Annotated in this window: 49 protein-coding genes, 1 tRNA gene, 1 rRNA gene and 2 pseudogenes (2 of these 53 only partly in view); 21 read left to right on the plus strand and 32 right to left on the minus strand. The window is 60.7% G+C overall.

Going from position 1 to position 57671, the window contains the following annotated elements:
• Positions 1–445: ribosomal RNA gene (locus tag J2Y83_RS19415) — 16S ribosomal RNA — on the minus strand (it extends 1092 nt beyond the left edge of the window).
• A 518-nt stretch (positions 446–963) separates the two neighbouring features.
• Between J2Y83_RS19415 and J2Y83_RS19420 the strand changes: the two genes are divergently transcribed.
• Both J2Y83_RS19420 and J2Y83_RS19425 read left to right on the plus strand, forming a co-directional pair.
• Positions 964–1131 carry a DUF2986 domain-containing protein gene (locus J2Y83_RS19420; RefSeq protein ID WP_253397568.1) on the plus strand — a complete coding sequence of 56 codons (168 nt, stop codon included), beginning with the start codon at positions 964–966 and terminating at the stop codon, positions 1129–1131.
• Between the two features lie 66 nt (positions 1132–1197).
• Positions 1198–1824 (plus strand): glutathione S-transferase family protein, encoded by a 627-nt coding sequence (locus J2Y83_RS19425; protein ID WP_253397569.1) that lies wholly within the window; start codon positions 1198–1200, stop codon positions 1822–1824.
• A gap of 144 nt (positions 1825–1968) precedes the next feature.
• Here the strand turns inward: J2Y83_RS19425 and J2Y83_RS19430 are convergent, their stop codons facing one another.
• From J2Y83_RS19430 to J2Y83_RS19470, 9 genes are all read right to left on the minus strand, one after another.
• Positions 1969–4026, minus strand: a complete 2058-nt coding sequence (locus J2Y83_RS19430) for a methyl-accepting chemotaxis protein (protein ID WP_253397570.1) — start codon at positions 4024–4026, stop codon at positions 1969–1971.
• A gap of 256 nt (positions 4027–4282) precedes the next feature.
• Positions 4283–4978, minus strand: coding sequence for a tRNA (adenine(22)-N(1))-methyltransferase (locus J2Y83_RS19435; protein ID WP_253397571.1), 696 nt, complete (start codon positions 4976–4978; stop codon positions 4283–4285).
• Positions 4979–5016: 38 nt separating this feature from the next.
• Positions 5017–6168 carry an acetylornithine deacetylase gene (gene argE / locus J2Y83_RS19440; RefSeq protein WP_253397572.1) on the minus strand — a complete coding sequence of 384 codons (1152 nt, stop codon included), beginning with the start codon at positions 6166–6168 and terminating at the stop codon, positions 5017–5019.
• Positions 6165–6842: a DUF1028 domain-containing protein gene (locus tag J2Y83_RS19445; RefSeq protein WP_253397573.1), complete on the minus strand. Its 678-nt coding sequence runs from the start codon at positions 6840–6842 to the stop codon at positions 6165–6167. The genes argE and J2Y83_RS19445 overlap by 4 nt, the downstream gene beginning before the upstream one ends.
• A gap of 9 nt (positions 6843–6851) precedes the next feature.
• Positions 6852–7583: a class II aldolase and adducin N-terminal domain-containing protein gene (locus J2Y83_RS19450; protein WP_253397574.1), complete on the minus strand. Its 732-nt coding sequence runs from the start codon at positions 7581–7583 to the stop codon at positions 6852–6854.
• A 50-nt stretch (positions 7584–7633) separates the two neighbouring features.
• On the minus strand, positions 7634–8464 hold the full coding sequence (locus tag J2Y83_RS19455; RefSeq protein WP_198717613.1) for an ABC transporter substrate-binding protein: 831 nt from the start codon (positions 8462–8464) through the stop codon (positions 7634–7636).
• 28 nt (positions 8465–8492) lie between these two features.
• The gene (locus J2Y83_RS19460; RefSeq protein ID WP_253397575.1) at positions 8493–9365 is read right to left on the minus strand and encodes a phytanoyl-CoA dioxygenase family protein; all 873 of its coding nucleotides are present in this window, start codon (positions 9363–9365) and stop codon (positions 8493–8495) included.
• A gap of 25 nt (positions 9366–9390) precedes the next feature.
• A complete protein-coding gene (locus J2Y83_RS19465) occupies positions 9391–10908 on the minus strand; it encodes an amino acid ABC transporter permease/ATP-binding protein (protein WP_253397577.1) in 1518 nt (505 codons plus the stop codon).
• A gap of 324 nt (positions 10909–11232) precedes the next feature.
• Positions 11233–12207: a LysR family transcriptional regulator gene (locus tag J2Y83_RS19470; RefSeq protein ID WP_253397579.1), complete on the minus strand. Its 975-nt coding sequence runs from the start codon at positions 12205–12207 to the stop codon at positions 11233–11235.
• 196 nt (positions 12208–12403) lie between these two features.
• Between J2Y83_RS19470 and J2Y83_RS19475 the strand changes: the two genes are divergently transcribed.
• From J2Y83_RS19475 to dmeF, 7 genes are all read left to right on the plus strand, one after another.
• Positions 12404–12826 carry a RidA family protein gene (locus tag J2Y83_RS19475; protein ID WP_253397581.1) on the plus strand — a complete coding sequence of 141 codons (423 nt, stop codon included), beginning with the start codon at positions 12404–12406 and terminating at the stop codon, positions 12824–12826.
• A gap of 54 nt (positions 12827–12880) precedes the next feature.
• Positions 12881–13330 carry a type II 3-dehydroquinate dehydratase gene (locus tag J2Y83_RS19480; protein ID WP_253397583.1) on the plus strand — a complete coding sequence of 150 codons (450 nt, stop codon included), beginning with the start codon at positions 12881–12883 and terminating at the stop codon, positions 13328–13330.
• Between the two features lie 71 nt (positions 13331–13401).
• Entirely contained in the window at positions 13402–14652 is a 1251-nt protein-coding gene (locus J2Y83_RS19485) for a flavin-containing monooxygenase (RefSeq protein WP_253397585.1), read from the plus strand.
• Between the two features lie 75 nt (positions 14653–14727).
• Positions 14728–15084 carry a VOC family protein gene (locus J2Y83_RS19490; RefSeq protein ID WP_198717608.1) on the plus strand — a complete coding sequence of 119 codons (357 nt, stop codon included), beginning with the start codon at positions 14728–14730 and terminating at the stop codon, positions 15082–15084.
• Between the two features lie 254 nt (positions 15085–15338).
• The gene (locus J2Y83_RS19495) at positions 15339–17360 is read left to right on the plus strand and encodes an FIST N-terminal domain-containing protein (protein ID WP_253397587.1); all 2022 of its coding nucleotides are present in this window, start codon (positions 15339–15341) and stop codon (positions 17358–17360) included.
• 208 nt (positions 17361–17568) lie between these two features.
• Positions 17569–17844: a metal/formaldehyde-sensitive transcriptional repressor gene (locus tag J2Y83_RS19500; protein WP_017849380.1), complete on the plus strand. Its 276-nt coding sequence runs from the start codon at positions 17569–17571 to the stop codon at positions 17842–17844.
• Complete coding sequence (gene dmeF, locus J2Y83_RS19505) at positions 17841–18764, plus strand: CDF family Co(II)/Ni(II) efflux transporter DmeF (protein ID WP_253397589.1); 924 nt, start codon at positions 17841–17843, stop codon at positions 18762–18764. Before J2Y83_RS19500 ends, dmeF begins: the two co-directional genes overlap by 4 nt.
• Before the next feature lie 26 nt (positions 18765–18790).
• Here the strand turns inward: dmeF and J2Y83_RS19510 are convergent, their stop codons facing one another.
• Positions 18791–19216, minus strand: a complete 426-nt coding sequence (locus J2Y83_RS19510; RefSeq protein WP_253397591.1) for a DNA/RNA non-specific endonuclease — start codon at positions 19214–19216, stop codon at positions 18791–18793.
• Between the two features lie 258 nt (positions 19217–19474).
• On the opposite strand from J2Y83_RS19510, the gene arsA reads away from it, so the two are divergent.
• Positions 19475–21235: an arsenical pump-driving ATPase gene (gene arsA, locus J2Y83_RS19515; RefSeq protein ID WP_253397593.1), complete on the plus strand. Its 1761-nt coding sequence runs from the start codon at positions 19475–19477 to the stop codon at positions 21233–21235.
• Positions 21236–21506: 271 nt separating this feature from the next.
• Here arsA and J2Y83_RS19520 read toward each other — a convergent pair whose 3' ends face one another.
• Positions 21507–21791, minus strand: a complete 285-nt coding sequence (locus J2Y83_RS19520; RefSeq protein WP_198717603.1) for a hypothetical protein — start codon at positions 21789–21791, stop codon at positions 21507–21509.
• A 383-nt stretch (positions 21792–22174) separates the two neighbouring features.
• Between J2Y83_RS19520 and J2Y83_RS19525 the strand changes: the two genes are divergently transcribed.
• Together J2Y83_RS19525 and J2Y83_RS19530 are read left to right on the plus strand one after the other, a co-directional pair.
• Positions 22175–22405, plus strand: coding sequence for a hypothetical protein (locus J2Y83_RS19525; RefSeq protein ID WP_017845892.1), 231 nt, complete (start codon positions 22175–22177; stop codon positions 22403–22405).
• Between the two features lie 23 nt (positions 22406–22428).
• Positions 22429–22626 (plus strand): hypothetical protein, encoded by a 198-nt coding sequence (locus J2Y83_RS19530; protein ID WP_198717602.1) that lies wholly within the window; start codon positions 22429–22431, stop codon positions 22624–22626.
• Positions 22627–22822: 196 nt separating this feature from the next.
• Here J2Y83_RS19530 and J2Y83_RS19535 read toward each other — a convergent pair whose 3' ends face one another.
• The 3 genes from J2Y83_RS19535 to J2Y83_RS19545 all read right to left on the minus strand — a co-directional run bounded on the left by J2Y83_RS19535 (position 22823) and on the right by J2Y83_RS19545 (position 26319).
• The gene (locus J2Y83_RS19535; RefSeq protein WP_198717601.1) at positions 22823–23836 is read right to left on the minus strand and encodes an isocitrate dehydrogenase; all 1014 of its coding nucleotides are present in this window, start codon (positions 23834–23836) and stop codon (positions 22823–22825) included.
• A 562-nt stretch (positions 23837–24398) separates the two neighbouring features.
• A complete protein-coding gene (locus tag J2Y83_RS19540) occupies positions 24399–25643 on the minus strand; it encodes a malic enzyme-like NAD(P)-binding protein (protein WP_253397595.1) in 1245 nt (414 codons plus the stop codon).
• Positions 25644–26088: 445 nt separating this feature from the next.
• Complete coding sequence (locus J2Y83_RS19545) at positions 26089–26319, minus strand: hypothetical protein (RefSeq protein ID WP_198717600.1); 231 nt, start codon at positions 26317–26319, stop codon at positions 26089–26091.
• A gap of 141 nt (positions 26320–26460) precedes the next feature.
• Here J2Y83_RS19545 and J2Y83_RS19550 point away from each other — a divergent pair, with 141 nt between their 5' ends.
• Entirely contained in the window at positions 26461–28116 is a 1656-nt protein-coding gene (locus tag J2Y83_RS19550; protein ID WP_253397597.1) for a SulP family inorganic anion transporter, read from the plus strand.
• Between the two features lie 68 nt (positions 28117–28184).
• Here J2Y83_RS19550 and J2Y83_RS19555 read toward each other — a convergent pair whose 3' ends face one another.
• The 3 genes from J2Y83_RS19555 to J2Y83_RS19565 form a co-directional block, all read right to left on the minus strand.
• Positions 28185–28370, minus strand: a complete 186-nt coding sequence (locus J2Y83_RS19555; RefSeq protein ID WP_019694382.1) for a ribbon-helix-helix protein, CopG family — start codon at positions 28368–28370, stop codon at positions 28185–28187.
• Between the two features lie 242 nt (positions 28371–28612).
• The gene (locus J2Y83_RS19560) at positions 28613–29050 is read right to left on the minus strand and encodes a hypothetical protein (protein ID WP_253397599.1); all 438 of its coding nucleotides are present in this window, start codon (positions 29048–29050) and stop codon (positions 28613–28615) included.
• A gap of 139 nt (positions 29051–29189) precedes the next feature.
• Positions 29190–29741 carry a hypothetical protein gene (locus J2Y83_RS19565; RefSeq protein ID WP_253397601.1) on the minus strand — a complete coding sequence of 184 codons (552 nt, stop codon included), beginning with the start codon at positions 29739–29741 and terminating at the stop codon, positions 29190–29192.
• Positions 29742–29850: 109 nt separating this feature from the next.
• Between J2Y83_RS19565 and J2Y83_RS19570 the strand changes: the two are divergent.
• Positions 29851–29922 (plus strand): annotated as a pseudogene (locus J2Y83_RS19570) (hypothetical protein); the annotation flags it as partial.
• Here the strand turns inward: J2Y83_RS19570 and J2Y83_RS19575 are convergent.
• The 3 genes from J2Y83_RS19575 to J2Y83_RS19585 all read right to left on the minus strand — a co-directional run bounded on the left by J2Y83_RS19575 (position 29898) and on the right by J2Y83_RS19585 (position 31956).
• Complete coding sequence (locus J2Y83_RS19575) at positions 29898–30788, minus strand: ParA family protein (RefSeq protein ID WP_253397603.1); 891 nt, start codon at positions 30786–30788, stop codon at positions 29898–29900. The pseudogene J2Y83_RS19570 and the gene J2Y83_RS19575 overlap by 25 nt on opposite strands.
• 122 nt (positions 30789–30910) lie before the next feature.
• Positions 30911–30986, minus strand: a tRNA-Asn gene (locus J2Y83_RS19580).
• An 85-nt stretch (positions 30987–31071) separates the two neighbouring features.
• Entirely contained in the window at positions 31072–31956 is an 885-nt protein-coding gene (locus tag J2Y83_RS19585) for a LysR family transcriptional regulator (protein WP_198717598.1), read from the minus strand.
• Between the two features lie 101 nt (positions 31957–32057).
• On the opposite strand from J2Y83_RS19585, the gene lldD reads away from it, so the two are divergent.
• On the plus strand, positions 32058–33200 hold the full coding sequence (gene lldD / locus J2Y83_RS19590) for an FMN-dependent L-lactate dehydrogenase LldD (RefSeq protein ID WP_253397606.1): 1143 nt from the start codon (positions 32058–32060) through the stop codon (positions 33198–33200).
• A gap of 315 nt (positions 33201–33515) precedes the next feature.
• A complete protein-coding gene (locus J2Y83_RS19595) occupies positions 33516–34442 on the plus strand; it encodes a GGDEF domain-containing protein (RefSeq protein ID WP_253397608.1) in 927 nt (308 codons plus the stop codon).
• A 21-nt stretch (positions 34443–34463) separates the two neighbouring features.
• On the opposite strand, the gene J2Y83_RS19600 is transcribed toward J2Y83_RS19595, so the two are convergent.
• The 5 genes from J2Y83_RS19600 to trhO all read right to left on the minus strand — a co-directional run bounded on the left by J2Y83_RS19600 (position 34464) and on the right by trhO (position 41237).
• On the minus strand, positions 34464–35234 hold the full coding sequence (locus J2Y83_RS19600) for a TenA family transcriptional regulator (protein WP_301295183.1): 771 nt from the start codon (positions 35232–35234) through the stop codon (positions 34464–34466).
• A 78-nt stretch (positions 35235–35312) separates the two neighbouring features.
• Positions 35313–37775, minus strand: coding sequence for an EAL domain-containing protein (locus J2Y83_RS19605; protein ID WP_253397612.1), 2463 nt, complete (start codon positions 37773–37775; stop codon positions 35313–35315).
• A gap of 71 nt (positions 37776–37846) precedes the next feature.
• Entirely contained in the window at positions 37847–39664 is a 1818-nt protein-coding gene (locus J2Y83_RS19610) for an ABC transporter ATP-binding protein (protein WP_253397614.1), read from the minus strand.
• Positions 39657–40292 carry a DsbA family protein gene (locus J2Y83_RS19615; RefSeq protein WP_253397616.1) on the minus strand — a complete coding sequence of 212 codons (636 nt, stop codon included), beginning with the start codon at positions 40290–40292 and terminating at the stop codon, positions 39657–39659. The genes J2Y83_RS19610 and J2Y83_RS19615 overlap by 8 nt, the downstream gene beginning before the upstream one ends.
• A gap of 3 nt (positions 40293–40295) precedes the next feature.
• On the minus strand, positions 40296–41237 hold the full coding sequence (gene trhO, locus J2Y83_RS19620; protein WP_198717591.1) for an oxygen-dependent tRNA uridine(34) hydroxylase TrhO: 942 nt from the start codon (positions 41235–41237) through the stop codon (positions 40296–40298).
• A gap of 86 nt (positions 41238–41323) precedes the next feature.
• On the opposite strand from trhO, the pseudogene J2Y83_RS19625 reads away from it, so the two are divergent.
• A pseudogene (locus tag J2Y83_RS19625) lies at positions 41324–41446 on the plus strand (outer membrane lipoprotein carrier protein LolA); the annotation flags it as partial.
• 17 nt (positions 41447–41463) lie between these two features.
• On the opposite strand, the gene J2Y83_RS19630 reads toward J2Y83_RS19625, so the two are convergent.
• Complete coding sequence (locus J2Y83_RS19630; protein ID WP_198717590.1) at positions 41464–41757, minus strand: BolA family protein; 294 nt, start codon at positions 41755–41757, stop codon at positions 41464–41466.
• Between the two features lie 6 nt (positions 41758–41763).
• Positions 41764–42282 (minus strand): DUF2059 domain-containing protein, encoded by a 519-nt coding sequence (locus J2Y83_RS19635; protein WP_010567461.1) that lies wholly within the window; start codon positions 42280–42282, stop codon positions 41764–41766.
• Positions 42283–42475: 193 nt separating this feature from the next.
• Here J2Y83_RS19635 and J2Y83_RS19640 point away from each other — a divergent pair, with 193 nt between their 5' ends.
• On the plus strand, positions 42476–43864 hold the full coding sequence (locus J2Y83_RS19640; RefSeq protein ID WP_198717589.1) for a class II fumarate hydratase: 1389 nt from the start codon (positions 42476–42478) through the stop codon (positions 43862–43864).
• A 479-nt stretch (positions 43865–44343) separates the two neighbouring features.
• On the opposite strand, the gene J2Y83_RS19645 is transcribed toward J2Y83_RS19640, so the two are convergent.
• From J2Y83_RS19645 to pap, 3 genes are all read right to left on the minus strand, one after another.
• The gene (locus J2Y83_RS19645; protein ID WP_198717172.1) at positions 44344–45300 is read right to left on the minus strand and encodes a DMT family transporter; all 957 of its coding nucleotides are present in this window, start codon (positions 45298–45300) and stop codon (positions 44344–44346) included.
• Positions 45301–45455: 155 nt separating this feature from the next.
• A complete protein-coding gene (locus tag J2Y83_RS19650; protein ID WP_198717173.1) occupies positions 45456–46640 on the minus strand; it encodes a thiolase family protein in 1185 nt (394 codons plus the stop codon).
• 92 nt (positions 46641–46732) lie between these two features.
• On the minus strand, positions 46733–48250 hold the full coding sequence (gene pap / locus J2Y83_RS19655) for a polyphosphate:AMP phosphotransferase (protein ID WP_198717174.1): 1518 nt from the start codon (positions 48248–48250) through the stop codon (positions 46733–46735).
• Between the two features lie 141 nt (positions 48251–48391).
• Between pap and mnmC the strand changes: the two genes are divergently transcribed.
• Complete coding sequence (gene mnmC / locus J2Y83_RS19660) at positions 48392–50377, plus strand: bifunctional tRNA (5-methylaminomethyl-2-thiouridine)(34)-methyltransferase MnmD/FAD-dependent 5-carboxymethylaminomethyl-2-thiouridine(34) oxidoreductase MnmC (protein ID WP_253397618.1); 1986 nt, start codon at positions 48392–48394, stop codon at positions 50375–50377.
• On the opposite strand, the gene J2Y83_RS19665 is transcribed toward mnmC, so the two are convergent.
• Positions 50372–55192, minus strand: a complete 4821-nt coding sequence (locus J2Y83_RS19665; RefSeq protein ID WP_253397620.1) for an NEL-type E3 ubiquitin ligase domain-containing protein — start codon at positions 55190–55192, stop codon at positions 50372–50374. The two genes, mnmC and J2Y83_RS19665, sit on opposite strands and share 6 nt — an antisense overlap.
• 309 nt (positions 55193–55501) lie before the next feature.
• Between J2Y83_RS19665 and J2Y83_RS19670 the strand changes: the two genes are divergently transcribed.
• Both J2Y83_RS19670 and ngg read left to right on the plus strand, forming a co-directional pair.
• Entirely contained in the window at positions 55502–57274 is a 1773-nt protein-coding gene (locus tag J2Y83_RS19670; RefSeq protein WP_253397623.1) for an N-acetylglutaminylglutamine amidotransferase, read from the plus strand.
• Between the two features lie 3 nt (positions 57275–57277).
• Positions 57278–57671 carry the start of an N-acetylglutaminylglutamine synthetase gene (gene ngg / locus J2Y83_RS19675; RefSeq protein WP_253397625.1) on the plus strand. It continues 1352 nt past the right edge of the window, so the window shows 394 of its 1746 coding nt (coding positions 1–394); the start codon lies at positions 57278–57280; the stop codon falls past the right edge of the window.

Below are 57671 nucleotides of genomic sequence, written 5' to 3' on the forward strand. Positions count from 1 at the left end.
TCCTCCCAACTTAAAGTGCTTTACAATCCGAAGACCTTCTTCACACACGCGGCATGGCTGGATCAGGCTTTCGCCCATTGTCCAATATTCCCCACTGCTGCCTCCCGTAGGAGTCTGGACCGTGTCTCAGTTCCAGTGTGACTGATCATCCTCTCAGACCAGTTACGGATCGTCGCCTTGGTGAGCCATTACCTCACCAACTAGCTAATCCGACCTAGGCTCATCTGATAGCGCAAGGCCCGAAGGTCCCCTGCTTTCTCCCGTAGGACGTATGCGGTATTAGCGTCCGTTTCCGAACGTTATCCCCCACTACCAGGCAGATTCCTAGGCATTACTCACCCGTCCGCCGCTCTCAAGAGAAGCAAGCTTCTCTCTACCGCTCGACTTGCATGTGTTAGGCCTGCCGCCAGCGTTCAATCTGAGCCATGATCAAACTCTTCAGTTCAAACATCTTTGGGTTTTTAAGAAACCCTAAACTTGGCTCAGCAATCGTTGGTTACATCTTTGATTTCTCGCGGAGTAACTTGTGATGCTGATAATCTTGTTGACTATCAGTCTGACTCCACAAGCACCCACACGAATTGCTTGATTCAGTTGTTAAAGAGCGGTTGGTTAAGATCTTTCGTCTCAACCGAGGAGCGCACTCTACAGCACACTTCCCGAAGTAGCAACCTTAAAAGTTTTTAATTTCACTAAGGAAATCAACTACTTAAGCCAGACCAGCAGTGAACTGCTCGTTAGCGGGAGGCAAATAATACAGGATTAAATTAACCGGTCAACCCCCGACTGAAAATTCTTTTCCTTGCCCGGGAGCCTGGGCTGTCGCTCTGCAAACTTCCAAGGTCGCAGAGCACGTTATTGAAAGGATGACGCCGACAACGCCCGCCTCGAACGCCGCCCGGTTGCAGTGGCGCACTGTTTCAAGCTGATATCATTCCAGCATTCACCTGCTGAGTAGCAATCATGAACCGTCGTAAAAAGATCAATCAGCTATTAAAGGCCAACGCAAAGAAGGCCAGTGCCAAATTGGCACCTAAAAGCAAAGATAAATACGTCAGTAAAGCGGACCGCTCGAAACTGGCGGAGGGGGCCGATCAGGACGCCAGCAGTTCCCCAGACAACGAAACTTGATTCAAGGCACTCTATATAGCGGCGTAGCAGTCTGTTCCTCGCCCCTTCTCGCCCAGCGGAGTTCCCATGATCACTGTCCACCACCTCAACAACTCGCGCTCGCAGCGCATTCTCTGGCTGCTCGAAGAGCTCGACCTGCCTTACGAGATCAAGCGTTACCAGCGCGACCCGAAGACCAACCTGGCGCCGCCGGAACTCAAGGCGGTTCATCCGCTGGGCAAGTCCCCGGTAATTGAAGACGGCTCGCGCGTGGTGATCGAGTCCGCCGCGATCATCGATTACCTGATCCGTCGCCACGGTGCGGGCCGCCTGCAACCGGACCCAAGCACCGCCGCTTTTGATGAGTACGTGCAATGGCTGCACTTCGCCGAAGGCTCGGCGATGCTGCCGTTGATGCTCAACCTGTACGTCGGGTTCCTGGGTGACGCTGGCGCGCCGTTGCATCCGCGAATCGAGTCCGAGGTGGCCAATTACCTGGGTTATCTCAACGATGCGCTGGCGCACACGCCGTATCTGGTGGGTGACGAGTTAAGCGGCGCGGATATTCAGATGAGTTTTATCGGCGAAATCGCCAACGCACAGGGCAAGTTGCAGGCGTATCCGAACCTGGCGGCATGGGTGCAGCGGTTCCAGGCGCGACCGGCGTATCGCAAGGCGCTGGAACAGGGTGGGGAGTATGCGTTTGCGAAGTAACGGGCGATGAGGCCTTTCAGCGAGTGCTTGAACCGGCGACCCGCAGGCGCTGAGGTTTAACAGGTACACCGAGGTGATCCTGTCGCAGCCTCGCTGAAGCTCGACAACTCCCACATTTGAACCGGTTTACACCCGGCAGCCCTCTCAACTCAGGCGGAAACGTGCGGTGTTGTCACTCAACGCCCGGCTCCCCTTGCTCAGCGTATCCGCAGCCCGGTTCACCGCCCGCGCGCCATCGAGCAAGCGCCCCGCCGCCTGGTCCACCTGCTGGATATTGCCGCTCACTTCATCCGCCGTCGCCGCCTGCTCTTCCACCGCCGCCGAGATTTGCGCCAGGGTGTCGGTGACGTTCTGCACCGCCCCGGCGATCTCGCCCAGCCGCGTGCCCAGCCCGGTGACGGACTCGGCGTCGGTCAGGGCCTGAGCGCAGGCGGCGCTCATCAGTGTGACCGCCTGGCTGACCGTGGCGCGCAAGCTGTCCACGGTGTCGGCGATTTGTGCGGTGGAGGCCTGGGTGCGTTGCGACAGGCTGCGCACTTCATCTGCGACCACGGCAAAGCCCCGGCCCTGTTCGCCGGCGCGCGCGGCTTCAATGGCGGCGTTAAGTGCCAGCAGGTTGGTTTGCTCGGCAATGCCACGAATGGTGTCGACCACCGACTGAATCTGCTGGCCCTGTTGGCTCACTTGTTCCAGGGCGTTGGCGGTGTCGGTCAGGCGCCGGTTGAGTTGCTGGATGCTGGCCGTGGTGCGCTGGCTGTCGCGGCTGCTGTCTTCGGCGATGCGTCGGGTGTGCTGGGCGCTACCGGAGGCCTGTTCACAGCTTTTGGCGACGCCCATGGAAGTGGCGGCCAATTGCGTAGCCGCTGCAGCGATCTGGCTGATCTGGTGTTGCTGGTCTTCGACATCGGTGAGGGTGCTGCCCGATTGCGAATTGAGCGTGAGCACCGCCGAACCAAGCTGCTGAGTCTCGTGATTGACGCCCAGCAGGCTGGTACGCAGTTGCACCACCGCCACGTTGAGCGCGGCGCTGATCGCAGCCAGTTCATCGCGGCCGTCAACAGCCACTTCCACGCACAGGTTGCCGTCGCGCAGAGACTGGGCCAGCGTGGTGATACCGCTGGCACTGCGACGGATCGAGGCTTGCAGACACATGAACAGGTACAGCGCCGCCAGGGCCAGCAGACTGAAGATGGCCGCGACGGGGATGAATTGCTCCAAGGAACGGTCGTGGTAATGGCTCAGGCGCGCATCCAGCGAGCGGAGCGACTGGTTGCGCAGCGCGCCCAGGCTGCCGAGCATGGTGTCGACACTGCGCTCGAAACCGGCAGGGTCGAGTTTGATGGTGCCGCCGAACACGCCGTCGTCGAGCACTTTAAACTCGCTGTCCAGTTGTTGCAGGCTGTTGTCGTACTGTGCGGTCCAGGGTTCCAGGCCGAGGTATGGCTTGGCCTTGAGCGACGCTGCGGCCTTGACCAACTGGTCTCGCGCATCGCCGATACGGCCGCGCAGGTCGCGCATCTGCAAGCGGCTTTGCAGGGTGAACTGCCCCGAGGCGATGGACGACTGACCAATACTGGCCATGCGGCCGATACGCTCGATCAGGTCCGGCGCGTTCTGGGTGGAAATCTGCATCAGCAGGTAAGTCTCCAGCCAGGGGTCAAGGATCAGGCCGGCGTCGAGGGTGATCTGTTCGCGCAGGGTTTGCATGGCGGTCAGCGCCGAGGTGAAACGATCGTAGCCGTCCGGCCACCAGCCCACGCTGCGCAGGGATTGCACATCCATCCCCTTGACCGTTGCCTGCAACGCGTCGAAGCGCGCCAGGGTTTCGACGCTCGCGCCCTGTTGTCTGAGCGCGTCGCCCAGGGCTTGCAGGCTTTGCAGGATAAGCGGGTTGTTCGCATCCAGCTTGTCCATCGCCGCCTTGGCTGCGGGCGTCGGTTCACGCAGCAGGTCCAGCGCTTTCCAGCGCGACGCGAGGTTGCGCTGGGCAATCAATTGGCCATCTAACGCGTCCAGGGCCAGCAGTTGAGAAACGCCGGACTTTTCGCTGGAAATCACCGCAAGTTTGTCGCGATAGTCCAGCCCGATCATCCAGAGGCTCCCGACCAGGGGCAGCATGAACAGAATGAACAGGATCTGGAATTTGCGGGCGAAGCCGAAACGTCCGAGCAGGCGGATACCGGGTGACAACAGACTGTGCATGGCCGACTACTCCCCAAAACAACCCACGCGAGGCAACGATGAACGAAGCCTTGAAATGAATCACGGCAAAGTGCCATGTCATTGATTGGGAAGGCTCAAGCAAGATACGAGCCGCCGCTAACGAGCCCCCAAATAGGCGGTGCGGCACACAAAAAATCGCGCGCAGCGCTCGAAAATGGGGCGAAAGCACTCAATCAAGGGAACGACCGAGTAGCGAGTGGGTTCGATCAACCCGCTGCAGCTATGAAAAGCCACCTCACGCCAGCAACGCGCAGATCCACTGCACCTGCCGGGCGACCTCTTGCACCTTGGCCTGCGGCACCGCCTGTCGGGCCTGTTCGAAACTGGCCAGGGTTTTCTGCTTTTGCCGCAGCAGGCGCTGCCACTTGGCCAGGAAGGCCGGACTGCGGGCCTGCAACTGCAGCGGGCCGAAGTACAACTCTTCGGCACTGTATGCCACCGGTTCGGCGCGCTCGGCGACGATGATTTCGTAGTAGAAGCGGTTTTCCCGCAACAACTCTTCGACCAGGATGCAGTAACCGTTGTCCATCAGCCATTGGCGCAGCGGTTGCTCGCCGCCGTTGGGTTGCAGGATCAGGCGCTCCTGGCCGGTGAGGTGCATCTTGCCGCGGTCGAGGATATTGCGGATCGTCTCGCCGCCCATGCCGCAGACGCTGATCGCGCTGATCGCGTCGGCAGCCGTGATGGCTGCCAGGCCATCGGCCAGGCGCACGCTGACGTGTTGCTCCAGGCCATTCTCACGCACGGTGCGCTCGGCCGCCTGGAATGGCGTCGCAGCCACCTCCCCCGCCACTGCCGCCGCGATCAGGCCGCGGCGCAGCAACGCCACCGGCAGGTAGCCATGGTCGGAGCCGATATCCGCCAACCGCGCCCCAGCCGGCACATGCGCGGCTACGCGTTCCAGGCGCATGGACAATGTGTGTTCGTTCAACTGCGGTTCCTTCTTCACCACGAGTGTCAGTGCGAAGGCTATTGACGCACAAACTCCACCACCCGCTCCAGCATTCGATCACACGCATCCAGTTGCTGCAGACTGATGAACTCATCCGCCTTGTGCCCCTGTTCCATGCTGCCCGGTCCGCACACCACGGTGGGAATCCCCGCCTGATCGAACAGCCCGCCTTCGCTGCCGAAGGCGACGGTGCCGAAGTCCTGCGAACCGCAAAACTGCGCGACCCACTCAGCCGCCTGGCTTTGCGACGAAGTCGCCAACCCCGGATAGCTGGACAACTCACTGAAGCCGATCGCGCACTGCGCACTCACCGCCTGCATCGCCGGCAGCAGGGTTTGCTCGGCATACAACCGTAACTGGTGCGCCACCTGCCACGGGTCCTGGGTCGGCAGCGAGCGCACTTCGAAATCAAAGCTGCACTGCTGCGGGACGATATTCAGCGCCTTGCCGCCGCTCATCACGCCGGTTTGCACCGTGGCAAACGGCGGATCGAACGCCGCGTTCTGGAGTTGCGGCGCCTTGAGTTCCTCACCGAGCCGCACCAGTTCCCGGATCAAGCAGGCCGCGTATTCGATGGCGTTGACGCCTGACGGCGCATAAGCCGAATGACACGCCGCGCCCTGCACGTCGCAACGCACGGCCAATTTGCCTTTGTGCCCCAGCACCGGCTTGAGCTCGGTGGGCTCGCCGATCACACACAACAACGGCTTGACCGGCTGCGCGTGAAACCTTTCGATCAACGAACGCACACCCAGGCAACCCACCTCTTCGTCATAGGACAGCGCGATATGCACCGGCATACGCAACGACGCCCGCACCAGCGCCGGCACACAGGCCAGCACACAGGCGATATAGCCCTTCATGTCGGCGGTGCCACGCCCGTACAACTTGCCGTCTTTTTCGGTGAGGTCGAACGGCGCCACGCTCCAGCGCTGGCCGTCCACCGGCACCCCATCGGTATGCCCGGACAGCACGATGCCAGGCACATCCGCCGGGCCGATGGTCGCCAGCAGGTTGGCCTTGTTCTTGTGTTCGTTGAACACCAGTTCACAGGCGACGCCGTGGCCCTGCAAATACGTGCGCACGAAGTCGATCAGCGCGAGGTTGGATTCGCGGCTGGTGGTGTCGAAGCGCACCAATTGCGCCAGCAGGTCACGGCTGTGGCTCATCGGTCGTCTCCCGGCACCGCATAGCCCGGCGCGATGTGCGGGTTGAGGGCGCGGTCGAGGTAGTCTTGCAATTGCCCGCGATAGGCCTGCCAGAGCTGATCGAGGGCGCCAATCGGGTCGGCGTCGGCCCAGTCCACGCGCAGATTGACGATGGGCCACAGCAGATCATCGACCACCATCAGGGCCGCCGAATGCACTGGCCCCGCTTCGCCGCCGTGGGCCTGGCCTGCGTGCATCGCGGCGAGCAGCCGGTCGGCCAGATGCCCGGAGGCGTTCTCGAACGCGTCGACCATCGCAGCGATCACATCGGGATTGGCCAGCATGTTCCCGGCCGCCACGCATTGCTCGCCACTCTGCGCGGCATGCATGCCGAGGGTCTGCGCGCCGCTGAAGTGCGCGGTGCGGCCCAGGCGATCGATCACCGTCACCTGCCGATAGTCGCGGTGGTCCTGCCCGGCGAACACCGCCGCCACGGCCTCACTCGGCGCCATGCCCTGCTCCAGCAGGTCGAGAATCTGCGGGCCCAGGCTCGGCAGGGTGATGTTCTGCGACGCCACCGCGCCCACACCGGGGCGCAGCCACGGGCAACGCGCGCCCACGGCGATGCTCGACGAGCTGATAGCGATCCCCAACTGGCCCGTCTCGGCACAGCGGGCGACAACGGAAAAGGTCATAGGGCTTCCTCAGTCGAGCACCGACGCATCGGCGTCGATCATCATTTGCTTCATTTCTTCAAAATGCCGGCGCGAGAAATCGGTGATGCCTTCCCAGCCCCGCGCGGTTTTTTCCGCCACTTCATCGGACAACATCCGCAACGGCTGCCCGGTGGACCACGCCGTGACGAGGATCTGGCAGGCGCGCTCCAGGGTCCAGATATCGTCGAACGCTTCACCGATGGACGAGGCGGTCACCATCACGCCGTGGTTGCCCATCAACAGGCGGCTCTTGCCGTCGAGCAAACCGGCCAGGCGTGCGCCTTCGGCTTCGGTGTCGGCCATGCCGCCGTAGAGTTCGTCCACCGCCACGCGGTTGAAATAGCGCGCGGTGTTCTGGTCGATCGCCGGGATGTGCGGCTTGGCCAGGCACGCCACCGCCGTGGTGTAGACCGGGTGCAGGTGCAACACGGCGCGAGTGTGTGGCAGCAGTCGGTGGATCTGCCCGTGGATCGACCAGGCGGTGGCGTCCACGTTCGGGTGGTCGGCACAGGCGGGGTCGTCGGCGTTCAATAGCAGCAGGTCGCTGGCGCGAATGCGCGAGAAGTGCTTCCACTTCGGGTTGAGCAAAAACTGTTTACCATCGGCCGACACGGCAGCGCTGAAGTGGTTGGCCACCGCTTCGTGCATGCCCAGGTGGGCAACGATGCGAAAGGTCGCCGCCAGGTCGATGCGCGTCTGTTCTTCGAGGGATAACGCCATGGATCGGTCTCCGCAGGGCGCGACCGCAAGACTGCGGCCGCGCAATAGGCTTACTTGGGCATCAGCGCCGCAAGGTCGGCATCGGTAGGCGCCTCAAAGTTGTACTTCTTGAGCAAGGCCGCGTATTCCGGCGTGGCGCGGTACTTCTCCAGGCCGTCGAGCAAGGCCTGCTTGACCGTGTCATTGCCCTTCTTCACGCCGAAGCCGTTCAGCACCGGGTAGATCAAGGCGTCGGACGAAATCACCACGCGGCTGCCCAGTTTGTCGATCACGCCACGGGCCACGGCCGCGTCGGTGATCTGCGCTTCGACCGCATGGGCCAGCAGCGCCTGGGTGGTTTGCGGGTCCGTGCTGTACTCGCTGATCTGGATCGGCTTCAACCCTTTGGCCACGCAGTACTCGGCCGACAGTTTGTTCATCTGCGCCAGCCACGAGGTAGCGCCCATGGAACCGATCTTGTGGCCGCAGAATTCTTCCGGGGTCTTGGGTTGGAAGGTGCTGTCCTTGAGGGTCAGGATCGACTCGCCGCTTTTCAGGTAGGGAATCATGTCGATGACCTTGACCCGCTCGGCGGTGATGTACATCGACGAGTTGGTCACATCGAAACGCCCGGCCTGCAAGCCGGTGATCAGGTTGGGAAAGCGCGTGTCGAGGGTCTCGACCTTGCGTCCCATGACCTTGCCCAGGCCGTCCATGAACTCGATATCGAAGCCCGCCGGCTTGTTGTTATCCATGTATTCATAGGGGAAGAACGTCACATCGGAACCGGCGATGATCTTGCCGTCCTGCTGGAACGCCGAAGCCGCCAACGAGGTCATCGCAACCGCTGCGCCCAGCAGGCACACGGCAAGGGGACGAACACTTTTACGAAACGCTGTCATGGTCAATACCTGCAAGGGAGTTGGGAGGTTAGGCAGTGGCAGAATCTTGTCCGGCCTGTTGCACGAAGAACGACGCGCCACGGGGTTTCTGCGGCAAGCGCAGTTGGTTGTCCGTGGAACGTATCAAGCCACTTTCTTCACCGGCCACCAGCAGGCCGGCATGTGCGCTGGGCAGAGGGTTTTCGCCGAATGGCAGCGCGTCTTCAGCGGCGTAGACGCTGATGAACAGGGTGCGCGGCAGTTCGGTCTCGTTAGGGCTGGAAGCGTGCAGCAAGCGGGTGTGCATGAAGCACACGGAACCGGCCGGGCCGTAGCAGGCGATCGGTTGCCGGCAGTGTTCCGCGACCACTGCGTCGTCCACCGCGCCGGTGAAACGCTGGTTCTGCCAGTGCGACCACAGCGGGCCTTTATGGCTGCCGGGGATCACATTCAGCGGGCCGTTTTGTGGGGTCACTTCGCTGACCATCAGCAAGGCGGTGATGATGTCGTCGTTGCTGTGGGGCGTGAATAAAAAGTCCTGGTGCCACTTCACCTGGGTCGCGGTGTGGGGCAACTTCGAATTGATCTTGCTGTGGTGAAAGCGTGCGCCGCTGGCGCCGATCAACTGCGCGGAAATCGCCGCCATGCGTGAATGCAACGCCACGCGTTCATACACCGGGGAAATCTCGGTGGGCGAGCTGACACGGCGCAGCGACGGGTGATCGGCGCGATGGTCGCCCTCCAGATCGAAGCGTGCGCGGCCATCCACGGTCGTGCCCCAGCCCTGGTCATGGCGGCGACTTTCTTCTACCCATTGGTCGAAGTCGTGCTGCAGCGCGGCCACTTCGTCCATCGACAACACGCCTTCCACCACCAGGTAGCCGTCGCGCTGGAACTGCTCGATTTGATGTTGCTCGATCATTTTGTTTTTCCTGAACGTTAGAGGGTCACGCCAGCGAGACGTCCTTGAGGAACGCCTCCACGCGTGGGTTCTGGCCGCTGCGCAATACCGCAGGCGTGTCGTCGCAGACCACACGCCCCTTCTCCATGAACACGATGCGATCGGAGACCTTGAACGCGAAATTCATCTCGTGGGTGACGATCACCATGGTGATGCCCTCCTCGGCCAAGGCTTCGATGACCTGCAGCACTTCGTTGACTTTCTCCGGGTCGAGCGCCGAAGTGGGCTCGTCGAACAGCATGATCTGCGGGCGCATCATCAGCGCGCGGGCGATGGCCACGCGTTGCTGCTGGCCGCCGGAGAGTTGGTGCGGGTACTTCCAGGCGTGGTCGAGCATGCCGACCTTGTGCAGCAGCGCGTAGGCCTGTTGCTTGAGCTCGTCGGTGCGCCCCAGGCCGTGGTATTTCGGCGCCATCAACAGGTTGTCGAGCACGCTCAAGTGCGGGAACAGATTGAAGCTCTGGAACACCATGCCGATGTTCAGGCGATGCTCGGCGTGTTCGACGTACTGCGGTTTCTGCGCGCCGGTTTTGTTCAGGTGGATGAACGGCTGGCCGTTGATCCTGATCTCGCCGTTGTCCAGTTGCTCCAGGCCGTTGAGCAGGCGAATCAAGGTGGTTTTGCCCGACCCCGACGGCCCGATCACCGACACCACTTCACCGGGCAGGACCTGCAGGTTGACCGAGCCCAGCACCTCGATGTCGTTGTAGGCCTTGTGCAGCCGCGTGGCGTGCAGCGCCGGGGCCACAGTGGTGGCCGGACGTTGCAGCGCAACCCGTTGTTGCGTGGCCAGGGCCAGCACCGCCGCATCGGGAACCCGCGACACATTGCGCTGGTTGACGTCGAGAAAGCGCTCCAGGCGTTTGAGCAGGAAGTCGAACACGGTGACGATAAACACATAGAAGAACGCCACCGCCGCCATGGTTTCGATCACCAGGAAGTTCTGCGAATACAGGCGCTGGCCGACCATCAGGATTTCCGTCAGCGAGATCACCGACACCAGCGAGGTGAGCTTGACGATGGAGATGTATTCGTTGGCCAGGGATGGCAGCGCCACCCGCAATGCCTGGGGGATCACCACGCGCCATTGGGTGCCGAAAAACTTCAAGCCCAACGCCCGCGCCGCCTCGCCTTGACCTTTGGGGATCGAGAGCAGACCGCCGCGATGGATCTCGGCCACATACGCCGTTTCGCAAATCACCAGGGCCAGCAGGCCGGACCAGAACGGGTCGGCCAGAATCGCCGAAGTGCCGGGCAGCGCTTGAGGCAGGTTGTAGATAAAGATCAACAGCACCAACAACGGCAGGCTGCGGAACAGCCAGATATAGCCACGCGCGGGAACGCTGAGCAGCCCATGCCTGGATTGCTTGGCCAGCGCCAGCAGAAAGCCCAGACCGATGCTCAAGACCCAGGTCAGGGTGCTGAGCTTGATCACCGTCCACGTCGCGCGCCAGAACTCGGCATCGCCCAGCAGACCAAACATATAATTCCAGTCGAATGTCATCGTCGCGGTGCCCTGCCCCAAAAGAAGGAAATTGATCTGCGTCAATGAATTCAGAGTCGTGGCGGGAGGCCCTTAGGGTCAATTCGTAAAACCCGGTCCACTGGGTAGGCAGAACCTACGCAGCCCCCCTCCGCCCCCGAAACCACCAAAAATCAATGTGGGAGGGGGCTTGCCCCCGATAGCGGCGCATCAGCCAGCGGATATGTCGCTGACACACCGCAATCGGGGGCAAGCCCCCTCCCACATTGCATAGGCCGCACGCCCTGACCGAAAGGGTGCACGCCTGAACTCACCGCGCCGAACACGCCACCTTTTGGTGCAAATTCAGCTCACACCGCTGAGCGAGCGCACCGCATGCGGGTCAAAAAAGCTCGGCGGAGCCATGCCGGGGATGTACTGGTCAGACACAAACATCCGGCAGCGCTCGGCAAACGCCGACACCACGCGTGACAGTTGAGTGTTGCTCGCCGTGGCGTACCCCAGCTTCATCGGCCGGTGCGTGCCCGCCAGGCGCAGACGGATCACGCGTTTACCGTCCTGGGACAGGTTCGATTTGGGCCGCGCATTCGCGAAGGAATAACCGATCCCGTTGCCGACCATGGCGCGCACCGTTTCGAGGTTGGTGGAGCGCATGATGATGTTCGGCGTGGTGCCCGCCTGCATAAACAGGCTGAGGAAATAGTCGCGGCTCCACGGCGTGTCGAGCAGCACCACCGGGTACGCCTCCAGATCCTGCATGCTGACCGCCGACAGGCTCGCCAGCGGGTGATACTCGCCAACCATCACATACGGCGGCAGGTGCGCCAGGGGTTGGAAGTCGATGTCGGGGCTGGTCACCAGGTCGTAGGTCAGGGCGATGTCCAGCTCGCCGCTGCGCAGTTTTTCCAGCAGTTCCTCGTGGTTGCCCTCGGCCTGAGTCAGGCGCACGCCGGGAAACGCGCGGCCGAAGCCAAACACCAGCTCGGGGGTGATCATCGGCGCCAGCGACTCCAGGCAGCCCACCCGCAACGGCCCGCGCACGGTGTTCAATGACTCCGAGGCGATGGTGTAGAGGTTGCTCATCTGTTCCATGATCTGCTTGGCTTCTTGCATCACCAGACGCCCCACTGCCGTCAGGGAAATGCCCTGGGCGTGATGCCGGATAAACAGCTGGATGCCCAGCTCAGCCTCCATATGAGTGATCGCCGCCGAGATCGACGGCGACGACACATGGATGCGTTCAGCGGCGGCACTGATGCTGCCCGCCTCGCCCGACGCGACAAAATATTCCAGTTGGCGCTGAGTAATACGACTGAGCATCAGGCCTGTACCTCGGTAATGACTGTATGCCCAGCGTGTTGCAGGGTTCATGCCGGGATAGGCGCGGGGCCGGCGCAGGGCGATGACCAGCTCGGGCTTCGGTTTTTCCTAAGCACTACCCCGCACAAATGCTGGTTTCGCCCGGCAACAGGCGATGTGAAGCTGATTGCATCCCGCTTCCGACGAGTCGCCAGCCATGCCCACCCACACCCGCATCCGCATGTTCAACACAAAGCAGACCTACCCCAACCAGGCGCTGGACAACGACCTGTGCCAGGCCGTGCGCGCCGGCAACACTATCTATGTACGCGGCCAGATCGGCACTGATTTCGACGGCAACCTGGTCGGCCTCGGCGACCCGCGCGCGCAAGCCGAACAAGCGATGAAAAACGTCAAGCAACTGCTTGAGGAGGCGGGTTCCGACCTGTCCCATATCGTCAAGACCACCACCTATTTGATCGACCCGCGTTACCGCGAGCCGGTGTATCAGGAGGTCGGCAAATGGCTCAAGGGCGTGTTCCCGATATCTACCGGGCTGGTGATTTCCGGCCTGGGCCAGCCCGAGTGGTTGATGGAGATCGATGTGATCGCCGTGGTGCCGGACGATTGGGCCGTATGAAAGCGGCCGACGCCAACGTCGCGCTGCACGTCGCGAAATAAGCCGGAGAACCCCATGCCCCGCACCGTGTACTTCCTCAATGGCCCCAACGCCAACCTCTACGGGCTGGACAAGCACGGCAGCTACGGCAGCGCCAGCTTCGCCAGCATCGAAGCGTGTTGCCAGGGCCACGCCGCAGAGTTGGGCCTGACCCTGGACTTTCGCCAGAGCAACCATGAAGGCGTGCTGGTGGACTGGATTCAAGAGGCCCGCCTGAACGCCGACGCCATCGTGATCAACGCCGCCGGGCTGAGCTACAGCTCGGTGCCGATCCTCGATGCGCTGCTGGCGTTCGACGGCCCGATCATCGAAGCGCACATGAGCAATATCTGGAAGCGCGAAAGCTTCCGGCATCACTCCTACGTGTCCAAAGCCGCCACCGGCGTGGTCGCCGGGTTGGGCGCGCTGGGTTACCGACTCGCACTCACGGCGGTGGCCGAGCTGCTCAACGAACCGCAGCAGTGAGCAGGCCGATCATCGATCAAATGCGGCTCTGCGGTATTGCAGATAAACCTCTAACTTTTCAGGAAACGCCTATGTCCGTCGAAACAATCAACACCCTGGTAGTCGGCGCAGGCCAGGCCGGCGTCGCCATGAGCGAGCACCTGTCGCTGATGGGCGTGCCGCATATCGTGCTGGAGCGCAGCCGCATCGCCGAGCGCTGGCGTTCGGAGCGCTGGGACTCGCTCGTCGCCAACGGCCCGGCCTGGCACGACCGCTTCCCCGGCCTGAAATTCGAGGGCATTTCCCCCGAAGCCTTCCCGCCCAAGGAGCGCATGGCCGACTACTTCCAAGCCTATGTCGAGATGCTCAACGCCCCGGTGCGCACCGGCGTCGAAGTGCAGCAAGTGGAGCGCCATGTCGGTCGCCCCGGCTTCAAGGTGACTACCTCGGCGGGCGTGATCGAGGCCGCTAACGTGGTGGCCGCCACCGGCCCGTTCCAACGCCCCTCGATCCCGGACATCGTGCCCGCCACCGCGCCGCTGCATCAGTTGCATTCCTGCGCCTACAAGAACCCCGGCCAACTGCCCGAAGGCGCCGTGCTGGTGGTCGGCGCCGGTGCTTCCGGCTCGCAGATCGCCGAAGAACTGCAAAAGGCCGGCAAAACCGTGTACCTCTCGGTCGGCGAACACTACCGCCCTCCCCGCGCCTACCGCGGCCGCGACTACTGCTGGTGGCTCGGCGCCCTGGGCCTGTGGGATGAAGTCAAAATCCAGCCGAAGAAAAAACACGTGGCCTTTGCCGTCAGCGGCTACGAAGGCGGCAAGACCGTCGACTTCCGCCGCCTCGCGCATCAAGGGATCAACCTGGTGGGCGTCACCGAACAGTGGAACGCAGGCGTCATGACCTTCGCCCCTGGCCTGGCCGCCAACGTGGCAGAGGGGGATCGAGCGTACTTCGAGGTACTGCGCGACGCCGATGCCTATATCGAGGCAAACGGCTTGCCGTTCCCCGAAGAACCGCAAGCCTGGGAACTGCTGCCCGACCCGCAATGCCTGCTGGACCCGATCCTCAGCCTGAACCTGGCCGAAGCCGGCGTGACCACGATTCTGTGGGCCACCGGGTTCAAGTTCGACTTCAACTGGTTGAAGGTCGATGCGTTCGACGAGAACGGCGAACCGTTCCACAAACGCGGGATTTCGGCACAGAGCGGGATCTACTTCCTGGGCCTGCCGAATCTGGTGAACCGGGCGTCGTCGTTTATCTATGGGGTTTGGCATGATGCGAAGTACGTGGCAGATCACATCGTGTTGCAGAACGAGTACATGGCGTATGGCAAGGCTTAGCGCCTTGCTCCCAGCAGCCTTCCAACGACCGATCCGCTACAATCGCCGCTTTGGACATTCGCCAAGGAGGCAGCCATGAGCGTTCGTGGTCAAGATCGACAGATCGACAATATTGAATTCAATGTCAGCGACATTGCCCGCAGCAAAACTTTCTACGGCCACGCGTTCGGATGGACGTTCGTCGACTACGGCCCGACCTATACCGAATTCAGCGATGGCCGGCTGACGGGTGGCTTCACCACGGGGGAGCCGGTGCGGCCGGGCGGTCCTTTAGTCATCTTGTATGCGGACAATCTCGAGGACGCGCAGCGGCGGCTCAAGGCTGTGGGCGCGGTGATCTCCCGCGAAACCTTTTCGTTCCCCGGTGGAAGCAGGTTCCACTTCATTGATCCTGACGGCTATGAACTGGCCGTTTGGACAGCGCAACAGTAAAGACTGAGCTTTTATCGATTGAGCGAGCGCATGGTTTTATACATGCGCAAACTGTCCTTCCCCACTTTTATGCTGTTTCTGTGCTTGCAGGGTTGTGCAGAGATACCCACCCGTTCGGATGTAAATGCCGGATTGGCCCCCTGCACCTCGTCGTCGCCCCGATTCTCCTCCTCCAGTCTCCGCCACATCGGCCGATAACCTTATTAGCCGCAAGCCTATTGCATGCGTCCACTCACTGGATCGAGCCCGTCGCCATGAATCCACTCAACTTCCTAAAAAAAGCCCGGGCCGATCGTCAAGGCACCGCCACCCTCACCTGCACCGCCAATGAGCTGGAGTCTTCATTGGCTAACCTGCGCATCGCGCCGGTGCTGATCACCGGTTTCATCTCCCCTCACTTGGACATCGACCAGGTCGCCGCCAAGCTCAAGCGCCGCTTCCCGCAAACCAGCATCAGCCTGTGTACCTCCGCCGGCGAGTTGTGCAACGCGGCGAATTCGCTGTATTGCACCACCGGCGAGCGCTGGGACCGGATTGTGCTGCAGCTGTTTGACGACAGCCTGATCGCCTCCGCCGAAGTGGTGATGGTGCCGCTGGAGTGTGAAGACATCCGCAGCGGCGGCAAGCGCATGGGCATGAAGGAGCGGATTGCCAAGCTGACGAGCAATATCAAGCGCGTGCAGGCGCACACACTGATCGACCATCGCGACACGCTGGCCTACGTGGTGTTCGACGGGTTATCGGCGTCGGAGTCGTTTTTCATGGAGGCGCTGTATGAATCGGGGCGTTTCCCCTGCCTGTTTGTCGGCGGGTCGGCCGGGGGCAAGCTGGATTTCCAGAAAACGCTGATCCATGACGGCCAGCGCAGTTACCAGAACCACGCACAAATCGTGTTCCTGAAGACCGCCGCGAATGTGCGTTTTGGCGTATTTAAAAGCCAGAACTTCAAACCGGCTGATTTGACCTTCAACGTGCTGACCGCCTCCGAAGAGGACCGCACGATTGACCAGGTGATCGACAGCGCGGGCAATATCAAGAGCATGGTGCAGGCGCTGTGTGACGCCTTCAATTGCGCGCCCCAGGCGCTGGAGTCGAAGTTGGCGGATTATTCGTTCGCCATCCGCGTGGGCAATGAGTTGTTCGTGCGCTCCATCGCACGGATCGACTATGAACACCAGATCGTCCAACTGTATTGCGACGTGGCACCCGGCGAGGAGTTGGTGATGGTCCGGCGCACGCCGTTGCGTGAGGCCACCCGCGTGGACTACGAGCAGTTTCTGCGCGGCAAGGGCGGGCAGCCGGTGGCGGGCATTCTCAATGACTGCATTTTGCGCAGGCTGAACAACGCCACCGAATTGGGCAGCATGGCCGGGACGTTTGGCGATGTGCCGCTGGCAGGGATGTCGACCTTTGGGGAAATCCTGGGCTTGAACCTGAACCAGACGCTGACCGCAATTTTCTTCTTTCGGGTGGCCAAGGGCGCCAGCTTCAGCGACGAGTACGCGGACAATTTCATTGCGCACTACGGCGAGTTCAAAGCCTTCTTCCTACGCCGCCAGGTGAATAAACTGGCGGGATTGAACCATGTAGTGGTCAAGCAGATTGCGGCGTTCAAAAACAATGACTTCAGCGGCGCCCTGAATACCCGCGGGCTGGACAGCAATATTTTGCCGGTGTTCGAGGGCCTGGCGGACCTGGGCCAAGTGTTGGCCCAGGCCGAACGTCAACACGCGGAAATCTCCTCGCAGATCAAGCATTACTCCGGCGAGTTGCACGCCTCGATGGACGAACTGGTTGGCACCATCGACCAGCAGAACACCGTGTCTGCGAAGGCCGGGGCGACGGTCGAGGGCTTGTCCAGCCAGGCCGATGATGCCGTGGTCGGTGCGCGGACCCTGGCCGGTTCGAGTTTGCGCATCCAGTCGATTGTGCAGGTGATTCAACAAATCGCCGGCCAGACCAACCTGCTGGCGCTCAACGCGGCGATCGAAGCCGCGCGCGCTGGCGACCTGGGCCGGGGTTTTGCGGTGGTGGCGGACGAGGTGCGCAAGCTGGCGGAAATCACCCGCAAGAATGCCGCAGAAATCGGCGTGGATATCGACCTGTTATCCGGCGAAATCCAGCGTGTTGCCCAGCAGATTGAAGACCAGTCCAGCGGCGTCGGTGCCTTGCGCGAAATGCTCGATGCACTGGAGGCGTCAAGCCGTGCGACAGAGGGGACTGCGCAACGGACCAAGACGATTGCGGATACGCTGACTGGGCTTACGCATGCGTAGACCCCCATGGGGTCTACCTCGGATGCTCAACTAGCTTGAACAGATTGCTCAGCCGGATCGGGCGCGTGTTGGAAGAGGTTTGATTACGAGGCCATCGAGTATAAACCGAGGGGGCCGGCCTTCAGGGGAATCGGCGCCCGGAGTGAAATATTGCATAGGGGGGCCAGGTATGTGATGCTCCGCACCTCATAGGTAGGGGGGGTATATTGTGAGCCATATAGCGGCAAACAAAGACAGTCTGATCAAGCGTGTCAAACGCATTGCCGGTCAGATTCAAGCGGTGGAAAGAGCACTGGAATCGGACAGCGATTGCGCCAAGACCCTGCACCTGGTCGCCGCCACACGCGGCGCCATCAACGGTTTGATGGAAGAAATCATCGAAGAACATGCCAGGGCGCATGTGGCGGACCCATCCCTCAGCGAGGAAGAACGTAACCAGGGCGTAGAAGAGCTGCTTGAAGCCATTCGGCGGTACTCGAAATGAGCCTCGATCACGCGCACGGTCACACCCACGAGCATGTCTTCCTCGGCGCGGCCCACGAAGAAAACGCCAAGCGCACCTTATGGGTGGTGATGCTGACGGTAGTGATGATGGTCGCGGAAATCGCCGCCGGCGCCCTGACCGGTTCGATGGCCCTGCTGGCCGACGGTTTTCATATGGCCACCCATGCGGGTGCGTTGGGCATCGCCGCTGCGGCCTATGCCTATGCCCGGCGCCATGCGTCCAGCCCGCGCTTCAGCTTCGGTACCGGCAAGGTCGGCGATCTGGGCGGCTTTGCCTCGGCGCTGATCCTGGCGCTGGTGTCTCTGGGCATTGGCATCGAGTCGATCATGCGCCTGCTGCAGCCGACCGAGGTGCAGTTCGGCACGGCGACGCTGATTGCCGTGGTGGGACTGGTGGTCAATATCGTCAGTGCGCTGTTGCTCGGCCACGGTCATAGCCACGGGCATGACCACGAGCACGAACATGGCCATGGCCACGATAACAACCTGAGATCCGCCTACGTGCATGTGCTCGCCGACGCGCTGACCTCGGTGCTGGCGATTGCTGCGTTGCTGGCGGGGCGGTATCTGGGTTGGGTCTGGCTGGACCCGGCGATGGGCATCGTCGGCGCCATCGTGATTGCACGCTGGGCCTGGAGCCTGATGGGCGTGACCGCCGGCGTCCTGCTCGATCAGACCGACGTGCATGTTGCCGCAGAGATCCGAGAACTGGTGGAACAAGCGGGCGACGCGACGATTACCGACTTGCACGTCTGGCAGGTAGGGCCAGGTGTGCATGCGGCAATCGTGAGCGTCGTCGGCCACGCCACAGCGGATGCCGACAGCATTCGCGAGCGCCTCAAACCGGTGCATGAAGTAAGTCACCTCACCGTCGAGTTTCGCACGCTCGGTGCGGCGTAGCGGCGACGCTGGGCGACTCACACGCCTTACGTGCGCCCTACTGACCCGGAGACCGGAAGATTACCGAGCAACTTCAGCCCGGTACTCTTCACGAACGCGTCATAGTCCATCGGCCGCTGGATGCGCGGGTCGGGGTAGAACAGGTTGGTGCGTTCCTCGCCCTTGGCATCCTGCAATTGCGCGGCGTTCAGACGCTCGACCACCACCAGCGGCGTCTTGCTGGTCTGCGAATAGAGCACTGCAAAATTGTCGGAGCACAGGGCCAGGGGGCGCATACCTGCAGGCACGGTGGCGGTGTTGATGGGTTTCGCGGCGGGGAAAAGATCGGCACAGCCATCAAAGGACGCGCGTTGCTCGGTGGCGGTATAGAGGTTGGGCAGACTGCGGGCGTGGGCCACGGTCGAGAGCAAAACAAGGGCCGACAACCCGACGGCAAGGTTGCGTAAGTGCATGCTTTAGATCTTTTTGGTAAGGGTAAATCGATGACCACCGACGGTGGTGCGGGGGCTGTTGATCCTGAAAAGCCTGGTTAGTGCCACACGGCGGCCCCTGCTCTATGCTTGGGCCGCGAGTTGCAGCCCACCTGCACAGACAATTGCGCTCAATGGACGGCAAAAATCAGCGTTTGATTGATATGACCACATTGGCGATTCTGAACATCGGGCTAAACTCCAATACCCAGTCATGCTCCGCAAGGGAGTCAGCGTGCCATGCAGTCCACCCTCAAACTGCTCGATCAACCCACCCGATATATGTTCTTCACCGGCAAGGGCGGCGTCGGCAAAACGTCGGTCTCCACCGCGGTGTCAATCGCACTGGCTGACGCAGGCAAGAAAGTACTGCTGGTCAGCACAGACGCCGCCTCGAACCTTGATGAGATGCTCGGCGTTGAGTTAAGCAATCAACCTGTCGCGGTGCCGCACGTGCCTGGAATGTTCGTGCTCAATATCGACCCGGGGACCGCAGCCATTGACTATCGGGCGCGGGTGGTCGAACAAATGGGCGATCAGGCCAGCGATGAAGACATTGCCCTGGTGCGCGAGCAACTCTCAGGGGCATGCACGACCGAAATCGCAACCTTCGATGAGTTCTCGCACCTGCTGTCGCAGAGCAGCGCGGCCTACGAGCACATCGTGTTCGATACCGCGCCCACGGGGCACACGCTCAGACTGTTGAGCCTGCCAAAAGCGTGGAGCGGCTTTTTGAAGGGCAATGATCGTGGTGCGTCATGCCTGGGGCCGCACTCAGGCTTGAAAATGCAGGAGCAGCTATTCAATCAGGCATTGGCGGCGCTCAACGATCCAGCCTTGACCACTGTTGTACTGGTGACCCGCCCTGATAAAGGCGCACTCGGCGAGGCGGCACGCTCCAGCGATGAGCTGCGTGAATTGGGCCTGAAAAACCAGCGCATGGTGGTGAATGCGGTGTTTAAACGCAGCAATTTGCATGACCCGATCGCAGCAGCGATCGAGGCCGTAGGCCAACAGGCGCTCGACGAGATGCCCGCGTCGCTGCGCCAGCTTTCAGCCGACTACATCCCACTCAAGGCAGTCGATTCCGTGGGCCTGCCCGCACTTCGCGCACTGCTGACCCCGGAGCTTGCTCGCCCTGCCAGCACTGCAACCCCGGCACCGGCACGCCTGGAATATCACGCACTCTCGGAATTGATCGCCGAGCTAGCCCACGACCAGCACGGCTTGATCATGGTCATGGGCAAAGGCGGTGTTGGCAAAACCACCATTGCCGCCGCCATCGCGTTGGGCCTCGTGCAGCATGGCAAGTCCGTACACCTGAGTACGACAGACCCTGCCGCACATCTGGCGGTAACCCTCAACGCCGAGGTGCAGGGGCTCAGCGTTGGCCGCATCGACCCTAAGGTCGAGACCCAAAAATACGTGGACAAGATCGTCGCTTCCCGCGCGCCAGGCCTGACGGCAGACGAAATAGCCTTGCTCATCGAGGATCTGCGATCCCCCTGCACCGAAGAGGTCGCGGTGTTCCACGCATTCTCCCGCGTGGTTGCTCAAGCCAAAAGCGCATTCGTGGTATTGGACACCGCCCCCACCGGGCACTCCCTGCTACTGATGGACGCCACAGGCGCCTATCACCGCCAGATGGTTCGCGAATTCAAAGGCAAAGCCTCGGACCACATCGTCACGCCACTGATGCGCCTGCAAGATGCGGACTACACCAAAATCATTCTCGTGACGCTGCCCGAAGCCACACCGGTGTCTCAGGCGGCGGCGCTGCAGGATGACTTGCGCAGGGCCAACATCGAACCGTTTGCCTGGGTGGTCAATAAGTCGCTACTGGCCACCGATACGATAGACCCGCTGCTGCGAGCGCGCCTGGATAGCGAGCGCAAACAAATGGCGAGGGTGGCCGACGAAACCCAGCACGCCGTCATCGTGGTGCCCTGGACGGCGGAGCCGCCGGTTGGCGTCGCCGGGTTGAAGCGCCTGCTGGACTGAAGCGATACGCGGCGAACTCATGCTGTGCGCCTGGATTGCTGGAGCAAATCCCAAACCCCAAAAAGCCTGCATCGCGGCAGGCTTTTCTCTGTCTGGCACGCCCCGGACTCGAATAGAGAAACAAGCATCCGTTTTGCAATGAGACCCTGCTGATTTATATCCCTACGATTATCCCAATCAAGTTCGTACTTTATGCGAATTCTTCGATGTTCCATCAGCACGGCAGCAGCAAGACGTAGGCCTGTCTGTACTGGGTTTATCAGAACCGTATTTATCGCCAGACAGCCTTCAGACCCGCTCTCAGCGTTGATACAAAGCTTTTCAATGACGGATCTTTCTCGGCGTGCTGCTTAAGCCTGCCGATGAAAATCCACTCATATTCCGCCCAAAAAATTCGAATCGTTTTGGGTGATTTGCAGTCGAATACAACTTGATAAATTCTTGTTTCTCGCTGCTGAACGACGACGCATTGCTCAAGGCAAACCAACACTCGTTGCCCTGGCTCCAGGGTCGGAGCATTCAGCGGAAGGCGCTTCTCAATTGCTGTTTTCCGCATGATGACTGCCGTCCTTAAAATTCAAAAACCTTACGCGTTGCATCAAAAGCAAGGGAGTCCGCTGCGCCGAGGCACTCATCTGGAGCCTTTGCGCATGACGCCCTACGGGGCGTTCAACAATCACGCAAAACCGGCCGCACGGTCGTGCACCTGCAAAGCCACGCCTTGGGCGGACCTACTCGGCGCCGCGTGGCTCAGGTGCTTCGACAATCCTGCTCATGACTAGCCTCAAGCGACTCATATGTGCATAATATTATCATGTAATGATAATAGAAAGGCAATCGACTCGCCCCTGCTTCAGGCAGGGGCGAGGTCTTTTAATCAATTGCGGGGTGGCAAATACATGCATGAGAACAGCAATACGTGAGCGCTTGGAGACCCGTATGAAACGTGAGGACGTAAAAACCAAATACGCTGAAGGCATTCAGTTTGATACCCATTTGATTGCCAACCCGGCCAATACCCAGGAGTGGATCGTCTTCTTTAAAAAGGATGCAGGAAGAAGCTTCTTCCTAGTCAATGACAACGAAGAAATCGAACCCTTTCGGTACCTTGATGATTTGATTCATGAACTGCGAGAAATCGGTATCAAGGTTGCTGAAATTCACTTTTGAATTGTTTTCCTTGGAGTGTCGTCATGTCCGTCAAAATCGAGCAGCTATCTAGCCAGAGTGAACATCGGTGGTCTGTGTGCATTGGAGCCAGGCGCATTCAATTTCGCAATGAACAGGGCGCAAAAGATTACGCAGAAAAGCTAAAAGAGCGTATTGAAGCCCCGCACTCATTCCCTCGCGCATGGTCGTCCGCCGACAAGCGCGATAGCAGCGAACAATAATATTTAATGAATTTCTATTAACGCTAACATTACGACAACACAGTATTGCTACTTCCGTAGCGCGCCGTGGAGCTTCTGCTCTCGACCCAGTGGCCGCATGGGGTTCTGGGTAGGTCAGCGTGGAACACACGCAGAAAATCGCCAGCTCGTAGTGAGCTGGCGAATCGGACGACGCGCGTGTTTCCTGATGCGCTATTTAGCCGCGCACGTAGGCCACCAAAGCGTCAGCGAAGGACTCAGTGGTACCGGCTCCGCCCATATCGGGTGTCACTTGATCACGGGAGTTTTCCAGAACAGCGCGGATAGCGGTACGCACGCGTGTCCCCTTGTCCACCATGCCCAGGTAATCAAGCATGTCTGCGGCAGCCAACAACAATGCACATGGGTTCGCGATGTTCTTGCCGGCGATGTCCGGCGCCGAGCCATGGACCGCTTCGAAGATGGCCGCATCGGCGCCGATGTTGGACCCCGGCGCCAAGCCCAAGCCACCGACCAGGCCAGCGCACAAGTCTGAAAGGATGTCGCCAAACAGGTTGGTGGTGACGATGACATCAAATTGATGGGGGTTCATCACCAACTGCATACAGGCGTTGTCGACGATCATCTCGTGGAATTCGATTTCCGGATAATCCGCAGCAACTTCACGCGCCACATCAAGGAACAACCCGGAGCAAGACTTGATGATGTTGGCCTTGTGCACCGCAGTCACTTTTTTACGGCCTTTGCTACGAGCCAGCTCGAACGCGTACCGCACGATGCGTTCAGAGGCTGTGCGCGTGACGCGAATGCTCGCCAGAGCAACTTCACCGTCCTCCGAAATACTCTGCCCTTCTGGCAGGTACGCCCCTTCGGTATTTTCGCGCACCGTGATGATATCGATATCTTCGAAGCGTGAACGAGTGCCAGGGAAACTGATCGCTGGCCGGACGTTGGCGTAGAGATCGAAGTGGCGGCGAAGGTGAACGTTGATCGAGGAGAAGCCGCGGCCAATCGGCGTGGTCAGAGGGCCTTTGAGTGCGACACCGTGTTTGGCGATCGTCTCGATGGACACGGGCGGCATCAGTTGCCCATGCTGCTGCAAGGCCTCCAAACCGGCCTCAACGAAGTCATACTGAAGATTGCAGTCAAGGGCATCGAGTACGCGTAGCGTCGCTTGCATGATCTCAGGGCCGATGCCGTCACCCTTGATGATTGCGATGGTTTTGCTCATGGTCTCTTCCTTAACAGCGCTTTGTCAGCCTGCTGTTTTGATGGGGGCATTGAGACTGGTGTCACGAGTCTGCTGATAGGCATTGACTGTCTGACGGCTTTCACCGCGGCAGAGTGCCGTGTGTCATCCTCCGCGCCGTGACTGCGCAGGTCATCACGGATCAATTGACGAGCGACCTGAGTGGGTGTCAGCTCTCGCGTCGCACAAAACGGGCATGAACGCGACTGCTACGAGCGAGCGCCCGGATCAAGCGTGCAGTCATTTGCTCCACCGATAACGCGCATAACATTAACATACAATGCTAATTCCACGTGGTGGAAAGCAGCGTTTTCCCGATGAGACAAAGGTCTTAGAACGCCTGTGCGTGGCAGGGCCAGGTCGCGTTTAGGCAGGCATAAAAGAAGACGAGTTGTGGCTCGGTTCATTCAAGAACGGATGATCTTGCAAATGGCGGGCTGTCGATATTCAGGCGCTGCGGCGGCTGGATGCACACTGAGTGCGACAGTTGCCAACCGTGCAAAAGGTCGTGCAACTGCCGCACATCAGCCTGATGGACCTCCGCTTACAGCGGGTAGTGCGCTGGGTAATGCAGCTTCGCAACACCGGTGTCGATAGCGGCCTTGGCCACTGCGCCGGCGATTGCACCGAGCAGGCGAGCATCGAGTGCTTTGGGGAGAATGTAATCGCGCCCAAACTCAAGCTTATCGACATTGAATGCTTGCAGCACTTCCACAGGGGTTGGCTCTTTGGCCAATTGGCGCAGTGCTTCCACTGCCGCAATTTTCATCGCTTCGTTGATCCGGGTTGCCCGAACATCCAGGGTCCCGCGAAAGATGAACGGAAAGCCCAGAACGTTATTAACTTGGTTCGGGTAGTCAGAACGACCGGTCGCCATGATCAGGTCATCACGTGTGGCCATGGCCAGTTCGTAGCTGATTTCAGGGTCGGGGTTTGAGCAGGCAAACACGATCGGCTTGGGAGCCATCGCCGCCAGCGCTTGCGCCGGAAGAAGATTGGCTCCAGACAGCCCCACAAACACGTCAGCACCGCTCATGGCTTCCATCAGCGTAAGCGGGCCACCGTCGTTAACGAATTGTGCTTTGTATGGGTTGAGGTCTTTGCGGGCGGAGTGGATGACCCCGGTGCGATCGACCATGTACAGATTGCTTTTTTGCGCGCCAAGACTGAGCAGCAGGCGCATGCAGGCCGTGGCTGCGGCACCCGCGCCGAGGCAAACGATTCTCGCGTTCTCCAGCGTTTTGCCCTGAATTTCCAGCGCATTGAGCATACCGGCCGCAGTGACGATGGCGGTGCCGTGTTGGTCGTCATGGAAGACCGGGATGCTGCACAGCTCGATCAGGGCTTCTTCGATTTCAAAGCACTCAGGGGCTTTGATGTCTTCCAGATTGATGCCACCAAAGGTGTCAGCAATACGCACGACTGTGTCGATAAAGGCCTGGGAACTCTCAGCATTGACTTCGATATCGATCGAGTCGATGCCGGCAAAACGTTTGAACAGCAACGCTTTGCCTTCCATGACCGGCTTGCTGGCCAAGGGGCCTAGATTGCCGAGGCCCAAAATGGCCGTACCGTTTGTGATCACGGCCACCAGATTGCCTTTTCCGGTAAAGCGATAGGCGTTCTCCGGGTCCTTCGCAATTTCGCGAACAGGCTCGGCTACGCCGGGGCTGTACGCCAGTGCGAGTTGGGCGGCGGTGTCGGCAGGCTTGGTCAGCGCAATGCCGATTTTTCCTGGGGTTGGGAATTCATGGTAATCCAGTGCAGCCTTTTTGAAGTCGGTAGTCATGCGAGCCCCTAATTAGACGTTGATTACAATCTTATGTTAACACTATTATAATGCAAGGCAATGAGATCCTGAGCCACAGACCAGGATCACATTGCCGGTTTGAATGCTGCTGATGAAGGGGTTTATCAGCCGTCAGACTCACTCTATTGGCCCTAAGAATTCAGGGCGGGCCTGTATTTTTTGGCCAATAGAGCCCTCCTATGCTTGAACCCGTCTTAGGCCACCTTGTGTGGCCGTTTTTTTTTTGCGCGCACGAATACCCAATGCGCCACGACCTAAGCGCGGCACATCGGGATTCAGGGGTTTCTCATTGCGTTTTGGGTGCTGATCCACGCACTTCGACAATCGTGCGAATGGAATTCAGGGAACAGGATGGGGGGCGTCGACTCTTTCTTTAACAGCGCTCAATCGTTACAGACATGATCAACCTTCCTGAGTGCAGCTCTCAGAAATGAACTTCGGCGGACTTGATACCCAGCTCGCGAAGCTCATGGATCAGATCATCGAGGCGTCCAAATGACTCCACTTCCTCATTGTCATTGACCAGAAAATAGCTTCTCCCTGCATCCTTCTTGAACAGAATGATCCACTCGTGCGTGTTGGCCGGATTGGCTATCACGTGGGTGTCGAAGTGCATGCCTTCCCCGTGGTTGGTTTTGACATCTTCGCGTTTCATGCGGGGTCTCCGGGCATAGGGTTCAGCTCTCTGAGCACTGAATCTAGAGCGTCTCAGGTGTTGTGCCGAGGCTAGACCAATTGCTTTGCTATTATCACATCGTGTGAATAGTATGCACATGCCACCAGAACGAGGCTAGTCATGATTGCGATACGAGAAGCTTGGAAAGCGGGCTTGTTAGGGCGCGAACATTGGCTTAGAAATATCGTCTCGGGGGTCATCGTCGGCGTCGTGGCGCTGCCCTTGGCCATGGCATTTGCCATCGCCTCCGGCGTCAAGCCGGAACAGGGGATCTACACGGCCATTGTGGGTGGCTTGCTGGTTTCGCTGTTCGGCGGAAGCCGGCTTCAGATTGCTGGCCCCACAGGGGCGTTCATCGTCATTCTGGCCAGCGTGACAGCCAAGTACGGTGTTGATGGCTTGCAGGTCGCGACAATGATGGCCGGGGCAATTTTATTACTGCTCGGTATCACCAAACTTGGCGCGCTCATCAAGTTCATCCCTGACCCCGTTATTGTTGGATTCACTGCCGGCATCGGGGTGATCATTTGGGTTGGCCAATGGAAAGACTTTTTGGGCTTGCCGAAAATCAGTGGCGAGCATTTCCACGAGCGGCTGTGGCACCTCATCCAGGCATTCCCCAGCCTTCATGTACCCACGACACTGTTAGCCCTGCTGAGCCTGGCACTGGTGATCCTCACACCCAGACTGCCCGGCGTAAAGCGCGTTCCTGGCCCCCTGATCGCCATGGTCGTGGTGACGGCATTGCATGCCTATTTTCAATTCGACGGCGTGGCCACGATCGGGAGTGCCTTTGGGGGCATTCCCCAAGGGCTTCCCCAAATAGGCCTTCCTCAAATAACGCTGCCACAGGTCATTGAGTTGATTGGCCCTGCATTTGCAATCGCAATGCTGGGGGCCATCGAGTCACTGTTGTCGGCCGTTGTCGCCGATGGGATGGCCGGCACCAAACATGACTCCAACCAGGAGTTAATCGGCCAAGGCATTGCCAACCTGGTTACCCCGCTGTTTGGTGGCTTTGCTGCGACAGGTGCGATCGCTCGAACAGCAACCAACGTCCGCAATGGCGGCAATAGTCCAATCGCGGGGTTTACGCACGCCCTCACGTTGATTCTGCTGATCTTCTTCTTGGCTCCTTTGGCTTCGGATATCCCACTTTGCGCGCTGGCCGCGATCTTGTTCGTGGTCGCTTACAACATGAGCGAACTGAAGCACTTCAAGCGCATGGTCAAACGCGCCCCCAAAGCAGACGTCGCCATCCTTTTAATCACCTTCGGCCTGACCGTTTTCAGTGATCTGACGATCGCCGTGAACATTGGGGTCATTCTCGCCATGCTGCAATTTATGCGTCGTATGGCTTCCTCCGTGGAGGTACAGCTCATGGTCGAAAAAGAGCTGGAGGTGGAGTTGCGCATGAATGGGCATACACATCTTCCTCCCGGTGTTTTGGTTTACACCATTGAAGGCCCCCTTTTCTTTGGCGCAGCAGAAACCCTTGAGCGTGCTTTGGCTCAAACGCACACCGATCCCGAGACGTTGATTATTCGCCTGAAGCGAGTGCCGTTTATGGATATCACGGGCCTGCAAACGCTGCTCGAAGTGATAGAGCAACTGCAAAAACGCAACATTGTCGTAAAGCTGTGCGAAGCCAACGAAAAAGTGCTTGGCAAGCTCGACAAGGCAGGGATTCTTCAGGCGCTTGGTTCACAGCATTATCATGCTGACTTCAGCGGCGCACTGGTCAGCCATGCCCCGATTAACGAGACTCAGGGCTAGGCGTGGGGGCAGGAGTGAATGAGGCGCGACAAGCAGGCATTTGTCGTGCCCGCTCATACAGGGATGAATTATTTGCCATTGGCCGCAATTTTGCTTTTGGTCGCGTAGGACACGCCATGCGTCTCCAGGTAGTCCCTAATAAGCTGACGAACGACCTGAGAAGGCGTCAGATCCTGAGACGCACAAAGTTCCTCAAGGGCTTTTTTCTTGACGGGATCAATGAGCACAGTCAGTCGTGCAGTCTTGTTTTCCATGGAATTGCCTGTCGCCTAAATCGATCAATGATAATCAAATTATAATAGCAGGGCATTCATTTGTCACCGGTTAGGTTCTGGTCGTAAGACGGCTTCCTGCAAATCACGTTGTACGCCTGGATTGCCGGGTCAACCAGGCGCTGGCAAGGAATGCTCCCGGGCAATTATGGGCGGGGGCGTCCATCCCATTGCTTACAGAAAGACAATCTGTGTGCGAGGCATCCGTCACTATTTTTTTATTGTCATACGCCCCCCCAGAACAGCGTTTCCGAGCCTTGCTGTTTGATGCTATGCCTATCAAGCATCACCCATTGGTCATCCTCTTTTACGTTGGCGACTCTCCAGTCGGGCTGCGGTGTCTCAGAACAGGCGTGAATGAAACTCGGGTTACTGGTGAGCCCTGAATAAAGGGATGACGTCAGGGAGCGTGCGCCCACGTACACGCCGTTTTGCCGATTGATATAAACCCGCGCAAAGGGAGAATCAATATACGCGGCACGCAGTTGCGCCACGCTGCAAGACGCCTCCAATTGCACAACGGTGCGTTCCGGTTTTGCATCTGTTTTCGGAGCGACGAGCTGGAAATTCAATCTGTCTCCGTCACGGAATACCGTATCAGCTACCACAGGTTGACCCAGAAAAACGTCATATGCCTTTACCGCACTTTTGCTCAGCGACACTGACTACCCCCCCCCGACGGCTGCCACGGAAAGCAGTAACGCAATTCGTTGCACAGGTATTCCTTAGAGAAGTTCTGGAGTAAGCGCCGTTTTTCAAGAGTCATCGCGGTGCTCGCCGTATTTTGCGCGTCGTGACCGGTCATTTCGCTACCGGCAAAACCAACTCCTTCTGCCCTTCCACCGTCACGTCATAAACCTTCTCGCTACACACCGAGAACCCCTGCAAATCAAACTCCACCAGATAGGTCTTGTTCGCTTTCGGCAGAAAGCTGCGCGACAACGGCCCGCACTTTTCCAGGCTGTACGAGGTCCCGCGATCATTGCGCCAGTTCGCAACGCCCTCCACCACCGTCAACTGATCCGCCGGCACCAACGTCTCCCGGAACGGCCGGGCACGATAGAGCCCATGGGCCAGGCCCTTGTATAACCCTCGGACAAACGCCGGCGCCTGTTGCTCCAGGGAATCGTTGTAAACAACCCCCACGCCGCTCAAATTCCCCACGGGCCCAGCGCTGAAGCTCACCTGCGATTCGGTGCTGAGCATTCTGAAAATAACCTTCGCATGGTGGTCGTCTGCCGTCAGTACGACCGGCTTGGGTTTGGCCGGCGGCAGGCCTTTATGAGAAGAACAACCCGCACCAAAAACAGCCACCAGGCACAACGGAAAGACCCAAGCAAAGGAACGACCCATAGATAAATTCAAACCCTGTTAAATGCCATGATGGTTAAGTGCGAGATAGCTTAATGCCATCATTTGAAAAAGTATCTCCCCAACCGCCCATGTGCCTCGTAATATTCCCGGTCGGGAGCTGATGAAGGGCCGCAATGGCAGCCTGTTGACCCTGCCTTACCTGGGCGCAGAACGCACCATGGCCACCCTATTCGATAACAACGATATGTTCTGACTCAGACGCTCTTCGTTCAGCGCTTCAAATTTCGAGCGCCATTCGGGAAATAGCTCGATTGAGAGGTCTTTGATGACTTTGAAGGCGGTTGGTGAACGGCGGTAAGTGGGGAGGCGATACTCCAGGCGGTGGGCAGGAATGCCTTCTGTCGCAGCACGACGAAAGCTCACTGCGGCCGGGATCTTGGTCTGGATCATCTGGACCTTCGGATGATCAGAAAAAGTTTCGGTTAGCGTGTGATAGATCAGGTTTGCATCGTTGGTTGCATCAAGCTTGTTGATCACGACATTCAACATTGGCGTCTCTGCACCCAGCGCTGCCAACGGCTCAAGATCTCGATAGAGCTGGAGCATTCCACGCTGAAACTCTCGTGCAGTCAGCATATCTGGGGTGATGGGCGAAATAGCCATGTGTGCCCCAAGTAAGGCCATCTCCAGCACGATGGAGCGAGCTCCTTGGGTATCGATCAGAATCAGATCAAAGTCCTGCTCGAAAGCCGGCAGCAGATTCTTGAGACGAAGGCGCCCGTCAGCAGCATGGAGCAACAAATTTCCCAGCTGATTGAACGGATCATTGGAACGGATCAATGAGAGATTAGGAATGCAGGTCTGCGAAATGACCTGGTCGGCCCGAGTCTCGTTATTCGCGATCAGTTGATAGGTTCCACCAGGCGCCTCATGCGATAGCGCATAAAACGACGACAGCGACGGCTGATTATCCAGATCAATGAGCAGGGTGCGGATCCCTGCATCGGCGCAGAACGCGCCCAGATTGACGCCGACCGTGGTTTTACCCGGCCCGCCTTTGGTTGAAACGACTGCAGCGACTTTCATGATATTTACCTCTGAATCGTAGGATTAGAGACGCATTCATGCTGGTCACGCTGTGCGCTTTGATCACCCCGGAAAAATCCAAGGCAAAAAAAAGCCTGCATCGCTGCAGGCTTTTCCCTATCTGGCTCCACGACCTGGACTCGAACCAGGGACCCAATGATTAACAGTCATTTGCTCTACCAACTGAGCTATCGCGGAATTCGCCGTATGTTACTGATTAAAAAGGATAAGTCAAGCACTCCGTAGCGCCTGGCGGGCGCATTCGGACAATTGGCGTGCGCCCCTACCCCGCGACGGCCATTTCCTTGGCCAAGTCCAGCCAGGCCCGGGCTGCAGGTGGCAGGTGGGCGCTGGCGCGCCAGGCCAGGGCGATGTGCCAGTCGGTGTGGGGTTCGTCCAAGGGGATCAGCGCGATGCCGGCGTGCTGGTGCTTGAGCGCGAGCATGCGTGGCAGAAAGGCGACGCCCAACCCTGCCGCCACCAGGTCGACGATGAAGTCGATCTGCCCGCTGCGGGCGGTCACCCTGGGCGTCACGCCCTTGCGTTCGCAGGCGGTGAGGATTAATGCGTTCAGGGCAAAACCGGCTTCGAACAGAATGAACGGTGAATCCGCGAGGTCGGTGAAGTCGATGCGCTTGCGCCGCGCGAGCAGATGGCTCATGGGCAGCACGGCCATCAGTGGCTCATTGCGCACGGGCTGGTAGTCGAAGCCTTCGTCCACCGGCAGCAGCAGGGCCGCCAGATCGACCTCCCCGGCTTCCAGGCATTCGCGCAGTTTTTTGCTGCCATGCTCGGTGAGTTCGATATCGATGTCGGGGTAGCGGTTGCGGTAGGTCGCGAACATCGACGCGAACAGTACGCCGCATCCCACTGGCGGCAGGCCGATACGCAGCAGGCCGCGCTTGAGCTCGCGCAGGTCGTTGATCTCGGCGACCAAGTCGCTGCGCTCGGCGAGCAGCACCAGGGCACGGCGGTAGGCAATTTCGCCGGCGGCGGTAAGTTCGTTCTTGTGACCGAGGCGATTAAGCAGCGGCGCGCCCAGCTCGTCTTCCAGGGTCTTGACCGCCTTGCTCACCGTCGACTGGGTCAGCGACACCACCTGCGCCGCCTGGGAAAATCCGCCCTGACGCACCACCTCGACGAAGACACGCAGTGTTCTCAGGTTCATCGGTATTCCTTTTGCGACTGGATGCTAGCGATAAAAGTTGTTTTTATCATGCCAGATGTTTGCTTACCGTAATCCCCCTTTGCCCTGCGGAGACACTGTTCATGATCATTTCGTCGGCATCCGATTACCGTGCTGCCGCCAAGCGCAAGCTGCCGCGCTTCCTGTTTGACTACATCGACGGTGGCGCCTACGCCGAACACACAATGCGTGCCAATAGTTCGGACCTGGCCGAGATCAGCCTGCGCCAGCGCATTCTGCGCAACGTGGATAGCCTGAGTTTGAAGACCACGCTGTTCGGTCAGGAACATGCCATGCCGATCATCCTCAGCCCGGTGGGTTTGACCGGCATGTACGCGCGGCGCGGTGAGGTGCAGGCGGCCAAGGCGGCGACCAACAAGGGGATTCCCTTCTGCCTGTCGACAGTGTCGGTGTGCTCGATTGAGGAAGTGGCGTCGCAAAGCGCGCAGTCGATCTGGTTCCAGCTCTATGTACTCAAGGACCGCGGCTTTATGCGCAATGCGCTGGAACGGGCACAGGCCGCCGGGGTGACGACGCTGGTGTTCACCGTCGATATGCCGACGCCGGGCGCACGTTACCGCGATGCACATTCGGGCATGTCCGGGCCGTATGCCTCGGCGCGCCGGATGCTGCAGGCCGTCACCAAACCACAATGGGCATGGGATGTCGGCGTGATGGGCCGCCCGCACGACCTGGGCAATATCTCCAAGTACCTGGGCAAGCCCACCACCCTTGAAGATTACGTCGGCTGGCTGGCCAACAACTTCGACCCGTCGATCAGTTGGAAAGACCTGGAGTGGATACGTGAGTTCTGGAAAGGCCCGATGATCATCAAGGGCATCCTCGACCCGCAGGACGCCAAGGACGCGGTGAGCTTCGGAGCCGATGGCATCGTGGTCTCCAACCATGGTGGCCGCCAATTGGACGGCGTGCTCTCCACTGCCAAGGCACTGCCGCCGATTGCCCAAGCGGTAGGCGACGACCTGACAGTGCTGGTGGATTCCGGCATTCGCTCCGGGCTCGACGTGGTGCGCATGCTCGCCCTGGGCGCCAAGGCATGTCTGTTGGGACGCTCGACCGCCTATGCGCTGGCCGCCGATGGCCAGCACGGGGTGGAAAACCTGCTGGATATCTTCGCCAAGGAAATGCGTGTGGCCATGACGCTGACCGGCGTCACATCGATCGAGCAGATCGACCCGAGCACCTTGGTTCAGCACGGCGTGTAAAACTGCCATCAACCTGCCATCAACCTGCCAAATAACTGACATTGCGCGGCAGTGGCTGTTTTTGACCCCCTGAATAGCCTTTGATTTATAAGGATTTTATTAAAAAACAACAAAGTGGCATGAATCTCGCTCTAACCCTTTCAAGCAGGTTATGCGATGACAAGACGTGTGGCAGTGCCCAGGGGTTATAACCCCTGGCAAAGCGGTTTAAACTGTTTCCAATGTTTTACGGAACTGAAGGAACAGTAAGACGCTTGGCACTCGCCACTCTCATCGAGCCTGTAAGACAGCTAAGTGCTTAGAGGCCGACTGCTTATGAAAACCCCGCCCCAGACTCACGCAATCGACTTTGACAGTGCCAAATTGCAACGCCTGGGCTTTGGTCAGCCATCCTCTCTCCCGCACCGCCCCACCACGGTTGTTCAACTGCGCCAACAACTGGGCCTGCAATTGCAGACCAGCCTGGAACCGCAACGCATCCTCGGCCTGTTCTTTCGCGAGATCCAGCGCCTGGTGCCCCTGGACGCTATGCACTACGCCCATCAGCCCAGCGACCTACGCCTGGAATTCGGCCATCGCGGCCATCATTCGGTGAGCTACGCCTTGAGCCATGAAGGCGAACATTTGGGCGAGCTGGTATTCCGTCGCAACCAACGCTTTATGGAAGAAGAACTGGGTCAGCTAGAATCCCTGCTCGCCACCCTGCTCTACCCGATGCGCAACGCCCTGCTCTATCGCGCCGCCACCCGCAGCGCCCTGCGTGACCCGTTGACCGAAACCGGCAACCGCATCGCCATGGACCAGACCCTGCAGCGCGAAATCGACATGGCGCGGCGACACTCGAACCCGTTGTCCCTGCTAATGCTCGACATCGATCACTTCAAACGCGTCAACGACACTCACGGCCATGCGGTTGGCGACAAGGTACTGCGCGCCGTGGCCGCGTCAATCAAGGGCCAGCTACGCAATATGGACATGGTGTTCCGGTTTGGCGGGGAAGAGTTTCTCGTCCTGCTCTCCAACACCGGCCGGGAAGCGGCGGCGATCGTCGGCGAGCGCCTGCGCCTGGCGGCACAGACCCAGGAATATTGGGCGGGTGACATACGCATCGATCTGACGGTGAGTCTGGGCTGCTCGACGTTGTTGGCTGGCGAGTCTGCCGAAAGCCTGTTGCGCCGGGCCGACAGCGCCCTGTATGTAGCCAAGCGCGAAGGTCGCAACCGCTTGGCAATGGCGGGGTAGCCCCCCGCCACGCGTTTTACATCACGCTTCGCTGGCGACGCGCACCAGGCGCTCGCGAACAGTCGCGGCCGCAGGCTTTTCGTTCTCCAGGCGCATGCAACTTTCCAGGAACAAGTACATGTAGTCGTAGCTCTTGCACACGGCCTGGCGCAGCTCTGCCTGCAGTTGTCGGCTGGGGTTCATGCCGGCCAACGTGCAAATGATTTCCAGTGCTTCCCAAGGGTGGGCATCGTCGTACTGGGCATGCATCTTCAGCCACTTCATTGCGCGCTTGCGGTCTTCCTCTGGGAAGGCTGCGGCATAAACGCCGGTGGAACACACCAACGCGGACCACTCCCCCGTCGCGCCCTCGATGGCGTAGTTGGTGGCGGCGATCGCAATGATCAACGAATCGGCCGAACTGGTGTGCCAGCACCAATGACTCAGTGCGTGCAGTTCCGGCGCTACGTTCTGTGCTTGCAGCTCTTCGAGGCTGACGCCGTGGGCACCGGCCCAATGCAGCCAATAGTCGGCGTGGTTCAATTCCACCCGAATATTGCGCATCAGCCAACGCCGCGCCATGTCCTCGCCAGGATGACGGGCAAACTTGGTCTTGGTGAGGTTCTGTGCCATGTACAAGGCAAACTGTTCAACCACGGGCCAGCCACCGATCAGGTATTGGCGCATGGTCTTGGCGCTCAGCGTGTTATCACGCATGCGCTGATACAGTTCGTGCTCGACAACTCGGCGCTTGCTCTCGCTACAGCCCTGGATCAATTGCTGTGCCCAGGCGGGGTAACTCGAGGCTTCCATAAGTGGGCCGGTTCTGTTGAAGGTGTCGATCACTATAACGCTCCTTTTTAAGTGTGATTGTACAGACCAGCAAATGTTTCAGCGGAATGTGCCGGGCGCCTTGAATAACAGAGGCTGCGGCCGCACAGGTCGACACTGCAAGCTATCAAAGGTAAACAATTGCGGGCGTTCAATCACGTAGCCCTGAGCGTAATCCACACCGATCTCAAGTAAAGCCTGTTCGATGTGCGGCGTTTCAACAAACTCGGCAATTGTGCGTTTACCCATGACGTGGCCGATGTGGTTGATCACTTCGACCATGGCGCGGTTAATCGGGTCGTCCAGCATATCCTTTACGAAACTTCCATCGATCTTCAAGAAGTCTACAGGTAAATGTTTCAGATAAGCGAATGAGGACATTCCGGCGCAGAAGTCATCGAGTGAAAAATGGCAACCTAAGTCTTTGAGTTCATTAATAAAGCGAATTGCACTGCGCAAATTGGCGATAGCGCAGGTCTCAGTTATTTCAAAACAAATCATTTCTGGCGGAACGCTGTAAGCCGCGAACTTCTCGCGTAAAAAATCGAGAAAAGCGTCATCACCAATAGTTATGCCTGACAGATTAATCGCACACATAGCCATGGGCCGGCCCGGACGCTCATGCATGCAACGGGCAATGAGGTTGAACACGTTGTCCACCACCCAGCGATCCAGGGAACTCATCAACCCGTAACGTTCAGCGGCCGGAATAAAACTGTCGGGCAGGATGATCCGGCCGGACTCGTCGTGCAGGCGCAGCAGGATTTCAATGTGCCCACTGCCGGCGTCGGTGTGCCCCAGGGGCGCGATTTCCTGGGAGTACAGGCAAAAGCGGTTTTCTTCCAAAGCCATGTGCAGGCGTTGCACCCAGGCCATCTCGCCGAAGCGCAGGGACAGTTCGGAGTCGTCGGGGTGGTAGACCTGCACGCGGTTGCGGCCCTTTTCCTTGGCCATATAGCAGGCCATGTCGGCGGCGCGCAGCGACGTTTCCAGGGTGGTCGGGGTCTGTGAAATATGCACCAGGCCAATGCTGACGGTGGTCATGAATGGCCGGCCCTTCCACACGAAATGCAGGTTCTGCACGGTGTGGCGCAGGCTTTCGGCGATTTTTTCCGCCACCGCCGCAGGACAGTTCTCCAGCAGGATACCGAACTCGTCACCGCCCAGGCGCGCCAGAGTGTCGCCCTCCCGCAGATCCGATTGCAGCAGTGCGCAGATATGCCGCAACAGCTCGTCGCCTGCCGCATGGCCGCAGGTGTCGTTGACCAGCTTGAACTGGTCCAGGTCGAGGAACATCAAGGCATGCCGCCCGTTGTGCTCACGCCCGACGTGTTGCAGCACCTGTTCCAGGCGGAACTCGAACTCACGACGGTTGGCCAGGCCGGTCAATGCGTCATGGGTCGCCTGCCAAGACAGATTGGCGATGTATTGCCGTTCCTGGGTCATGTCGTGCAGCACCAGCACCGCGCCGCTGACTTTGCCGGCACTGCGGATCGGCGCGCCCACCAATGTCACCGAGACGGTGCTGCCGTCCAGGCGCTGGATGGTTTTGGAGTGTTCGCTGCCGCCACTCAAGTGGCCCTTGGTGATGTGTTCGATCAGGGCGAAACCATCGGGCTGGGCATTTTCATCGAGTAGGTTGAACAGTGCCGCCAGGGGCTGGCCGTGGGCACGGGCCGACGCCCAACGAGTCAGTGCCTCGGCGGCCGGGTTCATGTAGGTAATGGCGCCATCGACATCGGTGGTGATCACGCCATCGCCGATCGACTCCAGGGTGATCTGTGCCCGCTCCTTCTCGACTTGCAGGGCATCGGCGAAAGCGTGCCGCTGCGTCAACAACTTATAGGTACGCAGCAGCGCCAGGGCGATCAGGCACAGTGCCGTGGCCAGGTTGGTGATCAGCAACAGCCGCAGGATAAAGCGCGAGCCTTCCCCCAGGGCATCGCTGAACGCCTTGGCCGCGGGTGTTACGCCGTCGTTGATGGCAAAGATTTGCGCCTTCCATTGCCGCACATTGTCGTCACGGACCTGGCCGGTGGTGATCGCCCGGTGCATCGCCTGGGCCAGGTCGTCCAGCTGGACCAGGTAGCCATCGCCCACGGCCCACAGCTCAATGGCTTTTTCCAAGTAACTGAAATGGCGAAAGTTGAGATACAGCCAGATCACACTGGAGACGTCATCCGGGTGGTTGCCGCCCTTGATGATCCCCAGGCGCGCCGCGTTGAGGTCGGGGGCCGGGCGGTCCAGGGCGATACGCAGCTCATGCCCGCCCTGGGGCACAGCAATCGCTTGCTGGTATTTGAGGTAGGTGGCCTCGTCGCGATTATCGGCGTACAGCGTCAGATAGTAGATGGCGTCTTTCTGGCCCTTGGACCACAGACTCTCGCCAGCCACATAGACGCGCACCGCTGAAAGCACATATAGACTGATGCAGCCTAATAATGCCTGGAACAATACGACGGCGATAAAGGGCCAGACAATGCCCAACAGCCTTGGCGTTCCGAGAGTCCGCTTCTGCTTCATGAAGTCCCTTGCACATGCACAGCCAAATACGCACGCGAACATCCGCTCCTGATAGCACAGCGTAGGCTAAATCAACGCACTTGTTGCAAGTGTCCGTAAAGTTTGGCGTATAGGCCGCCATCAGCGATCAGTTGCTGATGGTCACCGTCCTCGGCGATATGCCCACCGTCGAACACCAGTACCCGATCAGCTTGTTTCACCGCCGAGAGTCGATGAGCAATGATCAGTGTAGTGCGCCCACTGAGAAACCGCGCCAGCGCCTGGTGCAGGTTGTACTCGGTGGCAGCGTCCAGGGCCGAGGTCGCCTCGTCCAGGATCACCACCTTGGGCTCGGCCAAGACCATGCGCGCAATCGCCAGGCGTTGGCGCTGGCCGCCGGAAAAGCGCACGCCGGAGCGCCCCACCACACTGTCCAGGCCCAGTGGCAAGGCCTTGACGGTCGCGTCCAACTGGGCGATTTCCAGCGCCTGCCAACAGGCCTGGTCACTGCGATTGCGGCCCATGGTCAGGTTGGCACGCACGGTATCGTTGAACAGCGCGGGGTGTTGCAGTACCACCGCGACGTGCTCGCGGATGGTCTCCAGGCCGATTTCCTGCTGGGTTGCACCGCCAAAACGAATACTGCCCGCCTGCGGTGTGTACAACCCCAGCAGCAGTTGCACCAGGGTACTTTTGCCACCGCCGCTGGCGCCGACAATCGCCACCTTCTCACCGGGTTCGATGCTGAGGTTCAACTGGTCGAGCACCCGCTCTTCGCCATAGCCGAACGTCAGGCCACGCACGTCAATGCCGACCGTTTCGCGCCCGGTGAACGGGTCTGCGCCGCCGGCATATTGCGGCTCATCGGCACGGGCGAGCAGCTCGTTGATCCGCGTCAGCGCCCCGCCCGCGGCGTAGTAGGCGTATTGCAGGTTCAGCAACTGCTCCACCGGGCCGATCATGAACCACAGGTAGCTGAACACGGCGAGCATCTGGCCGATGGACAGATCGGAAAACAGCACGGTGAGCATGGCCGCCGCGCGAAAAATGTCGATGCCGAACTGGAACAGCAAACCGCTGGCGCGGCTGGAGGCGTCGGTTTTCCACTGGGAGTGAATGGCATAGTCACGCACTTCCCGGGCCCGCTGGCCGAGGCGGCCGAGGAAAAAGCCCTGGCGATTGCCCGCACGGACCTCCTGGATGGCGTCGAGGGTTTCGGTCAACGCCTGAGTGAAGCGCGAGGTGCTGTCGTTTTCCAGTTTCTTCAGGTGCTTGACGCGCTTGCCCAACTGCACCGTGGCATAGATCACCAGCGGGTTGAACAGCAGGATCAGCAATGCCAGTTGCCAGTGCATCCACATCAAAATCGCCGAGGTGCCGACCAAGGTCAGCATGGCCACCAGGAAACGGCTGAGGGTTTCGCCGACGAATTTGTCCAGCGTATCCAGGTCGGTGACCAGGTGCGTGGTGACGGTGCCGCTGCCGAGGCTTTCGTATTCGCCGAGGGAAATACGCTTGAGCCGCTCGATCAGGCGCACGCGGATGCGGTAGACGATGTCCTTGGCCAGCCGCGCAAACAAGCGCGCCTGCACCACGTTGAACACCAGCGCAGCGCAGCGCAGGGTCAGGGTCACCAGCAGCATCAGGCCGATATAACCGGCAGCTTTCTGCCAGCCCAGGGGCAGCGCGTGGTTCATCACCTTGAGCGCGGCATCGCCATGGCCCAGCAGCACTTCATCAACCAGCAGGGGCAACAGCAGGGGGATGGGCACGCTGCACAGGGTCGCCAGCACGGCGACGCCATTGGCGACCCATAGGGATTTTTTGTGACGCAAGGCCAGGCGGCGTATTTCCGCCCAGGTCAGTCGATCGACGTGATGGGTGGGCTCTGCGTCAGGCTGATCAGGCACAGGCAGCTCGCTCCAGCCAGCGGGCGAGCAGCGGCGACAGCGCGGACAGCGGCTGGTAGCCGTTGGTCAGCAAAGCCAACTGGCCATTGCGCTCAGCCAGCAGCGTCGGAAAACCGGCGATCCCCAAATCCTGCACCCAGGTGAAATCGGCGGCGGTGGCGGCGTGCTGTTCGGCACGGTCAAACGCCCCGGCGAACTCAATGCGCGGTATGCCGGCTTTTTCAGCCAGCTCCACCAGAACACTGGCGAGGGTCACGTCGCGCCCCTCGACATAAAACGCATGCTGGATCAGCCCCAGCAGCTTCCACGCGCAATCCGGCGCCAGGCTGCGCGCGGTGACGATGGCGCGGCACGCCGGCTCAGTGTCGTAGACAAAACCGTCAGGCAGCGCGCCGTCACGCTTGAACGTCTGGCCGGTGGCGTCGGTGACCGCCTGCCAGTGTTCCAGGATGTAGCGCCGTGTCGTCGGCTCCAGCGCCGCGCCACTGCCGGTGCGCAAGCCGCCCACCACCAGGTGCAGCTCCACACCGGCCGCCTTGGCCTGCTCGACCAACGCCTCGGCCACCGGGGCAAAGCCCCAGCACCAGGAACACATCGGGTCCATCACATAGAGCAGGCGCGCAGACATGGCTCAGGCCTCGGAAGGGGTTTGCTTGTAGTTGAAGCCAATCGGGTGCGGCATATTGCGGGCCTTGGCCAGTTCAATCTGCTTTTGCCGGTCGATCGCGCTGCGACGGGTTTTCTCCGGTAGCTTATCCCAGCAATGTGGACAACTGATGCCCGCCACGTAGTGCTCGGATGCACGATCTTCCACACTAACCGGTGTGCGGCAGGCATGACATTGATCGTAGTCACCTTCGCTCAAGTCGTGGCGCACGGTCACACGGTTGTCGAACACAAAGCAGTCGCCCTGCCATTTGGTCTCGGCCTGCGGCACCTCTTCGAGGTACTTCAGGATGCCGCCCTTGAGGTGGTAAACCTCATCGAAGCCTTCGCTGAGCATATAGCTGGAAGCCTTCTCGCAACGAATGCCGCCGGTGCAGAACATGGCGACTTTCTTGTGCTTGGCCGGGTCGAAGTTGGCTTTGATGTAGTCGGGAAATTCGCGAAAACTGGTGGTTTTCGGGTCGATCGCGCCTTCAAAGGTGCCGATGGACACTTCGTAGTCGTTGCGGGTGTCGATCAGCAGCACTTGCGGGTCGCTGATCAGCGCGTTCCAGTCCTGCGGGTCGACGTAGGTGCCGACTTTTTTGTTCGGGTCGACGCCTTCGACGCCCAGGGTCACGATCTCTTTCTTGAGCTTGACCTTGGTGCGATAGAACGGCTGCTCGTCGCAGTACGACTCTTTGTGGTCGATATCGACCATGCGCGGGTCGTTCTTCAGCCAGGCCATCAGGCCATCAATGCCTTCGCGGCTACCGGAAACGGTGCCGTTGATGCCTTCTTCGGCGATCAGCAAGGTGCCTTTGATGCCGTTGTCGACCATCGCCTGCAGCAAGGGCTCGCGCAGGGCGACGTAATCTTCGAGGGTGACGAACTTATACAGTGCCGCCACGACAATCGGTTGAGTCATGGGTGTTCTCTCCAGGTGGCTACCCTCGTAAGGGGTGAACCGGATGCAAAAAAAACGCGCCGGCTAAGCGGCGCGTTGCGGATTCTATCAGGGATGAACCGTTAACTGTAGGAGCGAGCTTGCTCGCGAAGGTCGTGAACGATGACACGGATAACCTGACGCCCAGCGGCGCTCTGAGTTTTTTCGCGAGCAAGCTCGCTCCTACAGTAGATTCAACATCAACCCGTCAATGGCCGCCGGCGCAGGTCGGCGAGGCCGGGGCTGCGTCGATTTTCGCCCATTCTTCAGGCGTGTAGGTATGCAGCGCCAGCGCGTGAAACTCGCTCATCAGGTCACCCAGGGTGGCGTAGACCTTCTGGTGGCGCTTGACGCGGTTAAGCCCTTCGAACTGCTGGCTGACCAGCACGGCCTTGAAGTGGGTCTGCAACCCACGGCTGTGCATGTGGCTTTCGTCCAGCACGCTCAAGTGGTCCGGGCCCAGGGCGGCAAGCGCCGTTTCGATACGCTGTTGCATGGTCATTCCTGCTTACTTCTTCTTGGCCGGAGCGGCGGCTTTAGGTGTCAGCTCGTTGGTCATGTCTTCCAACAGCTTGTTCACCACCGGCACGGCGCTTTCCAGCTTGGCCTGGGTCATCTGGGCCGATTGCTGGGTCAACTGCGGCATTTTTTCCAGGACTTTCTTACCCAGTGGAGACTGGTAGAACGCAACCAGGTCCTTGAGCTCGGATTCGCTGAAGTTGCTGGTGTAGAGCTTGACCATGTCCGGTTTCAGTTTTGGCCAGCCGATGGCTTGGTCCAGGGCGGCATTGGCCTTGGCCTGGTAGCTGTCCAGTACGGACTGCTTGGCGGCCGGCGCTTTGGTCTGTTCGAAACGCTGGGCGAACATTTGCTGCACTTGCATGTACACCGGGGTCCCCAGCTTGTCAGCGTGGGCCAGGGTAAGGAAGGCTTCGGCACTGGCGTTGTGGCTGGCGGTATCGGCAAAAACCTGGCCGCTGGCGCAAACCAGAGCAACCGCGGTACAGATGGCACGAAGACGAGTCATCGAGTTTCCTTTTCTAGCAGGCGAGGTCAGACCCCAAGGGCGCCCATTCTGCGCCTAAAAAACCTCGCGGCTCAACCCCAGGCCCTGTCGGGCCTGGATTTGCGGTGGATGAATCCGATGAGAAGTCTTTTAGGGAACCCACTGGGTCGATCACGGCCTAAACTGCGCAAACGAACCTGAAGGAGTGTGCCCGATGAGCCGTATCGAAACCGACAGCCTGGGAGAAGTCCAAGTCCCGGATGACGCTTACTGGGGTGCGCAGACCCAACGCTCACTGGTGAACTTCGCCATCGGCGAGCAGCGCATGCCCCTGGCGGTACTGCACGCCCTGGCCCTGATCAAGAAATCCGCGGCGCGGGTCAACAGTCGCAATGGCGACCTGCCCGCCGACATCGCTCGCCTGATCGAGCAGGCCGCCGACGAAGTGCTCGACGGGCAGCATGACGACCAGTTCCCACTGGTGGTGTGGCAGACCGGCAGCGGCACCCAGAGCAACATGAACGCCAACGAAGTGATCGCCGGGCGCGCCAACGAGCTGTCGGGCAAGGCCCGCGGCGGCAAGAGCCCGGTGCATCCGAACGATCATGTGAACCGCTCACAGAGCTCCAACGACTGCTTCCCCACCGCCATGAGCATCGCGGCGGTGCAGGCGGTCAACCAGCAACTGCTGCCCGCGATTACCCACCTGTCCGGCGGGCTGGCGGAATTGTCGGCACGCCATATGAAGCTGGTGAAGACCGGTCGCACCCATATGATGGATGCCACGCCGATCACCTTTGGCCAGGAACTCTCGGCGTTCATCGCCCAGCTCGATTACGCCGAACGCGCGATCCGCAGCGCCCTGCCCCAGGTGTGCGAGCTGGCCCAGGGCGGCACCGCCGTCGGCACCGGGCTCAATTCACCCCACGGCTTTGGCGAGGCGATTGCCGCCGAGCTGGCGGCCTTGTCGGGCCTGCCGTTCGTGACCGCACCCAACAAATTCGCCGCCCTCTCCGGCCACGAACCGCTGGTGACCCTGCACGGCGCCCTGAAAACCCTGGCCGTGGCCCTGATGAAAATCGCCAACGACCTGCGCCTGCTGGGGTCCGGCCCGCGCGCCGGGCTGGCGGAAGTCAAACTGCCGGCCAACGAACCGGGCAGCTCGATCATGCCCGGCAAGGTTAACCCGACCCAGTGCGAAGCGCTGTCGATGCTCGCCTGCCAGGTCCTGGGCAACGACGTAACCATCGGCATTGCCGCCAGCCAGGGACATTTGCAGTTGAACGTGTACAAACCGGTGATCATCCACAACCTGCTGGAATCGATCCGCTTGCTGGCCGATGGCTGCAACAATTTCCAGGAACACTGCATCGCCGGCCTCGAACCCGACGCCGAACAAATGGCCGCGCACCTGGAACGCGGGCTGATGCTGGTGACCGCGCTCAACCCGCACATCGGCTACGACAAGTCGGCGCAGATCGCCAAGAAGGCTTACGCCGAAGGCCTGACCCTCAGGGAAGCCGCGCTGGATCTGGGCTACCTGACCGACGAACAGTTCGACCAATGGGTACGCCCGGAAAACATGCTGGAGGCCGGACAATAAGCGCATAGCACGTGCTTTTGCTTTGCTCTTGCTCTTGCTCTTGATCTGCTTTTGATCTTGATCTTAGGCGCCCCGTAAAACCACGCTGGCCGAACGCAGGTTTGAATCCGTGGGTAACCCGGCAGGACGCCGGGTTAGCCGTCCTGGGCCAGGGATGGCCCATGACGGCGGCCCACGGATTCAAGCCTGCGTTCGGGCACACCGAGCCTAGGCGAGGTGCCGAGTGGTGGGGCAAGAGCGTTTTGCTTACTTTTGCGCTTTTCAAAAGTGAGCCGCCGTAAGGGCGGAACCCATAGCGGCCATTACCGCAGGAACGGATATGTACCCGGTCAACCGAAAGAACATGGTCGGCCCAGAGGCCGCCATCGGGGGCAAGCCCCCTCCCACATTTGGAACGAGGTGAACCTGTTGGATATGTATCCGCAAGCCCCCCTCCCACACTTAGGCCCGCGTACACCCGATAAAAACACCTGGGCCAATCAAGACGCCAACCGCGCCCGCCGCGCCTTGAGCCCCGCAAACAACGACGGCGCCAACGCCACCATCGCCGACCCCAACACCACCACCAACGCCCCCACATACCCCAGCGCATTGATCTGTTCAGCCTGCACAAAATCCGGCCACCACCACGCCGCCAAGGCCACTGCCACAAACGTCACCAACGGCGTCAGCGCCAGGGTCGCACTCACCCGCGAGGCTTCCCAATGGGCCAGGGCCTCGGCAAATGCGCCATAGGCCACCAGCGTGTTCATGCAGCACGCCAGCAGCAGCCAGCCTTGCACCGGGCTCAGTTGCAGGGCCTCCAGCGGATGCGCCCAAGGCGTGAGCAACACAGCACACGACAGATAGATCACCATCATCACCTGCAACGAATTCCACACCGTCAGCAATTGTTTCTGGCCCAGGGCGTAGAACACCCAGATCGTCGTGGCGAGCAGGATCGTCAGCACCCCGGCGGTGTAAGTGCCCAAGGACGTCAGCAACTCCACCAGACGCTGGTTGAAGAACAGGCCAAAGCCGATGAGCAGCGCCACCAGGCCCAGCACCTGGCCCAGGCTGAAGCGTTCTTTAAATACAAACACGCTGGCGACCATCAGGAAGATCGGCCCCATCTGCACCACCAGTTGCGCCGTGCCGGGGCTGAGCATGTTCAGGCCTACCAGGTACAGCACGTAGTTGCCCACCAGGCCGCACACGGCCATTGCGACCAGCCAACCGCCGCGCGGCCCGAGCACGCGCACGCTGGGCAACCGCTTGACGGCGGCGAGATAGACGAACAGGCAACTGCCCGCGACCGTCAGGCGAAACCAGGTGACGGTAATCGGGTCCATCACTTGCAGCACTTGCTTGAGTTTGATCGGGAGAATGCCCCAGAGCAGCGCGGTCAGCAGGGTCAAGCAAAAGCCGTAGACCCAGCGGCCGGAAGAGATGTGCATGCGCGCCCCAGAAGCCAGAGGAAGTGGAACAGGCATTCTAGGGGCAAGGACACCGATTGGGATACGCCGCCATTCAAATGTGGGCTGGCTTGCCCGCGATAACGGAGTGTCAGCCAAACACCCGTTATCGCAGGCAAGCCAGCCCCACAACGGACTCAGCGCACAGCTTCGAACAGCCCGGTCGCCCCCATGCCGCCGCCCACGCACATAGTGACGACGCCATAGCGCAGATTACGCCGCTGCAACTCACGCACCAGGTGCCCGACTTGCCGCGAGCCGGTCATGCCGAACGGATGGCCGATGGAGATCGAGCCGCCGTTGACATTGTATTTGGCATTGTCGATTTCCAGGCGGTCGCGCGCATACAGGCATTGGGAGGCGAACGCTTCGTTGAGTTCCCACAGGTCGATATCCGCCACCTGCAAGCCCTTGGCCTTGAGCAACTTGGGCACCGAGAACACCGGGCCGATGCCCATCTCATCCGGCTCGCAACCGGCCACGGCAAAGCCACGGAAAAACGCCCTGGGCTTGAGCCCCAGCGCCAGGGCTTTGTCCAGGCTCATCACCAGTGTCATCGAGGCGCCGTCGGACAATTGCGAAGAGTTGCCCGCCGTCACCGAACCGTCTTCGGCAAACACCGGTTTCAAACCCTGGAGACTGGCCAGGGTGGTGTCCGGGCGATTGCAGTCGTCACGGTCGACCACACCGTCGAGCACCTGCACCGCGCCGCTGTTCTTGTCCTCGACGGCGTACTTGACCGCCATCGGCACGATTTCATCGTTGAACAAACCATCGGCCTGGGCCTGGGCGGTGCGTTGCTGGCTTTGCAGGGCATACCGGTCCTGGTCCTCGCGGCTGACGTGATAGCGGCGCGCGACGATTTCGGCGGTCTGGCCCATGGGAAAATAGAGGCCCGGCACCTGTTCTTTGAGCAGCGGGTTGATCAGGTTGTCGGTGTTGACGCTTTTCATGGTCAGGCTGATGGACTCGACGCCGCCGGCGACAATGATATCGCTGCAGCCCGAGGCGATCTGATTGGCCGCGATGGCAATCGCCTGCAAGCCCGAGGAACAGAAACGGTTGAGGGTCATCCCTGCCGTGCCGGTGCCCAGTTGCGACAGCACCGCGACGTTGCGCCCGATGTTGTAGCCCTGGGCGCCCTCGTTGGAGCCCGCGCCGACGATGCAATCCTCCACCGTCGCCGGGTCGATGCCATTGCGCGTCAGCAGCGCGTTGACGCAATGGGCCGCCATGTCATCCGGCCGGGTCTGGTTGAACTTGCCGCGAAAGGATTTGGCCAGGCCGGTTCGCACGCTGTCGACGATCACTACTTCACGCATGGGGCTACCTCGATCTTGTCGTTGTTGGGAGATGGACCGAGGATAGATCCAGGCCTGCCCAACCGCGACGATCATTCACCCCGTCTATAGGCCTACTTCTTCTTGCCTTTCTGGTCGTGCTTGTCGGACTTGGCGAACGCCTCTTCCAGCGCCAGGTTGATGGTGCGCAACACCTTGACCCGCGCCCAGCGCTTGTCATTGGCTTCGACCAGGGTCCACGGTGAAACCTCGGTGCTGGTGCGGTCGACCATATCGCCCACGGCGGCACGGTATTGATCCCACTTATCGCGGTTGCGCCAGTCGTCGTCGGTGATCTTGAAGCGTTTGAACGGGATCGCTTCGCGGGCCTGGAAGCGCTCCAGTTGGGTCTGCTTGTCGATGGCCAGCCAGAACTTGACCACGATCACCCCGGCATCGCGCAGTTGCTCTTCGAAATCGTTGATCTCGCCATAGGCGCGCATCGAGTCCATCGGCGTGCAGAAGCCTTCGATGCGCTCCACCAGCACCCGGCCGTACCAGGAACGGTCAAACACGGTGAACATGCCCCGCGCCGGAATCTGCCGCCAGAAGCGCCACAGGTAAGGCTGCGCGCGTTCGTCTTCAGTGGGCGCGGCGATCGGCACGATTCGGTACTGGCGAGGGTCGAGGGCCGCGGCGACCCGGCGGATCGCGCCCCCTTTGCCGGCCGCATCGTTGCCTTCGAAGACCGTGATCAACGCGTGCTTGCGCATGCGCTTATCGCGCATCAGGCCGGAAAGACGCGCCTGCTCGGTGATCAATTGCTCTTCGTAATCGTCTTTTTCCAGGCTCAGGGTCATGTCCAGACTGTTGAGCAGGCTCACTTGATCCACGGCCGCCGGCAACGGCGCCGGGTTCATGCCGCTGACTTTGCCCTTGGGCTGCCTCAGGGCGTTTTGCAGGCCTTCGAGCAGAATCTTGCCCACCGTGAGGCTGCGATAATTGCTGTCGACCCCTTCGATCACATGCCAGGGCGCGTAGTCGCGGCTGGTGCGGCGCAGGATGCGTTCGCCGAAGTGGACGAACTTGTCATAGGTCTTGGACTGCTGCCAGTCCAGCGGGCTGATCCGCCAACTGTGCAGCGGGTCGTCGGCCAGGGCCTTGAGCCGCGCTTTCATCTGTTTCTTGGACAGGTGAAACCAGAACTTGAAGATCACCGCGCCTTCGTCGCAGAACATCTTCTCCAGGCGCTCAGCGCCGGCGATGCCCTGATCGAGCCGCGCGTCCTTGATATCGCCCTGCACGCGGCTTTGCAGCATCTGGCTGTACCAGTTGCCGAAGAAGACCCCCATGCGGCCTTTCGCGGGCAACTGCCGCCAGTATCGCCAGGCTGGCGGATGGGCCAGCTCTTCGTCGGTCTGCTGGTCGAAGGTGCGCACTTCGATCAGGCGCGGGTCCATCCATTCGTTGAGCAGCTTGACCGTCTCGCCCTTGCCAGCGCCTTCGACGCCGTTGATCAGGATGATCACCGGGAAACGTTTCTGCTGTTGCAGCTCGAACTGCACTTCCAGCAAGGCTTCGCGCAGGGCCGGTACTTCGGCGTCATAAGTGTCTTTGTCGATGGCATGACCGATTTCAGCGGATTCGAACATGAGCAGCTCCGTTTCAAGATCGCTCAAGACTAGCGGATTGGGCAGCAACACGCGGCAGGAAATTCCACGCTCGCTTGCCATGGATCAATTCATTGCCGGTTGATCGGCTAGAATGGCCGCCTTGCCTTTGCCGAGTCGCCCATGAACCCTGTAACCCACGCCCAGCTCGACTGGGATGACCAAGGTCGCCCGCACTCGCGGGTCTTCGACGATGTGTACTTTTCCGACCAGTCGGGCCTTGAAGAAACCCGCTATGTGTTCCTCGAACAGAACCGTTTGCAGGCACGGTTTGCGGCCTTGCCGGCGGGCGGGCGCCTGGTGATCGGCGAAACCGGGTTCGGCACCGGGCTGAACTTTCTCTGCGCCTGGCAACTGTTCGAGCAACACGCGGTGGCCGGCGCACGCCTGCATTTTATCAGCGTGGAAAAGTACCCGCTGAGCCACGCCGACCTGCAACGCGCCCTGCTGCTCTGGCCGCAACTGCAGCCGTTCGCCGCGCAATTGCTGGCGCAGTACATCGCCATCCACCCAGGCTTCCAGCGCCTGGTGCTGGATAACGGCCGCGTGACCTTGACCCTGCTGATCGGCGATGCGCTGGAGCAGTTGCCGCAGTTGGATGCGCAGATCGACGCGTGGTTTCTCGACGGTTTCGCCCCGGCGAAGAACCCGGACATGTGGACCGCCGAGCTGTTTGCCGAACTGGCACGCCTGGCGGCCCCGGGGTCGACCATCAGCACCTTCACCAGCACCGGCTGGGTGCGACGCCTGATCAATGCCGCCGGGTTCAAGATGAAGCGCACGCCGGGCATTGGGCATAAATGGGAAATCCTGCGCGGTGAATTCCTCGGTTGGCCGGCCGAGACGCCGTTGCCTGCCGCGAGCAAACCGTGGTTCGCGCGCCTGGCGCCGCTGCACGGCGAACGCAGCGCCCTGGTGATCGGCGGCGGCCTAGCCGGCTGCACCACGGCGGCCAGCCTCGCCGCGCGCGGCTGGAACGTCAGCCTGCTGGAGCGCCACACCACCCTGGCCGAGGAAGCCTCGGGCAACCCGCAAGGGGTGCTGTACCTCAAGTTGTCGGCCCATGGCACGGCCCTTTCGCAATTGATTTTGAGCGGGTTCGGCCACACCCGGCGCCTGCTCGAACACCTGCACCGAGGCGTCGACTGGGACGGTTGCGGCGTGCTGCAACTGGCGTTCAACGCCAAGGAAGCCGAGCGCCAGGCCCAGTTGGCTGCGGCGTTTGCCCCAGGCCTGCTGCATCCGTTGGACCAGGCCCAGGCCCAAGCGCGCGCCGGTGTGGCGCTGGAACACGGCGGGCTGTTTTTCCCCGAGGGCGGCTGGGTACATCCGCCGGCCTTATGCGAATGGCAAGCCCGGCACCCGTTGATCAACGTGCTGACGCATCACGAGGCCCTTGAGTTGCAACGGGTCGACGGGCAATGGCAAGCCCTGGCCGGCGACACCCTGCTGGCCAGCGCCACGGTGGTGGTGCTGGCCGGCGCGGCCGAGATCAAGCGGTTCCCGTTCAGCGCCGAGCTGCCCCTCAAGCGCATTCGCGGGCAAATCACCCGCCTGGCGCAAACCCCAGACAGCCAGGCGCTGGCCACCGTGGTCTGTGCCGAAGGCTATGTGGCCCCGGCGCGCCTCGGCGAACACACCCTGGGTGCCAGCTTCGACTTCAAGAGTGACGACCTGGCGCCGACAGTCGCCGAGCATGTCGGCAACCTGGAGATGCTGCGGGAAATCTCCGTCGACCTGGCCCACCGCTTGAACGCCGACACACTGGCCGCCGATCAACTCGAAGGGCGCGCCGCGTTCCGCTGCACCAGCCCGGACTACTTGCCGATTGTCGGGCCGCTGGCCGATCACGCCCTCTTCGACCAGGCCTATGCCGCGCTGCGCAAGGATGCCCGCCAGGTCCCCGAGGCCGCCTGCCCGTGGCTCGACGGCGTGTACATCAACAGCGGCCACGGCTCACGCGGCCTGGTGACCGCGCCGCTGTGCGCTGAATTGCTGGCGGCCTGGCTGGACGATGAACCCTTGCCGCTGCCCAAAAGCGTGGCCGACGCCTGCCATCCGAATCGATTTGCCTTGCGTGCATTGATCCGCGGCACGGGCGGGTCATAACAACGGCAGCGGGCAGGCGGTCAGCGCGCCGGGCTTGAGCGCCTCTACGGTCTGACGCCGGATCTCGGCGGACTCAACCTGGTTCCGCTCCTGCAAAATCACGTTCATCTGCTCGCGGTAGTCGGTATCGCTCAACGTCTCGCCCTGATCAAACACCGCCTGCATCCGTTCGTCGAACGGCGCGGTCAAGCGCCCGAGCGACACACTGTTGGCCTTCTTCAAATAGCCGGTCCACACCGGCAGTTCGACCAGGTAATTCAACAACTCGGATGATTCCTCGGCCGCCCGCACCTGGTCAGCGGCAGCCCTCAAGTGCAAGGGTTTGACCTCACTCAAGCTCTCGAAACGCATATCTCGGGGTTGGCCCGGCAAGTCAAACGTGTCGGCCAAGCCTTTTCGAAAGGCCAGGCTCACCTCCAGCGGGTCGGCGCTGGGGTGTTCGTCGCTGTGCTTGCGGGCAAAACGCTCAAGCCGGTCGAGCCGAAACAATCCCCGACTTAAATGCAGCAGCGGTTCGGCGGTCAACTGACCGCCCTCGACGGCTTTCGAGGCCTCGTGAATATGCGTCAGCACCTCCAGATTGCTGAAACTCGCGGCCGCGGCATCGTCACAATTGAGCGGCGTGGCGGCGCGGTCAAAGACCTCCTGGCGCAAGGCGGCATCGTGTTCGGCCGACTCCAGCACCCACCACACGCGCCGGCTCATGTCCTCACGGACCGTATTGGTATCGGCGGCGCCCCCCAGCCCGGCCAGTAGATGGAACAGCCCATCGGAGCCCGGTTCCGCCTTGAGCGCGCTCCAGGTGGCCTGTTTGCTGGTGAACAGCGTGCCCACGTCCGTCAACCAGAGCTCCTGCGCCCTTTGCTCGGTCATACGGGCAATATCATCTTCCAGAAAGCCCATGCCCACACCGACACGGCTTCGGTAGCGACTCAGCAACTGCCGACTGGCAGCATCCAGGGGGTTGCCCCCAAGGTTAAGCGTGCGCGCAACCCCGCGCGGGACATCGGCCAGCCATTGAGGCAACGCCGTGATTCGATTGCCACGCAGGTCCACCGTCTCCAGGTACGGTGGCCTGCGCAGACCGCCCGGCAGTTCCCTGAGCGAGCAGCTATTGAGGAACAATGTGCGCAGATCCAACATCCGCCCCACCGTCGGCGCGTTCAGCAGCGGGTTGTTATTCAGGTCCAGTAGCCGCAGTTCGGTCAAGCCCGCCAGGGTCGTGCGGGACGCCTCGGTCAGTTGCAACTGGTTGTCGCTCAGGTACAAGCGCTGCAACCCGGGCATCTGCTCCAGCGTCTGCGGCAGGTCGGTCAGTGTGTTGCCCATCAGGTCGAGCGTCTGCAGGCCCTTGAAGTGCTCAAGGAACTGCGCAACGTCATTGTTGAGCGCCATGTGCTTGAGCGACAGCACTCGAACATGGGCGAAATCAACTTCGGCAGGCAACTGAGGCAACGGGCCAGCCACCATGCCGTCCAACTTCAGGCCAAATACCTGCCCCTCCTCATTGGGCAGCAGCGTCTTGCGTTTCCAACTGCGCTCAATGGACTTCATGACCGATTGGCGCGCCGAGCGAAAATCCTTCCGGGCAGAACGGGACATACCTTTGGTCGCCGCCTTGTCGTCATACCAGCGCTTCAACGTCAGCAGCAGCACCTTGAGTTGGCCTTCCAGCCCTTTGACCGCCTTGGCGCGCGACACGTGATCCGGGCCCAGGTCGTGCAGCAACCAGCCGAGCTGGCGTGAGTCGAGCTTGGGGTAGAGCTTGCGCCCCTTGCGCATCAACGCGGCCGGCTGCGTCGGCGGATCTTGCCGTACCGCCTGAATGCATGCCAACGCCGGCTTGGGCTGCGGGCGCTGCGGCCAGAGGTAACGCGCCAGCGTCTTGCGCTCCGCTTGCGCCCTGGCCAGCAGCTCATGGCGCAAGAACGCGCCGCGCTGTGCGCTCGTCAGTTTCAGCGTGGCCAGTTGATCGGTCGACAACGTATCCGTCAGGGCCTGGTAAAACCCCTCTTCGCCGGAAGCGAGCGGGGCCAACGCCTTGCCTTGCCCATCAAATGCCTGACAGCCCCGGGCCGTTGTCACGACGGTGCGGCGCAACGCCGCGTCCGGCGCGCCCTGTTGCGCAATCAGCTCGCCCGTGAGCGTTTCGCGGCGCACTTGCAGCGACATCGCCTGCGGCCAATCGGGCACTCGCGCCAGCAGCCCGACAGCCAGCCGCTGGGTGGCTTCGCTGCCTTGGCGCGGCCAGTACAAACCACTGAACGCCTGATCTTCTTCAAGCAGTTGCAACGCCTCGCGGGTCTGTTGCGCCAACGCCAGCGGCACCCGACCGGACTCACGCAACCGCCCGAGTTCCACGCTCGGTGTCCTGGACAGCAGCTCCCAGGCGATGCGATTGGGCAAGCGCGGATAGCGCGACTTGAGCAAGCCATGATCGCTGTGAGTGATCACCTCGGCGTCCTGATACAGCTGCTCGCACACCTGCCGATGAGTGAGATCGAGCGAGGCGAGCAAGCGTCGTTTCAAGGTCGCCTCAGCCGCGTCAGGTTCAACCACGCCGCCGAGCAATGTCTGGGTTTCATCGGCGTCCAGCGCGGCGAGCAGCGTTGGTATGACCTCGCCGTCTTCCAACTGTCGCTCGGTGATGTGGATGCTCATGTCTTCATAATTGAAGGGGGCTACGTCCGGGTAGCGCCCGAGCAGGTTGCCCTCACGGCTCAACACTTCGAAGTAGCGCCCGCTGGGCCAATCGGCCATATGCGGCAAGGCGAACATCTGGGTGCGTGCCGTACTGGTATCCAACTGTGCCTGATGTTCAAGCTGCCAGGTCAGGTCACGCACTTTTTGCTCTTGTATGAAACGCACCACACCGTCCCTGAAGCGCTCCGGCAATGGCAGGTTTTCCGCCGCCAGGTAGCGCAACTCGGACAACGACAGGTCGGCAATGTGCGCAATCTCGTTCAAGCGCTCATCGCTCAGCGCACCCAGCGCGGGATGCAAGCGCTTGATGATGTAGGACCGGTTTTCCCACTCTTCGGGCCGCTCCCACTCAAACCGCCAACCGCCCATGGAATTGTGCTCAAGCACCGGACGATAGGCCTCGCCGCGCTGTGGGTGCAGGGCGCGCCACTGCTTGGTGCCGGCGTCGAAGACCATCGAATACACCCCGCCTTCGATCTTGACGTAGAACCTCCCGTTGACCTGATACACACCCGCGCCGTTGGCCACGCTGCCGGCGATCACTTCCGGGGGCTGACGATAGGCCTGGGCCCGACGCCGCCATAACCCCGTGCTGTCGTCGGGCCGCTTGACGGCCTCCATGCTGTCAAAAAAATCCACCGGCCGGGTGATCAGGCGCTTGGCTGCGCTGAACACCTTTGCACCTGCCGCAAACAGAGCCATCCCCGCGATGCTTTCAGCCACGTTGACCAAATGCCCGAGCGCCTCGGCTTTTTCACGATGATTCCAGTCGTCAGTGCCCTCAAACACTTCGCCCAGTAACTGGCCGATGCCGACCCCCATCATCAAGGCCCCCAACCCCGGCACCACAAAACCGGCGACGTTGAGCACGGTCAAGCCGGCGTCCAGGTAGTTCTGCAGGCGCTTCCGGCGCGCGTCTTCATCCGCCTGCGCCGTGGGCACCGCCAACAGGTGCGCGTCGAGCAGCAGCTTGCCGGTGCCGACGTTGAAAAAGAACCTCGACAGGTTGCCCGTCTCCGCCACCGGTTCCAGACGCGCCAGGGTTCGGCTACGGTCAAATCGCTGGAAAAAATCGAAGCGTTCCGACTCGTCCAGGTAGCCGGTAAAGAAGCGCCGATAGGTCTGCACCTGGAGCTTGAGCGTCAGGTACTGTTTGAAGTCATCCAGCGACGGGTACTCGTACCAGGGGCGTATCGGTTCATTGGGCATGTACAGCACCACCGGGCCCGAGGAAAAACCATCTGTCGAGGCGTGGGCCAACACCATCACGCCCCACACGCAGCTCCCGCCGATATTCAGCCCCTGCCAGACCAGCGGCTTACCGTGAAACAGCAGATGCTGCATCTGCTCGGCGGGGGCATCCGCCTTGATCAGCGCCTGCAGCACCGTGTAGGTCGACTGGCTGATATCGCCCTTGGCATACGCGAGGTGCAGATCGGTCTGCATGTCCATGCACCTGGCTTGCCCCAGGGTCGAGACGGTTGGGTTGTAACTGCGCGCAGCCGCCGCTGAGTTGCCCGAAGCCGGCAGATTGAACACCTCCCGCAGATGCCGTTGATAGGCGGCACCGAGGTCCAGCTCCCGGCAGTAGCCCACGAAGGTTTCGGCGCTGAGGCCTTCAATGACCGCCTGCCCCGCACGAATGACCGAGCCCTGCTCCATCCCGCCGGGCTCGGCAAACGCCTGCGGGAAGTTCTGCATGGCCGCCTGCAGCAGGCTGTGTCGCTCAGTCTTGATGACCTCGATCGCCGGGCCGACCGGGGCTTTCATTTTGAAAGAACGCTGAGGCACATCCAGCGTGTCGCGCTCGATATCCAACGACGCATGCCCCTTGCCCGCCAGAAACGCCTTCAGCCGCTCGGCGCAAAAAACCTTGAGCGGTTTGACCCGCGCCAACAGGCGCGCCGCTCGTTCGTGAGGGTGCTGGCTGTGTTCATGGGCGTTTTGCAGGGCCTGGCGCGTCTGGCTATCGGCGTCTATCCACCAGGCGGGCAACGTCTCTTGCAGCACCTGGGCTTTGTCCAAGTCCGCGGTGATCTCCAACAGCGCGGCGGTGACTTGTTCTTGCGTCACCGGCGCGGCGGTTTGAGCTGAATCCTGTGATTCGGCCATCGGTAGCCTTCCTTATCGCGTTGAGTAATGACGCTCAACGATAAGCCCGACGCCTGCGGCGAATGACGCAAAAACCGGGGCGGTTGCCCCACCAAACCGCGCAAAATTTGTATGTTTACCAGCCCTATTTACCGCCCGCGAATCCGCCGCCACGCGCGGCGCAGGGTCGCGCCCGAGCAGTCAAGGCTGTTTGCCTTATAACAGATTGTTCTAAAACTCCGTTGATTTGCCCGTGTCAGTTTCTGGGTACGCGCCCTTTGGGCGTATTGAGTGTTGAACCTCCCCAACGGAAAAACCGGTAAGGAATTTATGTGCGGATTAGCTGGAGAACTACGTTTCGATGCCCAACCTGCCGACCTGGCTGCGATTGAGCGCATCACCCATCACTTGGCCCCACGCGGCCCCGATGCCTGGGGCTTCCATGCCCAAGGGCCGATTGCCCTGGGCCATCGGCGCCTGAAAATCATGGACCTGTCGGACGGTTCTGCCCAACCGATGGTCGACGCGCAGTTGGGTTTGTCCCTGGCCTTCAACGGCGCGATCTATAATTTCCCGGAACTGCGCCAGGAGCTGGAAGCCTTGGGCTACGCCTTCTATTCCGGCGGCGACACCGAGGTGCTGCTCAAGGGCTACCACGCCTGGGGCGAAGCCCTGCTGCCCAAGCTCAACGGCATGTTTGCGTTTGCCATCTGGGAGCGCGATGCCCAGCGTCTGTTTATTGCTCGTGACCGTCTCGGCGTGAAGCCACTGTACCTGTCGCGCACCGGCCAGCGCCTGCGCTTTGCCTCGACGTTGCCGGCGCTGCTCAAGGGCGGCGATATCAACCCGATCCTCGATCCGGTGGCGCTCAACCATTACCTGAACTTCCACGCCGTGGTGCCCGCGCCGCGCACGCTGCTGGCTGGCATCGAGAAACTGCCGCCGGCCAGTTGGATGCGTATCGACGCCCACGGCAACACCGAGCAGAAAACCTGGTGGACCCTGCCTTACGGCCCGCGTGAGGATGAGCAGCACCTGACCCTCGAAGACTGGACCGACCGCGTACTCGACAGCACCCGCGCAGCCGTGGCCATCCGCCAACGCGCTGCCGTGGATGTGGGCGTGCTGCTGTCCGGCGGCGTCGACTCGAGCCTGCTCGTCGGCCTGCTGCGGGACGTCGGCGTGCAGGACCTGTCGACCTTCTCCATCGGTTTTGAAGACGCCGGCGGCGAACGCGGCGACGAGTTCCAGTACTCGGACCTGATCGCCAAGCACTACGGCACCCGTCACCACCAACTGCGCATCGCCGAGGGCGAGATCATCGAGCAACTGCCGGCCGCGTTCCGCGCCATGAGCGAGCCGATGGTCAGCCACGACTGCATCGCCTTTTACCTGCTGTCGCGGGAAGTGGCCAAGCACTGCAAAGTGGTGCAAAGCGGCCAGGGCGCCGACGAGCTGTTCGCCGGCTACCACTGGTACCCGCCAGTGGACGGCGCCAGCGATCCGTATGCGGCGTACCGCGAGGCGTTTTTCGACCGCAGCTACGACGACTACGCGGCCACCGTCGCGCCGAAATGGCTGACCGCCAATGACGCCGCCGGCGACTTCGTGCGCGAGCATTTCGCGATGCCGGGCGCGGACGCCGCCGTGGACAAGGCCCTGCGCCTGGACAGCACGGTGATGCTGGTGGACGACCCGGTCAAACGCGTCGACAACATGACCATGGCCTGGGGCCTGGAAGCGCGCACACCGTTTCTCGACTACCGCCTGGTGGAACTGTCGGCCCGCGTACCGGGCAAATTCAAATTGCCCGACGGCGGCAAGCAAGTCCTCAAGGAAGCGGCGCGTCGGGTCATCCCGAGTGAAGTCATCGACCGCAAGAAGGGTTACTTCCCGGTGCCCGGCCTCAAGCATTTGCAGGGCGATACCTTGAACTGGGTCCGCGATTTGCTGCTGGACCCGAGCCAGGACCGCGGCCTGTTCAATCCGGCCATGCTCGACCGCCTGCTCACCGACCCACACGGTCAACTCACCCCGCTGCGCGGCTCCAAGCTGTGGCAACTGGCGGCGCTGAACCTGTGGCTCAGCGAACAAGGAATCTGATCGATGAAACCTCTCGCAGCGGCTTACAGCCAACGCTTGCTCAAGGGCCAGGCGCCAACCTACGAGCGCCTGCAAGCACGCCTGGCCGAAGACGGCAGCCCACTGGCCGCCGAGCCGATCGCGGTGCATTGCGGCTGGGGCCGGTTGTTGATCGGCCACACGTTTCCCGACCCGGCCAGCCTCGCCGAGGAGCTGCTCAACGAGCAGGCCGGCGAGCGCGACATCGCGCTGTACGTGGCCGCGCCCCAGCAGATCCTGGGGATCGATCCGCAGCAACTGTTCCTCGACCCGTCCGACACGTTGCGCTTGTGGTTCTCTGACTATCGTCCGTCGACCCGCGTGTTTCGTGGCTTCCGTATTCGCCGCGTGCAGACCGAGGCCGATTGGCAAGCGGTCA

The organism is Pseudomonas marginalis (assembly GCF_024169655.1).
GTDB lineage: Bacteria > Pseudomonadota > Gammaproteobacteria > Pseudomonadales > Pseudomonadaceae > Aquipseudomonas > Aquipseudomonas paraveronii.

Bases quoted from the DNA above. Each gene is read 5' to 3' on its own strand.
- J2Y83_RS19520 (WP_198717603.1), bottom strand. From the start codon at position 21,791: ATGCGGAAAACAGCAATTGAGAAGCGCCTTCCGCTGAATGCTCCGACC.
- J2Y83_RS19635 (WP_010567461.1), bottom strand. From the start codon at position 42,282: ATGACTCGTCTTCGTGCCATCTGTACCGCGGTTGCTCTGGTTTGCGCC.
- J2Y83_RS19605 (WP_253397612.1), bottom strand. From the start codon at position 37,775: ATGAAGCAGAAGCGGACTCTCGGAACGCCAAGGCTGTTGGGCATTGTC.
- J2Y83_RS19460 (WP_253397575.1), bottom strand. From the start codon at position 9,365: ATGATCGAGCAACATCAAATCGAGCAGTTCCAGCGCGACGGCTACCTG.
- J2Y83_RS19585 (WP_198717598.1), bottom strand. From the start codon at position 31,956: ATGAACCTGAGAACACTGCGTGTCTTCGTCGAGGTGGTGCGTCAGGGC.
- J2Y83_RS19490 (WP_198717608.1), top strand. From the start codon at position 14,728: ATGAGCGTTCGTGGTCAAGATCGACAGATCGACAATATTGAATTCAAT.
- J2Y83_RS19575 (WP_253397603.1), bottom strand. From the start codon at position 30,788: ATGAAAGTCGCTGCAGTCGTTTCAACCAAAGGCGGGCCGGGTAAAACC.
- J2Y83_RS19475 (WP_253397581.1), top strand. From the start codon at position 12,404: ATGCCCACCCACACCCGCATCCGCATGTTCAACACAAAGCAGACCTAC.
- J2Y83_RS19430 (WP_253397570.1), bottom strand. From the start codon at position 4,026: ATGCACAGTCTGTTGTCACCCGGTATCCGCCTGCTCGGACGTTTCGGC.
- J2Y83_RS19450 (WP_253397574.1), bottom strand. From the start codon at position 7,583: ATGGCGTTATCCCTCGAAGAACAGACGCGCATCGACCTGGCGGCGACC.
- J2Y83_RS19555 (WP_019694382.1), bottom strand. From the start codon at position 28,370: ATGGAAAACAAGACTGCACGACTGACTGTGCTCATTGATCCCGTCAAG.
- J2Y83_RS19665 (WP_253397620.1), bottom strand. From the start codon at position 55,192: ATGGCCGAATCACAGGATTCAGCTCAAACCGCCGCGCCGGTGACGCAA.
- pap (WP_198717174.1), bottom strand. From the start codon at position 48,250: ATGTTCGAATCCGCTGAAATCGGTCATGCCATCGACAAAGACACTTAT.
- J2Y83_RS19455 (WP_198717613.1), bottom strand. From the start codon at position 8,464: ATGACAGCGTTTCGTAAAAGTGTTCGTCCCCTTGCCGTGTGCCTGCTG.
- J2Y83_RS19485 (WP_253397585.1), top strand. From the start codon at position 13,402: ATGTCCGTCGAAACAATCAACACCCTGGTAGTCGGCGCAGGCCAGGCC.
- J2Y83_RS19640 (WP_198717589.1), top strand. From the start codon at position 42,476: ATGAGCCGTATCGAAACCGACAGCCTGGGAGAAGTCCAAGTCCCGGAT.
- J2Y83_RS19535 (WP_198717601.1), bottom strand. From the start codon at position 23,836: ATGAGCAAAACCATCGCAATCATCAAGGGTGACGGCATCGGCCCTGAG.
- J2Y83_RS19600 (WP_301295183.1), bottom strand. From the start codon at position 35,234: ATGGAAGCCTCGAGTTACCCCGCCTGGGCACAGCAATTGATCCAGGGC.
- J2Y83_RS19650 (WP_198717173.1), bottom strand. From the start codon at position 46,640: ATGCGTGAAGTAGTGATCGTCGACAGCGTGCGAACCGGCCTGGCCAAA.
- J2Y83_RS19540 (WP_253397595.1), bottom strand. From the start codon at position 25,643: ATGACTACCGACTTCAAAAAGGCTGCACTGGATTACCATGAATTCCCA.
- J2Y83_RS19445 (WP_253397573.1), bottom strand. From the start codon at position 6,842: ATGACCTTTTCCGTTGTCGCCCGCTGTGCCGAGACGGGCCAGTTGGGG.
- J2Y83_RS19550 (WP_253397597.1), top strand. From the start codon at position 26,461: ATGATTGCGATACGAGAAGCTTGGAAAGCGGGCTTGTTAGGGCGCGAA.
- J2Y83_RS19595 (WP_253397608.1), top strand. From the start codon at position 33,516: ATGAAAACCCCGCCCCAGACTCACGCAATCGACTTTGACAGTGCCAAA.
- J2Y83_RS19645 (WP_198717172.1), bottom strand. From the start codon at position 45,300: ATGCACATCTCTTCCGGCCGCTGGGTCTACGGCTTTTGCTTGACCCTG.
- J2Y83_RS19480 (WP_253397583.1), top strand. From the start codon at position 12,881: ATGCCCCGCACCGTGTACTTCCTCAATGGCCCCAACGCCAACCTCTAC.
- J2Y83_RS19565 (WP_253397601.1), bottom strand. From the start codon at position 29,741: ATGGGTCGTTCCTTTGCTTGGGTCTTTCCGTTGTGCCTGGTGGCTGTT.
- dmeF (WP_253397589.1), top strand. From the start codon at position 17,841: ATGAGCCTCGATCACGCGCACGGTCACACCCACGAGCATGTCTTCCTC.
- J2Y83_RS19615 (WP_253397616.1), bottom strand. From the start codon at position 40,292: ATGTCTGCGCGCCTGCTCTATGTGATGGACCCGATGTGTTCCTGGTGC.
- J2Y83_RS19495 (WP_253397587.1), top strand. From the start codon at position 15,339: ATGAATCCACTCAACTTCCTAAAAAAAGCCCGGGCCGATCGTCAAGGC.
- J2Y83_RS19630 (WP_198717590.1), bottom strand. From the start codon at position 41,757: ATGACCATGCAACAGCGTATCGAAACGGCGCTTGCCGCCCTGGGCCCG.
- J2Y83_RS19425 (WP_253397569.1), top strand. From the start codon at position 1,198: ATGATCACTGTCCACCACCTCAACAACTCGCGCTCGCAGCGCATTCTC.
- argE (WP_253397572.1), bottom strand. From the start codon at position 6,168: ATGAGCCACAGCCGTGACCTGCTGGCGCAATTGGTGCGCTTCGACACC.
- mnmC (WP_253397618.1), top strand. From the start codon at position 48,392: ATGAACCCTGTAACCCACGCCCAGCTCGACTGGGATGACCAAGGTCGC.
- J2Y83_RS19420 (WP_253397568.1), top strand. From the start codon at position 964: ATGAACCGTCGTAAAAAGATCAATCAGCTATTAAAGGCCAACGCAAAG.
- J2Y83_RS19510 (WP_253397591.1), bottom strand. From the start codon at position 19,216: ATGCACTTACGCAACCTTGCCGTCGGGTTGTCGGCCCTTGTTTTGCTC.
- J2Y83_RS19525 (WP_017845892.1), top strand. From the start codon at position 22,175: ATGAAACGTGAGGACGTAAAAACCAAATACGCTGAAGGCATTCAGTTT.
- J2Y83_RS19530 (WP_198717602.1), top strand. From the start codon at position 22,429: ATGTCCGTCAAAATCGAGCAGCTATCTAGCCAGAGTGAACATCGGTGG.
- J2Y83_RS19670 (WP_253397623.1), top strand. From the start codon at position 55,502: ATGTGCGGATTAGCTGGAGAACTACGTTTCGATGCCCAACCTGCCGAC.
- arsA (WP_253397593.1), top strand. From the start codon at position 19,475: ATGCAGTCCACCCTCAAACTGCTCGATCAACCCACCCGATATATGTTC.
- trhO (WP_198717591.1), bottom strand. From the start codon at position 41,237: ATGACTCAACCGATTGTCGTGGCGGCACTGTATAAGTTCGTCACCCTC.
- J2Y83_RS19545 (WP_198717600.1), bottom strand. From the start codon at position 26,319: ATGAAACGCGAAGATGTCAAAACCAACCACGGGGAAGGCATGCACTTC.
- lldD (WP_253397606.1), top strand. From the start codon at position 32,058: ATGATCATTTCGTCGGCATCCGATTACCGTGCTGCCGCCAAGCGCAAG.
- J2Y83_RS19465 (WP_253397577.1), bottom strand. From the start codon at position 10,908: ATGACATTCGACTGGAATTATATGTTTGGTCTGCTGGGCGATGCCGAG.
- J2Y83_RS19470 (WP_253397579.1), bottom strand. From the start codon at position 12,207: ATGCTCAGTCGTATTACTCAGCGCCAACTGGAATATTTTGTCGCGTCG.